Here is a 57,045-nt window from a genome sequence, read left to right as displayed (position 1 = left end):
TGACATATCTCAGTTTATAAGAGAAGGTGAAAATGATATAACCGTAAGAGTATACCAATGGTCTGATGGAACCTATCTAGAAGATCAAGATATGTGGTGGCTTAGCGGAATATTCAGAGATGTAGAAATTATAAAAGAAAATAAAGTTGGGGTAAGAGATTTATTTATTACCACTGATTTTGATGAGGAATATAAAGATGCATTATTAAAGATAAAAGTTTCTTTAGAAAATACTACAGCTGAAGATTTAAGTAATATAAAGATTTTGTACGAGCTAATAGATGAAGATTTTAATGAAGTACTTAGAGGAAGTTTAGAAGGAAATAAGATAAAAGCCTTTAGCGAAGAAGAATTATATATTAATGAAAAGGTGAATAACCCAAAGAAGTGGTGTTCAGAAGAACCCAATCTTTATCATCTTATAGTGACTATCCTAAAGAATGAAGAGATTTTAGAGATGATACCTCAAAGAGTAGGTTTTAGGAAGATTGAAGTAAAAGATGGTAACTTCTTAATTAATGGGAAGGCAATTTTATTAAACGGTGTAAACAGACACGATTATCATCCACATATGGGAAGAACAGTGCCCAAAGAGGTAATGAAAGAAGACGTTATCCTTATGAAGCAGTACAATATTAACGCCGTAAGAACTTCTCATTATCCTAATAATACTTGTTTTTATGAGCTATGTGATATTTATGGATTGTATGTAATAGATGAAGCGGATTTAGAATGTCATGGCTTTGAGTTAACAGGTAAATATAATTGGATTACGGACGATCCTCACTGGGAAAAGTCATATATAGATAGAATAGAACGAGTAGTGCAAAGAGATAAAAATCATCCTAGCGTAATAATGTGGTCCTTAGGAAATGAATCAGGTTTTGGTGTTAACTTTGAAAAGATGGCACAGCATTGTAGAAAACTTGATGATACAAGATTGATTCATTATGAAGAGGATAGAGAATTAAAAATAGCAGATGTATATAGTACCATGTACACAAGACTTAATAGGCTTATAGAAATAGCTGAGGATGAAAAAATAGATAAACCTCATATAATCTGTGAATATGGTCATGCCATGGGCAATGGTCCCGGTGGACTTAAAGAATACCAAGAAGCCTTTAGAAAATATAAAAAGCTCCAAGGGGGCTTTATATGGGAATGGTATGATCATGGTATATTAACTAAAGATAAAGAAGGTAATGAGTTTTATGCCTATGGAGGGAACTTTGGAGAGTATCCTCATAATGGAAACTTTTGTATAGATGGACTTCTCTTTCCTAATAGAACACCATCTCCAGGACTTATAGAATACAAAAAGGTCATAGAACCAGTAAAGTTTCAAGAAGGAGATTTAAAAGAAGGTAAAATCAAAATAACAAATTTATATGATTTTATAGATTTAAGCTATGGTCTAATACATTGGAGCATTAATTATGATGACAAGGTATTAAGTTCAGGAATTTTAGAAGCTGAAGATATAAGACCTGGAGAAGAGAAGGTCTTAAACATTCCTTATAAGCTTCCTAATAGTATAAGAGCTAACACAGACTATTGGTTAAATATAAGCTATAGATTAAAGCAGGATACCCCTTGGGCAAAATGCGGCCATGAAATAGCCTTTGAGCAATTTTTGTTACCTCTAGCAGTTATTAAAGAAAGAAAAGTAGAAAAAGGAGTATTAAAGGTAGAGGAAAATGAAGCTTACCTTCACATAGCTGGAAGTAACTTTAAAGTTATATTTAACAATATCTTTGGCAATATAGAGAAATATTTCTATGAAGGTAAAGATATTATAGAAAATGGGCCAAAGTTAAACTTCTGGAGAGCACCTATTGATAATGATATGTATGTGTTGGAGGATTGGAAGAATAAGTACTTCCTTCATAAGATGCAGCAAATAACAGAAAGTTTTTCTTGGAACCAAGAAGAGGAATATAAGGTTAATATAGAGCATTGTGTTCATATAGCTCCTCCTAATCAAGCTTGGGCTGTTAAAGCTAAGTATATATATGAAATATACTCAGATGGACATATTCAGCTAACCATAGAAGGAAAAAATACAGGAAGTGAATACAATGCCCCAGAAATGCTTCCTAAAATAGGTTTAGAACTAATATTGAAAAAAGAATTTAATAAGGTTGGCTGGTATGGAAGAGGACCAGGAGAAAGTTACAGTGACAGTAAATTAGCAGGAAAGTTTGGAGTATATAGAAGTAATGTTGAAAAAATGCATACTCCTTACATTTATCCCCAAGAAAATGGTAATAGAACTGATACAAAATGGGTGTCTGTAACAAACTTAAGAGAATTAGGCATATTAGCTTCTTGCAAAGATTTTATGAATTTTAGCATACATGATTATACAAAAGAGGATTTAGAAGAAGCAAAGCATGAATATGAGCTTAAGAAAAAAGATTTTGTTGTGCTGAATTTAGATTATAAACAAAATGGCTTAGGCAGTGCTAGCTGCGGTCAAGATCAGCTGCCACCTTACAAGCTTAATCCACAAGATTTTAAATTTCAGTTATCTTTAACAGCTTTTTCTAATCAAGAGATAAGCGACATTGAGCTTAGCAAGAAAGTCATGTATAGAAGAGAAGAATAATTTAATTATTATTTAGGATAACTTTTACTAAAAGGTGGTGCTATATTTGAATTTTGATATTGAAAAAATTCCTTTTAGCCGCTTTGGCTCTTACTTTGCACTTTCTTCTTCTGAGGATGGGAAAGAAGTTTATATAAGGGATGTGCACGGAGGGGATGAAACTCCTAGTGAAATATTTAAATTGGAGCTTACTGAGGGAGAAATCCCTCAGCCTTTCTTAGTAGAGGCTGAGGAATATAGCTTAAAGCTATATAACCCTTCAGATAAGGAAAAATATATAGAAGTTTGTATCCCTGACTATGAAGTGATGAGAATAAGAGCTAATAACTGCGGCATTAGACTTACCATGATTAAAAAGAAATATGATCATGTTATGATTTATGAAAAAAATAAATTGGAATTTCATAGTTATTCCAAGGAAATAAAGTTGATGTTAAGCCTTTTAGAAGGTAATATTAATTTAGATGCACCTTGGGATATAATAGGAAATAATCATGTGATTATGGATTTTAATGAAGAGGAGCATAAGGGAATAGACATAGCCTTAGAAAGCTATAAAACTGTTTGGAAGCCCAAAGGATACTTGGACTTTGAAGAAAGCAAAAATAAAGTAAAGGCAGAATATGAACGTTGGAAGAGTCTTGTGTTAAGTGTGCCTGAAGAATATGAAAAAAGCAGGGATTTGGCTTCCTATATAACTTGGTCCTCTGTAGTAAAACCTGAAGGTATGCTTTTAAGACCTGCTATGTATATGTCTAAAAATTGGATGTATAATATTTGGAGCTGGGACAATTGTTTTAACGCCATGGCTTTAAGCAGGAATAATCCTGAGCTAGCCTTACATCAGCTTATGATTTTTATAGATCATCAAGATGAAAGCGGAGCCTTTGCAGATTTTATAAATGATAAGTACTTATCATTTAGCTGTGTTAAGCCTCCTATTCATGCTTGGGCATTTAAATACATGCAGCAGGAAAATGATTATTTTAAGCAAGAAGAAGTGGTAGAAAAGGTTTATAAAGCTTTATGCCTTAACACAAAATATTGGTTAAATTATAGGACCTATGAAAAACAGGGACTTCCTTTTTATAAGCATGGTAATGACTCAGGCTGGGATAATGCTTCCATATTCCATAAAGGATTACCAGTACAGGCTCCAGATTTAAGCGCCCATTTGATAAAGCAAATGTATATTTTATCTGAACTTGCTAAGGATTTAAATAGAAAGTCTGAAGAAGAGTACTGGATAGGTGAAGCAGAACAGCTTTTGGACGAATTAATTAAATTACTATGGAAAGAAGATAAATTTGTTGCTATAAAATCTGATACGGGAGAAGTTATAGAAGAAGGAAACAGCTTAATACTATTGTTACCAATAGTTATTGGAAATAGGCTTCCTAAGGAAATAAAAGATAAACTTTTAGAAGAACTTAAAAAAGAAGGTAAATACTTAAGTAAATATGGACTAGCAACCGAAGCTATGGATAGTCCATTATATAAGGAAAATGGCTATTGGCTTGGACCTATATGGGCACCAGTAATGATGCTTGTCATTGACTCTTTAAAGGAATGTGGAGAAGAGGAATTCTCTAAGGAGCTGGCAGAAAGATTTTGTAATGCCACACTCCTAGGCGGTATGGCAGAAAACTTTGATCCTTTAACCGGTAGAGGTTTGGTAGACCCCGCCTTTACTTGGACTTCCAGCGTGTTTTTAATGTTAGCAAATAGGTATTTGATGAAGAAGTAAAAATAAGAAAATGACACTTAGAAAGGGGATATTATGAATAAGAAAACTGCAGATTTAGTATTAGCTTTTGTAGCGATGATATGGGGAACAGGATTTGTAGCATCTCAAATGGCTTTAGATGGAAACATGTCCCCTTTTCAAATGATGACCTATAGATTTTTTATAGCAAGTTTGTTAATGACAACAATATTTTGGAAGGAATTTAAGAAGATTACCCTTGAAGAAATTAAAGCAGGATGTATTATTGGTTTCTTTTTGTTTGCAGCTTTTGCCTTTCAAACTATAGGGCTTCAATATACCACACCCTCTAAAAATGCCTTTCTTACCGCTACCAATGTGGTAATAGTACCTTTCTTATATTGGGTTATACTCAGGAGAAAACCAGATAAATACTCCCTTATAGGAGCCATATTGACGGTTACAGGTATAAGTTTTTTAACTTTAGAGGGTTCTTTGGCCATTAGTATAGGAGATTTATTGACTCTTATCTGCGCCTTAGGGTTTGCTATGCACATTATTTCTATAGGTTACTATACTCAAAAATATAGCCCTATAAAATTAACTATCCTTCAAATGATAGTAGCTTTTATATTTTCAGCTATTTCATTACTATTTACAAAGGATGCAGCGCCTCTCACTACAAAAGCCAGTTTAGCGGTTATATATTTAGGAGTGGTAAGCACCACCTTGGCGTTTTTACTTCAAAATATAGCACAGAAATATTCTAATGCCACAAAAACAGCTATAATACTATCTACAGAAGCCATGTTTGGAACTTTGGCTTCGGTAATATTATTAAATGAAAAGCTTACTTCAAATATGATTATAGGATGTAGTATAATTTTTTTAGCAATAATAATTACGGAAACGAAACTTTCTTTTATAAGAAGGTAACTTTAAATAATATATGGAATAAGTTTAAAATCAGTTATAAAAAGGGTAGGTGATTTTTGTGGCAACCATTAGAGATATAGCTGAAAGAGCAGGTGTATCCTTATCCACGGTATCTAGGGTGCTAAATTATGATGAAACTTTAAACGTAGCGGATGGAACCAGAAAAAAGATATTTGAAATAGCACAAGAACTGGAATATGTAACAGCTAAGCATAGGAAAAACAAAAAGAAGCAATTAAAGATAGGTATAATAAAAGGCTATTCTGATGTAGTAGAGATGGAAGATACCTACTATCTTTTTATAAGTCATTCCATAGAGCAGCTCTTAGAAGAAGAAAATATTGAGTTTATTAATATTTCTAAAGAAGAAAGTTCAGATAGGGTAAAGGAGTTAGATGGAATAATAGCCATTGGAGGCTTTACGGATATTGAGATGAATAACCTAAGAAGCTGGCAATGCAATATGGTATTTGTAGATTATAGCCCTGAGGAAGAGGATTTTGACTGCGTGGTAGTAGATATTAAAAAGGCCGTAAAAAAAGCATTAAATTATTTAGTTTCTTTAGGTCATAAGTCTATAGGTTTTATTGGTGGGAGAGATGTTACGGAGATAATTAGGGAAGAAGATAAAGACTCAAGAGAGAGATATTATTATGAATATATGAAATCAAATTCCATGCTTAATGAAGATTTCGTAAGGATTGGAAGTTTTACTCCTGCCAGCGGGTATAATCTCATGAAAGAGATATTGAATACAGGAAAGTATCCTACAGCCTTCTTTATAGCCAATGATTCTATGGCCATAGGTGCCTATAAGGCTATAATGGAAAGAGAATTAAAGATTCCTGATGATATAAGCATTATTGGATTTAATGACATATCTACGGCACAATATATAGTACCACCTTTAACTACAGTAAAAATTTATACGGACTTTATGAGCGAAACCGCTGTAGAACTGATTTTGGATAGAATTAAAAATGAAGATAAAATATGTAAAAGGGTGGTATTACCTACAAAGTTGGTAATAAGGGATAGTTGTAGAAATATAAAAAACGGTTAAAATAAGGTATACAAGAAGGGTTAAAATTACCTGCTTGTATACCTTTTTCAGTAACAAGTATGGATTAGTGGATGGTAGAACATTATTTTTATTAATAGTTTATTTAATATTTATTTTAAATTTTTGATAAAACAATGGTTAAAAACCCGTTATTATAATTAGTATATATACTTTTTTCGTGGATGTTATCTAAATAAAACATTCTACGAAAGTTGTCTGAAGGTATTCTTTGTTTTACATAATTTTTGCTTTTACCCTTAGTATTGTTTTCAGCAGAAATTACAAGAAATTTATTAACATATTCTACTTTAATATCCTTTTTATTAAAGTTCCGTAGGTCTGCTTCTACAAAATATTTTTTTGGAGTTTCCTCTAGTTTAACTTTAAAATCTTCATTGATTAATTTTAGATTGAAACTCTTTTTAATAAAATAATTTTCGAAAAATTCATTAAAGAATTCTTCGCTGGTTAAAAACTTATTTTCAGATACTTTGAAAGGGATTAAATCATTCATATAAGTCCTCCTTTCTTATATCTTCACTAATAGCTTTTGCTTTTTAAGCCCTTGCTATGCTATGGTGTTAGTGGTGAAGTATATAAATAATAAGAAGGAAGCATAATATTTCTTTATACTAATTAATTATTGGTTATTTAGAAATTGTTTTATGTACAAGCTTGAAAATTTTATTTAAAATATAAACTATTTAAAACATATATTATTTAATACAAAATGATATGGTGTGTTCACCCTCAGGCACTACCATAGAAGCTGTGACCGCATTAGAGGAAAATGACTTTAGAAATGCGGTAATAAAGGCTGTAGAAAGATGTAGTGATAAATCTAGAAACATGTAACCATCAATTAATTCTCTGAATAATAATTTTTAAATTAGGGAAAGATTTTACTGAAAAAATTATTAAGAGGAGAATGGATATGGGAAAAAATAAAAACAAGCAAGAAATGCAAAGCATGATAGATGAAAGTAACGATTCTAAAAATGCAAAAAATGGGTACACTACCCGAGGAAATTCTGCAAGACAGCCTGGTATAAATGATACTAAAGGCAAAAAATAACAATTTAAATTAAAAACTGCCTTAATGGGCAGTTTTTTTACATTTATTCTTTAATTTTGATATAATAAATATGGTGTTATAATGTGTTAAAAAATAGCCTGTAACAATTACTATTAATCTGCCAAAGGGGGGATAAAATGATAAGCGTTATAATAGTAGAAGATGATAATATGGTGGCAGAAGTAAATGAGATGTATGTCAATAGTGTAGATGGTTTTTCAGTAGAAAAGGTATTTAATAATAGTTGGAATGCTTTTAATTATTTATGTTCTAACAAAATAGATCTAGTACTTCTGGATGTTTATATGCCTGGAATGGACGGAATGAAGTTTTTAGACGAGCTTAGAATAAAAGAAATTAAAACTGATGTTATAATGGTAACTGCTGCTCACGATGTGGAGCATATTGATGAAGCCTTAAGATCAGGAGTTGTGGATTATCTTATTAAACCCTTTGAATACGAAAGAATAAAGAAATCCCTTTTAATCTACAAAAAGAGATATAATCTTTTAAGGGAAAAAAAGCTATTTGTACAGGAAGATATAGATACGCTTATAACCCAAAATCATCAGGAGCTTAAGAGGTTAAAAAAAGGTCTTCATGAAAACACATTGGAAATAATAGAAGATTTTATGAAAAATAACGTTAAGGATTTCACTAACAGCGAAGAACTTTCTGAAAACTTAAAAATGTCTAGAGTTACCATTAGAAGGTATCTTGATTATTTAGAGTTTACTGGAAGGGTAATTAAAGAAATGGAATATGGTACTGTAGGAAGACCTGGTTATTTATATAGGTATAATAGGGAAGTTATAAATTAGTTATTACAAAATTCGTTAATAAAATATCATAATTTTTTTTATTTATTAAATTACTTTTAATACTCATAATGAGTTAATATAAAATAAGAAAGAGTCAAGGAGTGAATAACATGAATATTTACGAAAAAAGTCTAAAAATGCATGAAGAGAACAAAGGTAAAATATCTGTAGATTCAAAGGTAGCATTAAAAGAAAAAGAAGATTTAAGTATGGCATATACTCCTGGAGTTGCAGAACCTTGTAGAAAAATTAATGAGAACCCTGAAAACGTTTATAAGTATACAAGTAAAGGAAACCTTGTAGCTGTGGTTACTGATGGAACAGCAGTGCTTGGACTAGGTGATATAGGACCTATGGCAGGTATGCCTGTTATGGAAGGAAAATCACTTTTATTTAAAGAATTTGGTGGAGTAGATGCTTTTCCTATCTGTCTTGGAACAAAAGATCCAGAAGAAATAATAAAAACTGTTAAATTAATAGCTCCCACCTTTGGAGGAATAAATTTAGAAGATATATCAGCTCCAAGATGTTTTGAAATAGAAGAAAGGCTTAAAAAGGAATTGGATATACCTGTATTCCACGATGACCAACACGGTACAGCCATAGTAACAGTAGCTGCATTAATCAATGCTCTTAAGGTTACTGGCAAGAAAATAGAAGATATAGAAGTAGTTATAAATGGTTCTGGAGCAGCAGGTATAGCTATAGCTAAGATGATTATCAGCATAGGAGCAGGTAATGTAATACTTTGCGATAGAAAAGGAATCATAACTAAAGAGAATGCTGTAGGCAATAAATACAAAGAAATAATGGCTGAAGTAACTAACAAACATGGCAAAACAGGAACATTAAAAGATGCTGTTAAAGGGGCAGATGTTTTTGTAGGGGTATCTGCACCTAACACTTTAACTGAAGAAATGATAAAGAGCATGAATACAGATTCCATAGTATTTGCTATGGCAAACCCTGTACCTGAAATAATGCCTGAGGAAGCATTAGAAGCTGGAGTTAGAGTATATGGTTCTGGACGTTCAGACTTCCAAAATCAAATTAATAATGTTTTAGCTTTCCCAGGATTATTTAGAGGAGCTCTTGACGTGAGAGCAAAAGAGATCAATGAAGAGATGAAAATAGCTGCAGCTTATGCTATAGCTAATATGGTAAAGGCTGAAGATTTAAAGGAAGATTTCGTAATACCTAATGCTTTAGATAGAAATGTAGCTAAGAATGTAGCAGAAGCAGTAGCTAAAGCTGCCAGAGAAAGCGGAGTAGCTTTAATTTAAAGGATATTATTAACTTCAAGTGGAACATACTTCTCCCAGTGAAGCTAAGAATATATGAATAGGGACACAACATCCTTAACACTCTATCTTTTCAGGGAGTGTTAAGGATGATAGTCAATATTATAAAACATAAAGGGAAGAGGGGTCATAATGGAAAACAACAAAGCAAAATCCTTTAGAATCATGGGATTATCCTTACCGGTATTTTTAATTTTTTCTGCAATTATACTTATAGGAACCTTCTTAGAAGTTCTTCCTACAGGCATGATAGGTGCTTTAGCGCTTATGATGGTACTAGGAAGCGTACTTGGTTTAGTAGGAGATAATATGCCAATTGTAAAGGACTACCTTGGTGGAGGACCAATAATAATAATATTTGGTTCAGCAGCTTTAGTTATGTTTAAACTGCTACCAGAAAGTTCAATTAAAATCATGACAAATTTTATGAAGGGTGAAGGTTTCTTAGACTTTTATATAGCAGCTCTTATTACTGGAAGCATATTGGGTATGAATAGAAAGCTTCTTATAAAAGCAGCCTTAAGATATTTACCTGCTATATTAGGTGGTGTGGTTGCTGCACTAGGACTAGTAGCTTTATTTGGTGCTATTATGGGATACGGTGCAAAAGAAGCCATATTCTACATAGGAATTCCAATTATGGGTGGTGGAATGGGAGCAGGAGCAGTGCCTCTTGCAAAAATATTCGGTACTGCCATGACTCAGGATCCAACTAAGATGTTATCCATAATGGTTCCAGCAGTAGCCATGGGTAATGCTTTATCTATAGTTTGTGGGGGATTATTAGATAAGTTAGGAAAAGTAAAGCCAGCTTTAACAGGTAATGGTGACCTTATGAGAATCGAAGGAGAAGCAGTAGTGGAAGAAGATGATGCAGTGGCACCAGACTTCTTGCTTATGGGAAAAGGCTTATTCTTAGCAGTATCCTTCTTTATCTGGGGTAATATAGTGGGAAAATTAGTGCCAGGAGGCATACATCCTTATGCTTGGATGATAATCTCCGTGGCATTAGTAAAAGCCTTTGGACTTATTCCTAGAGAATACGAATTAGCTTGTCATCAATGGTTCTCCTTTATAATGAAGAATCTTACACCAGCATTACTTGTGGGTATAGGTGTGGCATATACTAATTTAAATGAAGTTATAGCCGCGTTCAGCTTAACCTACATAGTTCTTGTAGGGGTAACAGTTATAGGAGCTATAATAGGTTCTGGAATAGTGGGAAGATTTGTAGGCTTCTATCCTATAGAATCTGCTATAACAGCAGGACTCTGCATGGCTAACATGGGTGGAACAGGAGACGTTGCAGTACTTTCTGCAGCCAACAGAATGAAACTCATGCCTTTCGCACAGATTTCTTCAAGGCTTGGAGGAGCGTTTATACTCATTCTAGCCAGCACGCTACTGAAACTGTTTGTTTAAAGAAAATTAGAATTGAGAATGTAGAATGAAGGAGGAAACTCCTAGCGGAGTTTCTGAGAATTTATGTGAATAGCCCAAAGGCCTCAGGCCTTTGGGCTATTTTTCTTAAAAAATCTAAAAACTCCTCAGGAGTTTTTAGATTTTCAACTATATTCATTAGTTTTTCTGATGCTCTTTCAGAAAAACTTTCCTACATTCTCAATTTTAAATTCTAAATTCTAAATTATTCTGTGGTATAATATGTATATAATGGAAGGGGTGACAGCAGATGAAATTTATGTATTATTTATTCTTTAGTGCAGGGGTAGTTTACACCATTATTACATTTATATTAGGCGGTATATTTGACAGCCTTGATATAGGAGGAGATGGTGCTTTTGAGGGAGTATTTTCAGCCTTAAAGCCAGCGGTAATAATTTCATTTATAACTATCTTTGGTGGGTTAGGACTTATAACTTTAAACAAGATGCCTTGGTATTTAAGTATTATAATTTCATTTGTTTCCGCTTTAGCTATAGCTTTTTCTATTAATAAGTTTATTGTAGTTCCACTTTATAAATCTGAAAATACCAGTTCTGGAGAAAGAGCTGAATTTATAGGCAAGGAGGCTAAGGTTATAAGTACTATATTAGAAAACTCTTATGGCACCATAGCTTACAGTTATAAAGGAAATAGCTATACATCTCCAGCAAAGAGCTTAGAAGGGGAAAGAATAGAACAAGGAAGTAATGTGATAATTGTAAAAATTGAAGGTAATACTTTTTATGTAATCTTAAAATAATCCTAAAGGGTTATATAAATAATAAATAAAAAAAGGGGGAATAAGTATGAATCCAGATTTTTTAATTCCTATCATTATAGCTGTTGTTATTATAGTTTTAATTATAGGGCTATTGTCCATGTGGAGAAAGGTTCCGCAAGATAAAGCTATAGTAGTTACTGGACTTAAAAAGAGAGTAATTTCCGGAGGCGGTGGAGTAGTAATACCAATGCTGGAAAGGACCGATAGAATATCCTTAGAAAATATGAAAATTGAAATAAGGATAGGAAATGCTCTTACAGAGCAGGGGGTTGGTATATCTGCTGATGGAGTTGCAGTTATTAAAGTTAAGTCTGATCATGAATCTGTATTAGCTGCTGTTGAACAGTTTAATACAGGCAATGAGGATAAGACCATAGACATAATCAAGGATACTTCTAAGGACGTTTTAGAAGGTAAGCTAAGAGAAATAGTATCAAAGCTTACTGTAGAGGAAATATACAAGGATAGAGAAAAATTTGCTTCCAGGGTTCAAGAGGTAGCAGCCATTGATTTAGATCAAATGGGATTAGAGATAAAGGCATTTACCATAAGAGATATATCTGATAACAATGGATATCTTGCAGCTTTGGGTAAGGGAAGAATAGCAGAAGTTAAAAGGGATGCTGAAATAGCTGAAGCAGAAGCTCAAAAGGAAACTAAGATAAAGACTTCAGAAGCTTTTAAAGAAGGGGAAGCTGCTAAGCTTGTAGCTGAAACTTTTGTGGCCGAATCTTTAAAAGATAAAGAGCTAAAGGTTCAAGCTTATAGAAAAGAACAGGAAACAGCAAAAGCTATGGCTGACTTAGCTTATGAGATAGAATCAAATAAAGTTAATAAAGAAGTTACCGAAACCTCTATGATGGTTGAGATAATTAAAAAGCAAAAAGAGATAGAACTTGCTGAACAGGAAGCTTTAAGGAAGGAAAAAGAACTTGAAGGTACTGTTAAAAAGCAATCAGAAGCTATGAAATTTGAAGCTATACAAGAAGCTCAAGCCAAGGCGGAGGCAATAAAGCTTGAAGGACAAGCAAAAGCTGAAGCTATGAAGATGGAAGGTATAGCAAAGGTAGAAATAATAAGAGAAACCGGTAAGGCAGAAGCAGAAGCTATGCTTAAAAAGGCTGAAGCTTATAAGCTGTACAATGATGCTGCTATGGCTCAAATGATCATTGAAAAGCTGCCAGAGATTGCAAAGTCAATAGCAGAGCCACTTTCAAAGACAGAAAAGATTGTTATTATGGATGGAGGAAATTCCACCTCTGGAGGAGCTTCTAAGGTTACAGGTTATGTTACAGATATAATGACCAAGCTCCCTGAAACCGTAAAGGCTACCACAGGAATAGATCTTTTAGAAATGATTAAAAATTCTCAGAAGAAAAAAGAAGAATAATATAAAAGACTAAGAATCGCTACAATACTGCGTTCTTAGTCTTTTATATTATTTATCAATTATTTTAATTATACTGTAGAAGCATAAACATATAAAGAACAGCAATACTCCTAGAGCCATTACATATAATCCTAAAATTAAAGAAGTTTTTCCTAAAGGTCTTCCTATAGTCCATATAAGCAATGCTGTTATTAGTGAAATTATTATAGAAAAATATGCAGAGAGCTTGCTGTAATACATTAATCTTTTGTTCTTTATCTTAAGCTGAGATGTTTTTTGGCATAAGGATAGCTGTGACCAGCAGCTCTGACAATATATATCCTCATAACTGTTAGTCTTGCCACAGTTTTGGCAGACCTTTTCCTTCACAATTTTATACCTCGCTTTATATAGGATTTATAGTGTATATACTTTTAAAGTAGTTTTCTATTTACCATTTCTGTCACTGCAAAAGCTGCCACATCATCTGCGTATTTTCCAGGGCCAAAACCAGCATCATAGCCAAGCTCTTTAGCTAGTTCGTGGGTTATCCTTGGACCTCCGCAGACAAGAATAATCTTGTGTCTTATGCCTTCCGCTTCTAGAAGTTCTACAAGTTCTGTTAAGTTTTGAATGTGTATATTTTTTTGGGTAACGGTTTGTGAAACTAAAAGTACGTCAGCTTTTAACTCTATAGCTTTTTTTATAAACTCTTCATTAGGAACTTGACTTCCAAGGTTGTAGGCTTCAAGCATTTCATATCTTTCAAGACCATAATGACCTGCATAGCCCTTCATGTTCATAATAGCATCTATACCTACGGTATGAGCATCACTGCCAGTAGAAGCACCTAGCACTACTACCTTTCTTTTAATGTTACTCTTTATATAGGTATTTATATCTTCCATGGACATCTTATCCACATCTACAGATTGTACCTTTATGGAATTATAATCTACCTCATAAGAAGTGTTTCCATAAACCACAAAGAAGGTAAAGTTATCATCTAAGGCATTATGAAAAGCTACATTAGGTTCTTGTAAGCCCATTTTTTTTGCTAGTATTTTTGCTGCTTCGCAAGCTCTATCTCCATCAGGTAGTGGAAGGGTAAAGGAAAGCTGCACTTTTCCATCGTTCATAGTGTCCCCATAGGGTTTTATTCTTTCGTAGTCCAGAGTTTTGTCGAAGTCTTTTTTATCTGTAGAATATAATCCGCTGCTCATATTAGTTCCTCCTTAGCATAGGCTCAATAAAGGGATTAAAGTAACTCTCATGCTTTTCTATAACTCCATCTAAGCCTTTTCCACCGTTTATTGGTCTTTTTACACCACCGAAGATACCTTTTTCTAAGGTAGTAAACAGTCCCTGCCCTTGAATTTCTTCAAGAAGATTACAGGCCTTATTAAGCACTTCATCGGCTCTTTTTTGAATTATGCCATCACTCTTAAAGCAAATTTCATCTCCTAAATCTTCCATGGTGTGATTAATATATCTAGCATTTTCTATAGAAAGAGCTCTGTCAGACATTAAAGGAGTATGAATAGCTTCAGTAAGCATTCCAAGAAGATGTATCCTTTGGGAAGTCATCACAGTTACTATATTAAATAGAGCGTCTTGTACATGTCCTTTAAAAATGTTTCCTGTCATAAATTTAGTAGGTGGCATGTATTTAAGAGGAGCTTTAGGAAAGATCTCCCTGGCCATTTGAGCTTGGGATAATTCAAAGAGAAACCCATTTTTAAGCTCAGGATCAATTTCAAAGGCATGGCCTAGTCCCATTTGCTCTTCAGGAAGACCAGCCAGCAGTGCAAATTGTTCATTTATTAGTTGAGAAGCCAGCACGGTATGGGCCTCTTCTACGGCATCCGCAGTGGTTAAATAATTATCTTCTCCGGTATTTATTATTACGCCGGCAAAACCGTTGATAGCTCTTGAAAAGAATTGATCTATCATGGTTCTTTTCATATTTATATCCCTAAAAAGAATTCCATAAAGAGCATCGTTAAGCATTACGTCTAATCTTTCCATAGCTCCTAAGGCAGCTATTTCAGGCATGCATAGTCCTGAACAATAATTACACAGCCTTATATATCTTCCACACTCTTCTCCTACTTCATCCAGTGCTTTTCTCATGAGCCTAAAATTTTCTTGGGTGGCAAAGGTTCCGCCAAAACCTTCAGTGGTGGCTCCATAGGGCACATAGTCTAAAAGGCTTTGTCCTGTGGTTCTTATTACAGCGATAACATCTGCACCTTGTCTTGCAGCAGCCTTAGCTTGAGTTATATCTTCATATATATTTCCAGTAGCCACTATTACATAAATAAGAGGACCTTTTTTATCTCCATACTTATTTAAAAGCATGTTTCTAGTTTCTCTATTGTTTTTTATTCTTTCTACGGTTTTATTTACTATAGGGTTTAAAGCAAGTTGTATATTAAATAAATCCTCTTGCTTAAGCTTAGTTAAATCTAGCTCTCCTTTTGATACTCTCTCTGCTATTTCTTGAGGAGTTAAAGAAGTTTCTATCATAGCATTACCTATAAAATAAGCAGCGCCTAAGGATAAACCTCCACCCTTACATATGTTTTCTACCACTATGTTAGCTAATGGAACCCCTACTTCATCCACACCATCAATGCCAAGAAGTCTACATACCGTCCTTTCTACAGCGGTGGTGGTATGTTTGTTTATAAATTCTTGAGTTTCTAATGCGATGTTTTTTGCATAATTTCTTGCTTCATCTACTTTTTGAAAATTTAAGTTTAATTTGCTTTCCATATACTAATCCCCCTTTTCGTATAGTTTTACTGCACTTTCTACTATTTCTTTTTTAAAATTTAATAACTTACATATATTTAATGCATCTTTAGGAACCTCAGAAGAGGCAGATACCTTTTCTAAGTTAAAGTCCATATACTCTTGAATTATTTCTATAGAGTCTTCTCTAGAGGTCTTAAGTTTATTATTTAATGTGTTAAAATCTGCTTTTTTTAATCCTATACACTGATAATGGCAAATACCTTCCTTAGCTATGCCATGATAATGAGTGGCTATAACAGCTATACTATTTAATTTATTCATATAAGAGGTAACAGAGCTACAGAGTATAGCCCCTTCCTTAGGGTTTGTACCCCTGGCAAATTCGTCTAAAACTATAAGTGCTCTACCCTTGTCAGCTTCATTCAATACTTCATTAAGCTCCATTATTTCTCCCCCAAAGCTGCTAAGGCCTTTGGAGAGATTCTGTTTATCCTCAGAGCTAAAATAAACAAAGTTGAATAAACAAAGCTTTAAACTTTTGCAAAAAGGAAAGAAACCAAAATGCACTAATAGAATATTTAGTATGAGAGTTTTTAAAGCTACGGTTTTACCTCCCATATTTGCTCCTGTAATTACTGTAGAGCCTTGGTTAAGCTCTATACATAGCTTGGTAAAAGTTCTACCTTTAGAATCTAAAATCTTTGCGATATAAGGGTTTAAGGCAGAGTCCATATGAATGATTAAATCATTAGATAATTCAGGCTTTCTCCCGCCATATTTAATAGCTAGCTCACCTTTAGCAAGGAGTATATCCACTTCAGCTAGGCTCTTTAAATTTTCTATAATATCTTCAATGTATTTATTTAACATATTGGATAAATATTCTTTTACTTTAAGTTCTTCCTGGAGTTCTTCATTTACAATATTAAGTCTTAAAGCTTTTAAGCTTTCTAATTCCTTGGGTGAAGAGGTGAACATCTTATTTTCTATAGATTTTTTTCTTTCCCTTATATCCTTTAATGTACTGCTATAAGCATCGTAGATGAAAAAAGTAGGTAGCTTTTTATCCTCAGGGTCTAGAAGCTTTAATACAGGATGAATATCATTAAGCTTTAAAGTGGGTATTATTTTTTTAAGCTTTATATCCATACACAAGCCTTGAAAATTAGTTAAGTTTATACATAGATTTTTTATTTCAAATAGCTCTACTTCATCTAATATATTATTATTTATACAGCGTTTTATAGAGCCAGAAATATCTTTAAATTTCATTAGGCATAATTTTAAATCATTATATTCTTTTTCCTTTTGTCCCATATCTTTAATAAGCTTTTCAAGTATTAGAAATTCATGTTGAAGCTTATCCTCTTCACCGGGTTTATATATGGTGAGAGAATTTTTTATGTTTAAACCATAAGGGGTTATGGGGGCAAATTCATCCATAATAAAGTTAAAGCCTATCTGGTTAAGTACGCTGGGTGAGATAAATTTCATGAAATAATCCTTCATAGGTAACCCCTCCTTAGTTTATTTATTTTTAAATTCATTAAAAATAATTTACGGGTTAAATATATTAATAACAGGTACATTTAATTTTTCTTGAAGTTTTTCTTTAAATATGTGAGAGTCAAATTCATAGCCTTGGGGAGAGGTAGGGTTTATGGTAACTGCCAATAAAGAGGTTTCTTTAAGCACTTTAATATTTCCCCCTAGGAATATAAATTTATTATAAGTATCTTCAGAAATTATAAGTTTAGTACTATCTTTTACTAATAAAGTAATATTTTTTAAACCTTCCCTTAAAGATAATAAATCTAGTAAAAGCTTATCTGTAACAGCACCATTAACCAGTATGTAACGGGTAAAGGAATCTACATTTTCTATTATTTCCTTTGAACAGTGTAGTGAGCTTACTACCTTTAGAATTTTTGGCTCATGGTATTTATTTATAACTACCACCACATTATTTTCTCCATGGGCTTCTGCTACTCTAATTATTTGGTTGTCCTTTATAGCCTCTAGGGAAAATAATCTAACGGTAAAGGTTGTTTCATCAATAACTTTTTCCATATGGCTGCTTAATGCTGCACCTGTAGCTAAAATGCAAGCTTCTGTTATAAAAGGGGAGGAAAAAGATTTCCTGCTTAAAGCACCATCTACCATTATTTTTGAAGCACCAAGTTCATAGAGCTTTTCAATAATAGAAGAAAGTTCAAAAAGGGTAGAGGGGCCAGCCAAATCAGCATAGCCTCCACTTAAGGCCCTAACTATTATTATCTCTCCCATGGGAGTGTTTATCCCTGTGGAATGTAATATTTCCTTGGTAAAATCACAAAGAAAAAGGCTCTGTCTAGAGGTAGCCAGCAAGGTGTTTTCTCTTACAAATATTCTGGGTTTTTTAGTGAGGGTCACTGCATCTAATTCCTCTCCATCTCTACCTATGGAGGTAGTTCCAAGGACCATGTCATTATGAGAAGTCTTACTTAACAGATAGTTAAATACTTCTGTTTTTCCAGCATTTTTGCACATGCCCATAATGCATAAGGAATTATAGTCCTTTATTAAATTTTCAAGAGAAGCATTCATGCAGCAGCCCTCCTTATATTTATATTTTTAATAGTTCTGGATTTTCAGTGAGCTTTCTTTTTCTTCTTGGAAGATTTTCTGGTTCAAGGGATAAATTGTTGCCTTGCAGCAAGGAAACAACTCCGGTAAGTTTGGAGGTTTTTAAGCTTCTGCAATGGTCACAATTACAATCTTCCTTATAATTATCCGGTTCGCTGTAGGTGGTAATAACCCCTTCAAAGTTTCTTAGTACTATCTTTCCAGGAGCTTGAGATATAACATAGTTTGGCATTACTGGGGTCTTTCCTCCTCCTCCAGGTGCATCCACCACAAAGGTAGGAACGCAGTAACCTGAAGTATGTCCTCTAAGACCTTCAATAATCTCTATACCCTTGGAAACTGGAGTCCTAAAATGCTCAAGACCATAAGATAAGTCACATTGATATATATAATAAGGTCTTACTCTTATCTTAACCAGTTCATGAACTAGATTAGTCATAACATGAACACAATCGTTTACTCCTCGTAGCAAAACAGACTGATTTCCTAAAGGTATGCCTGCATCTGCAAGCTTTGCACAAGCTATTTTTGACTCCTCTGTTATTTCATTAGGATGGTTAAAATGAGTATTTACCCATATAGGATGATATTTTTTCAGCATATTTACCAGGTTATCAGTAATTCTTTGTGGAAGAACCACAGGCACCCTAGTTCCAATTCTAATTATTTCTACATGAGGTATTTCCCTAAGTTTCTTTATGATATATTCAAGTTTTTCATCTGATATTAGAAGAGCATCTCCACCGGATAAAAGCACATCTCTTATCTGAGGAGTATTTCTTATATATTCTATGGCTGCTTCTATCTGGGACATAGGTAGAGGGCAGTCATGCTGGCCGGCAAACCTTCTGCGGGTGCAGTGCCTGCAGTACATGGAGCATTGGTCTGTAATTAAAAGCAACACTCTATCAGGATATCTGTGAGTTAAGCCTTTTACAGGGGAATCGCTGTCCTCGTGCAGCGGATCTAAGAGGTCTGCAGAGGATTTCTTTATCTCTAGAGCTGTAGGTATTGCCTGTCTTCTTATAGGGTCATAAGGATCTTGAGGGTCTATTAGTGATAGATAGTAAGGCGTAATAGCCATCCTTAAGGTTCCCAAGCACTCCTTTACACCTTCCTCTTCTTCTGGTGTTAGCGGAAGATATTTCTTTAAATCTTCTAAGGTTTCAATTTTGTTTCTTGTCTGCCATTTCCAATCCTGCCACTCTGTATCCGTCACGTCTTTGAATAGTTCAAAGCGCCTATAAACTTTCATAATACTCCTCCTATTTATAGATACATTTCATCAAATATATTTCTTAAGGTGGCACTTTCTCTTAATTCCCAAAGGGTTATATCTGCGTGGTCTTTAGTATAGCCGTTTCCAATGATCATAGTTACATCTTTTCCTATACCTTCAGCGCCTAGTGCAGCTTTTGTAAAGGAGGTAGCCATGGAGAAGAAATAAACTATTCCATTATCTCTAACAGGCAATATACAGGACATCTCTGAGTTAGGTATATTTACACAGCTGATGGATATATCCACTTCCTTGCCGTTATTTGCTTCTAGGGTTTTATTTAATACATCCATAGGGGTAGTGGCATCGGAAACTATAGCTTTATGGCATAATCCCCAGGATAAGAGCTTATCAGCCTGAGCTTGTTTTCTTACCATGGCTATAACATTTCCTGTAGGGCCTACTCTTTTCATAGCTTCATAGCAGCATAGCATTCCAGATTTTCCTGCAGAACCTAAAACTAATACGCTGTCACCGGGTTTAACTAATTTTGCTGTTTGAGCAGGGGCCCCAGCTACATCAAGAGCTGCCAAGGCTAAAGCTTCTGACATATCAGAAGGAAGCTTTGCATATATTCCACTTTCAAAGAGTATTGCTTGAGCTTTAACATCCACTCTATCTATATCTTTTTTTACATCTAAAATTTCATAGATTTTCAATGGTGTAAGACTTAAGGAAACTAGAGAGGCTATCTTATCTCCCACCTTTAAATCCCTATGCTTTAAGTCATCTCCTATAGCAGCTATGGAGCCTATAAGCATTCCACCAGAGCCAGTTACAGGATTTTGCATCTTTCCCCTTTCTTTTACTATAGATAATATCTTTTCTTTTATCTTTTCTACATCTCCTTGAGCTTCTTCTTCTATTTGTGTAAAGCTGGCAGAGTCAATATTTAAAGATTGTACATCTATAAGAAGTTCATTAGAGTATATTTCCATATTATTATCTATTTTATAAGCTGCTTGAGTTAAAACTCCTTGTGGTTCTAGAACCCTGTGGGTACCGTATTTACATCCTTTTTGCATAATTTATTCCCCCTTAATGTTTGAAATTATTTTTATATAGACAATATTCAGATAATTAATTTTAAAAAAATCTACTTTAATCCTAAGATTATTCTAGCTTCTTCTGGTGTGGCAATTTCTCTTCCTAATTCTTTAGCTATTCTTACCACTTTTTCTACCATTTCACCATTAGAATTTGCTAGTATACCTTTAGAAAGATAAACATTATCTTCATAGCCAACCCTTACATGTCCACCCATTATTATGGACATAGTAGCCATATTAAATTGACTCTTTCCAATACCAGATACAGTAAAGGTAGAACCTTCAGGTATACTTCCTGCCATAAATATTAAGTCTCTTGGAGTGGCAGATATGCCTCCATTTACTCCCATAACAAAGTTAAAATGCATAGGAGTTTTTATATAGCCCTTTTTCTGAAGCCTTAAGGCCATATCTATCATTCCTTTGTCAAAGACTTCTATTTCAGGCTTTATATTTAGTTCTATCATTCTGCTGCCAAAATACTTAATGGTGTTTTCTGTATTAACAAACACATCATCCCCGCCAAAGTTGCAGGTACCACAGTCTAAGGTAGCCATTTCAGGTAAAAGCTCTATAGGCTGTAATCTTTCGTCATTAGTCATACCTACAGCTCCCCCGGTAGAAGGCTGTATTATAGCATCAGGACACTTTTCTTTAATGGCATCTATGCAAAGCTTAAATCTTTCTTTGCTCTGAGTGGGTGTTCCATCATCTTCTCTTACATGAAGATGTATTATGCTGGCTCCCGCCTTATAAGCAGCATAGGCTTCATTTGCAATTTCCTCTACAGTATAAGGAACGCTGGGGTTATGTTCTTTTGTAACTTCAGCACCGCATATAGCTGCTGTTATTATAAGTTTTTCCAAAGATATCAATCCTCCTTTTTTCTTTGCTTGGTAACGGGTACTACACAAGTACCACTAGCTCTGCATATCACTATGGGCTCTTGTAAAAAGTCTGCTGCAGAATCATTAATGTCTGTTCTTGGAATTATTACTTTTCTGGCTTCAAATACCATTTTTCTTGAAGACTTACCTGAAGAAACCATCTCTCCAGTAGCTTCAATAAAATCACCTGCATATACAGGAGCCATAAATTCGATACTATCATAGGCTTTAAATAATCCCTCATCTCCATCGTTTCTTATGAGAAGTTCTGTGGCTACGTCTCCAAAAAGCTGAAGTATACGGGCTCCATCTACAAGATTTCCTCCATAATGAGCATCTTGAAGGCTCATTCTTAATCTTATTACGGTGTTCATAATATAAACCTCCTTTTAAAAATATTGTGAAAAAATTAACAAATAGTGGGGCTTTTGTATTGAAAAAATAGCTTATCGGTTGAACTGTAGAGCTTTAACAGATTAAATTAGAGAAAAGAAAAGACACTGAAAATTTCAGTGCCTGGATAACCAATTTATTATTGTGTGCTATCCATGCAATGAAAAATTTTTCATTACATAAATAGCGCTCCGTAAAATACGGCAAAAATAAAGCTGTATACTTTATTTCCAAGATAGGACGCAAGAACACATCATATCTTTCGGCAGACAAACCCTTTATACAGGGCATTGAAGGTTCTTCTCCTTAACATCCCTGTACTACACTATTTATCCGCGCCTCTATTTATGAGTTTTAAATATTCTCCTAATTACAATTATATGGAATCAACGATATATTGTAAACGTTTTTGAAGGGGTATTTCAATAAATTTTATAGACATAATTCGACAAAGGCACTTTTAATATATCTTTATTTATAATTATCTACTTTAAGCACAAGGTTATAGAGTTGTTGAACATTAATTTGAGTTTCATATAACATGTTACCAAGAGTATATAATTCCTTTTCTTTAATACCTACTATTCTTGTTTGTGCAGCTATAGGAAAAATATAATTATCTTTTATAAAAGGTTTTTCATTTGCACTAACTTGTTCTTTGTATGATACATAGTAAATTTTGTAGTTATCTACCTTTCCTAAATACTTTATTTCAATAGCTTTTAATTCTGATGAGGAGTATTTTTGATGTGATCTAAATTCTTTAATGATTTTTTCATCTGAACTTGAATTAGAATTTTGACTGCTTTTGCAGTTAGTTAGAATTATAAAACTTATGAGAGAAATTAATAAAAACAGAATAGAAAATATAATCTTTTTATAGTTCATAGAATGCCACTACTTTCAAATATTATTAAATTAATTATGCAATATATTCTTGCTATATAAATTGTATCCATCATAGTGTGATGAAAACCGTATCTTTATATATTATTTATTATCCTTCATTATTGATACTACTTATGGAGGGTTCAGAAGAGTTATTAGGTCTAATCTTATATAGATGCATCATGAGGATAATGCTTCCAATACCTCCTAATATCATATATACATATATTAAGTTTTGCGTGTAATAAACTAGCAAGGGAACTAGTAATGTACCTAAAATATTATAAGTGCAGTGCAAAATAATAGGGGTAATGATGGATTTGGTCCAATGGTACGTTAAGGCTAAAGCTAGTCCTAATATAAAGGTATATATAAATTGAAGCTTATTTCCATGGGCAACACCAAATATTATGGCTTGAAGTATTAAAGCTAACCACAGAGGTGAACTTTTATATAGCTCTTTAAATATAAGGCCCCTAAAAAGTATTTCTTCAAAGATAGGAGCAAATAGTACCACAGCTAGAATTCCTAATATACTATTCATGCCTGCAACCATATCTTGAGATACTTTAGAATAATCAGGGAATACTGGGGTAAGTATATTTACAAGGCTTATTGTAAATAATGATATACAAATAGAAAATAGTGATAAAAATAAAGCATACTTAACTGGAATCTTCTTAAAGCTTAAGTTCTTCATAAAGCTTTTATCACGAATTTTGAATATTAGGATGTACATAAGTAAAGAAATGGCTGAACTTATTATTAATATAATCCCCATTTGGCTCATAATGATTTTTTCAATGTTATTTTGGCTAAGTCCACCTAACTGTAGGGCAGAATTTATAGCTAAGTAAATACTAGCAATTATTATCACTAAAAATTGGCTAGCAAAATAGATTGCAAAATATGTTAAAGATAAGAGGAGAGATTTAAAAAAGTTTTTCATCAAAATGCACCTCGCTAAATTTACTGAAAAAGACATCTATTTTAATTATACATATGATGTAAGGAAATTATAATAGTTATATTTAATAAAGCATGAAAAAATTGTAAGCATTACCTTAATTCGAACTATAATAATATTATTTTTATAATTGTTCGCACTTTATATTGACTGGAAAAACATACTTTGATAGTATGTTATGGGACGATATTCATGAAAAATAAACTTAATTTCATTATTATGGTTTCTTCTCCAATACTTGTATTATAGCTGTTAAGCTATGGAAGTAAAACATGTATGTAGAGGTTGTAATAGTGGACAAAGTTCCAAGTTTAAAAATGTAAAAAAGTCCGGCTATAATTGTGAGAAAATATGTGGAATGTTCGCCTTATGTAAACTTCAGTAACAGCTAATAACTCTACAAGATATCTCATGAAAAGAAATTATCATAGAAATAGCAAAATTCTGTTCTCATGAATTAATCATGAACTAAAGGAGGAAAAGTTATGTCAGCATTTATAATTTTAGGCGCTCAATGGGGAGACGAAGGGAAAGGAAAGATGACGGACTACTTAGCTGAAGATGCTAAGGTGGTGGTTAGATTTCAAGGAGGAAATAACGCAGGACATACTGTAGAAGTAGGAGATAAGCAATATAAGCTTCATCTTATTCCTTCAGGAATATTATATGATGACAAGATTAACATAATAGGTAACGGCGTGGTAGTGGATCCACAGGCTTTATTTCAGGAAATAGATTACCTTGAGGGCCTTGGAACAAAGGTTACTCCAGATAAGCTTGCCATTAGTGATAGAGCACACCTTATAATGCCTTATCATAAAATATTAGACTCCCTTAAAGAAAAAGCTAGAGGAAAAAATGACATTGGAACTACCGGAAAAGGAATAGGGCCTTGCTATACAGATAAATTTGAGAGAAGCGGTATTAGAGTTTGTGATTTGATGCATAAGGAAGTTTTTGAAGAAAAATTAAAAGAAAATATTAATATGAAAAATGATTATATAACCAAGGTACTAGGAGGAGAAGCACTTAACTTTGATGAAATATTCAATACTTATATGGAATATGCAGATAGGATGAGACCTTTTGTTAAAGATACCTCCGTGGTAATATATGATGAAATAAAGAAGGATAACAGCGTTTTATTTGAAGGTGCTCAAGGCATGCTTCTTGATATAGACTATGGTACTTACCCCTATGTTACCTCCTCTAACACTACAGCAGGTGGAGTTAGCAGCGGAACAGGTATAGGGCCAACCATGATATCTAAAGCTATAGGAATAGCAAAAGCCTATACTACAAGAGTAGGTAAAGGACCATTCCCTACAGAGCTTAACGATGAAACTGGTGACTGGATTAGAGAAAAAGGTCATGAATATGGTGTAACCACAGGAAGATCTAGAAGATGCGGATGGCTAGATTTGGTAATACTTAAAACCACTACTAGGGTTTCAGGGTTAACAAGCTTTGCTGTAACTAAAATTGATACCTTAGCAGGGTTAGAAAAAATAAAAGTGTGCACAGGCTATAAATTTGACGGCAAAGTAATAGACTACTTTCCAGCAAGCCTTGAAGACCTAGCAAAATGCGAGCCTATATATGAAGAATTTCAGGGTTGGGGAGAAGAAATAGAAGAAGCAAGAAGCTACGAAGAACTACCAGAAAACGCTAAGATATATCTAAAGAAAATAGAAGAATTTACTGGAACAAAAGTAGCTATAGTTTCCGTAGGACCAAAGAGAGATCAAACAATAAGAGTGGGAACAATTTAGAATTTAAAATGTAGAATGAAGGATAGTTTTTCTGAAAAAGTGTCAGAAAAACTTCAGAATTTAGTTATAAAAAGGGCTTCTAAGGAAGCCTTTTCTTATTTACATTAAAAAAACTCTTTGAGTTTTTTTAAACTTGGAGGAGATTGGGAAGCCGTGGGGGCTTCCTTTTTTAATTAATTAAACTTAAATATGAGAGTTATTTTAAGATAAAATTCAAATAAAAAAATATTTATAATAGCATAATTAGACTATAAAAGCGCTTGCATTTTTATAAAAATGAAATATAATTATAGTATAGATATTTAGTTAATTAACTAAATATCTATACTATATGGAAAGGAGTCATCATATGAGTAAAGCATTTAAGGCTTTAGGGGATGAAACAAGAAGAGAAATATTGAAGATGCTTAATAAAAGAGATATGAGTGCAGGTGAAATATCTGACCATTTTAATATGTCTAAACCATCTATATCTAAACATTTAGAAATTTTGAGGGAGGCAGAATTAATAAGCTCTGAAAAAAAAGGTCAATTTGTAATTTATTCAATTAATACTTCAATAATTCAAGAAGTTCTTGGAGGTTTTCTGGAAATATTCACAAAATAAAAGAGGAGAGATTGCTATGAAAAATATCGATTTTACAAGAGCATTATTTTTAATTACTTCACTATTGATATTAGCTGCAGGTTTTTTTATTTCTGAGAGCAATTTAATGGTTTCTGTAGTTGGTGCATTGATTATTGTTTCATTGGTTGTATTTGATATACAAGCACCAAAAATAGCCAAGCTATCAGAAAGTAACCCTAAGATTAAAACTATGAGATTTTTAAATAGATTTGCTATATTTTTTGTTACTACTTTTTTTATATTTGCCATGTTATCACCAATTGAAAATTTACTTAACTCTAAAACACATGAAATATTAATTGTTGGGGTAGTTTCAATATTTATTATGATTTTTGGTAACCTTTCGCCAAAAATACCCTTTAACAGGTATTTAGGATTAAGGCTTCCTTGGACCATAAGAGATGAGGATACCTGGAAAATAGCCCATAAGATTTTAGGTTATTTAGCATTTCCTGTTGCAATAGGAATGTTTGCATCTTCATTCTTTTTTAATATTGAAAAAGTATCAGTTACTTGTATTTTAATTTGGATTATAATTCCAAGTATATATTCATTAATATTTTATTATAAAAAGATAAAAGCATAAAACTAGAAATGACTTTTTTACAGATTCTATCGTATCAATATGTAATATGATGTGAGAGGTATGTCTATGAAGAATATAATTTTACCTATAGTTTCATTAGTTATATCTTTGGTATTAATTACTGGTTGCTCAGCTGTAAAAAATACAAATGTCATAAGTAATAAAGAGCAAGCAAACTTCACTGTGAAGGAACAAGACATAAGAGAATTAGCATATAATCAACTAACTTCAGGTGATAAGGAGAGAATTGCAAGAACTTGGAAGGATAGCAAACTATCTAAAATAACTTTAAGAGAAGGAATGGGAAATATTACAGATAAATCTTACATGGGGAAAGAAGTCTATCTTGTAGATTTTCCAACTGAAAGCAACTCAATTCCTAATAATATGATTGTATATTTAAGTATAGACAGTAATAAATTATTGGGCTATGGATTTGTAGAGTAGAAACAAATTCCAGAAGCTTCATCTGAAGCTTCTTTTTTTTTTATACATTCTAAGAAACTCTGTGATTTTACACCTTTATTCTAAATTATAAGTTGTTAATTTATACCATGGTGCCAGTCACTTGACGAGTGACAAATTTGATAAATGAAATTTAGTGATTTATAATTAAAATATTATTTTCAAGTATTAAATGAAAGGGGGGAATATTTAGAATTGAAAATCAAAAAATTAGAATGGAATAAAAGCACAATATGAATAAGTAAGAAGTAAGAAGAACAAGCAAGAAGTAATAGTTAATAAGTAAGAAGTAAAAAGAATAAATAATAAGTAATAGTTATAACTAATTTTAAAAAAACTCTGTGAGTTTTATCCATAACTCTTACCTTCATTCTGCATTCTAAATTTTCAATTCTAAATTAACTAACATGTTTCGTAAAGCTGTTATTGAAGATATAGAAGAAATAATGAATATAGTTCAAGGTGCTGTAGCTAAAATGAATGAGCTAGGTAATGATCAATGGGGTGAGGATTATCCTAAAGCTCAGGATTATTTAAAGGATATTAAAGAAGGTACTTTATTTGTTTATTGCCAAGGAAATGATATTCTAGGGGTTATTTGCATAAATGAAGATGAAGCTCCAGAGTATAGTGACGTATCCTGGAGAATAAATGCAAAGGCCTTAGTAATTCATAGAATAGCTGTAAAGGTTCATAGCCAAGGAAAGGGAATAGCCTATAAGCTTTTAGGCTTTGCAGAGGATTTAGCTAGAGAAACTGGGATAAACTATATAAGAACTGATACTTATACAAAAAATAATGGAGCTCAAAGATTATTCTTAAAATCCGGCTATGAATTTAGAGGGGTAATCCATTTTACAAGAAGACCAGAGGACTTTTATTGCTATGACAAAGTTTTATAATATAATTGATATTTGATATCAATTATATTATACTATAGTTGTAACTTACTATTAGTAAGAAAAATAATATTTGGGGATGATAAGATGGAAATTACAAAAGATATGACCATAGGTGATATCATTATGTTGTACCCTGAAGCTATAGATGTATTGATGGGAATGGGACTTGGATGCATAGGTTGCCCTGCCTCACAAGTGGAAACTTTAGAAGAATCAGCAATGGTTCATGGACTGGACTTAGACATGATGCTTCAGGAATTAAATAGATAATATATAATTGTGCATACTTAAATGAGGTATGCACTTTTTTACTTTATTATATAAAAATTATCCATGAATAAGTAAATAATATTTACTTTAATTTTTGATGTATAATTATAGTTAGTTATGAAATTATTTACTAGTTAAGGAGTGATATTTATGGGAATGAGAAGTTATGTTAAAGATTATGAAGTAAGATATTATGAAGTAGATTATAAAAGAAGGCTTCTTATAACCAACTTAATGAATTATTTTTCAGACATAGCTATGGAGCATTCAGATAAATGTGATATAGGTCTAGACTTTTTAATGGAAAAGAATCTAGCTTGGGTTTTATATGAATATGATATAGAGCTTTTTAAACATACCTATTATGGAGAGAAGGTAAAGATTACAACCACAACCCATGGATTTAAAAAGTTTTTTGCCTTCAGGCTTTTTAAAGTAGAAGATGAGCATGGAGAAATAATAGCTAAAGCAAAGTCAAATTTTATTATGATAGATTATAAAAAGAGAAAACCCGTTAGATTAGCAGAAGAGTTTTATAAGGGGTATGACCTTACGGAAGACATGAAGGAAGAACTTGATTTTGATAAGCTTGAAAAACTTAATAATATTAGTGAAGAAAAGTCTTTTACAGTAAGATATAGTGATATAGATTCTAACACCCATGTAAACAACGTTAAGTATGTAGAATGGTTAATAGAGCCTGTACCACTAGAAATAGTAAAAAACAATTTTTTAAGAAGGATTAAAATTAAATATGTTAAGGAATGCTTATATGGAGATACAATAAACTCAAAGATACAAATAGTGAAGGAGCAGGATGACATTAAAATCATACATAAGATTGTAAACCATGAAGATAAGGAGCTAACTATAGCAGAAACCTATTGGAGTAAAGAACCGGAGGAAAGTAATGAATAATAAGAAATTTACCAAAGAATATGAAGTGCATTATTATGAAGCAGATCATAAAAAAAGAGCACTAGAAACATCTATAATAAATTATTTTACAGATACAAATTTAAACCTTGCCAATATTTGTAAGATACCTTTAGAGAAGCTTCATCAAAGCAATCTTACCCTTATGTTGCAAAAGTACGATGTGGAATTCTTAAAATCTGTATATCAAGGAGAAAAGCTTAGGGTAACTGCTTCCGTAGAAGGTGTTAAAGGACCTTGCTTTTATAGAAGTGGAATAGCTGAAGACTCCTTAGGGAATACAGTGGTGAAGGGAAGAGGGTTAGTATATTTAGTTAATACAGAAAGCAGACGTCCCACTGAAGTCCCTAAAGAAATTTATGAAGCCTACGGCATAGAAAGACCTTCAGAAGAGGATTTTCCTTTTGAACACATTAAAGCTATAGAAAGAGAAGATTACTCAAAGGAATTTGAAGTTAGATACAGCGACATAGATATTAACGGCCATGTAAACAACAGTAAATACATTACCTGGGCCCTAGAAACCTTACCTTTTGAGCACTATGACAGGTATAGGATGGAAAGAATAAGGATAGTGTATCTTAAAGAAACCTTTTATGGAGAAAAGATTTATTCTAAGATTGAAATAGACAATTCTGAAAATGCTGAAGGAAGAGTTAAAGCACTTCATGAGATAAGAAATAGGGAAGGTAAATTGCTGTGCGTGGGGGAAATGAGGTTTAAAGAAATTTATAATGAAGGAAAAAATTCCTAGAAGAATTTTGAGAAATATACTAATAAGCTCTTGGAGAGTTTATTTGAGTAGGTTAGAGAAGTTTACTTCAAAATTAATAATTATAATTCTAATAGATAGTATCATTAATTATAGTTCACAATTGTTAGAGTCTGCGAAGTGAATTAAGGGGGTATATTATGAACTTTCCAACTCATATTGTCACTGTAGGTGGAATAATAGAAAATGATAGAGGTAAAATACTCATGGTGAAACATCCAGTAAGAGGATGGGAAGTACCGGGGGGACAAGTTGAAGTAGGAGAAACCGTTACAGAGGCATTTAAAAGAGAGGTAAAGGAAGAAACAGGAATAGATATAGAGATTAGTAATTTAGTATCAGTTAGTTCCAATATAGGAATTGGGACTCAATATGATGGTGTGAGTCCAATACCTACGATTGTAACTTTGGCATTTGCTGGTAAAGCCGTTTCTGGTGAATTGACTACCAGTGAAGAAAGTCTAGAAGTTAGCTGGGTTGATAGAAATCAAGTTTTAGATTTAATTGATGAAGATTTTACAAGGGATAGGACGAGATATATGTTGAATTATGATGGAAAGATTACATATTTCGTATTTTCTCGCAATCCGTATGTTATTCATGGAGTACAGTATCTTCAATGATTAATTCGTAGCTTTTTCATATTTTACTAAGGGAAAACTATCAGTACTTATAAGCAGCAAGAAAATAAAGCCTTATCTTAAATTACCTTGTAAAATAAGATATAGGCTTTATTTTATATAATAAAAACGAATCTATTATTCTCAATTCTAAATTCTAAATTAAATCAGGCTGCTGGCTGCCGCATGGGCTGATGACCACGCCCATTGAAGGTTAAAGCCGCCGCAGTCTCCGTCTACATCTAGTATTTCTCCAATAAGGTATAGACCTTTTATTAATTTGGATTCTAGAGTCTCTGGGTTTATGTCAGTGGTGTCTATGCCTCCTGCAGTAACTTGGGAATTGTTAAAGCCATTATGTCCTGTGCAGATAAACTCCCAGTTTTTAATTATATTTATTATGTTATTTTTTTCTTCGTAGGTAATATCAGAGGCTGGTTTGTGGATATTATCAACCTTTGCTTCTTTTAGCATAATAGGTATCATTTTTTTGTTTACTATTCCTATAAGACTGTTATAGAGGCTTCTGTGTCCTAATAAGCCCCATTGTCCTTCAAGAAAATCTGTAAGTTCTTCCAAAGTAAATTGAGGCATCATATCTACCTTAAGAGTTACTTTATTTTTAGCATTCAAGGCTTTTGTAGCTATTCTGCTAAGCTGGAGTATGGGTGGCCCTGATATGCCATAGTCTGTGAATAAAATTTCTCCAAACTCTTTCCTCATAGGCGCATCATTTACTAACACTGCTGCAAAGCCATTAAACTTAATACCGGATAAACCTCTAAGGTTTTTATTATCTAGTTTAAGTTGAACAAGGGCAGGTACAGGTGGAATAACTTTATGTCCTAGGGCTTTTGCTAAGTTATATCCTGAACCATCAGAGCCTGTGCTTGAAAGAGAATTTCCTCCACAGGCTAATATAAGTTTTCCACAGTTTAAAAAGGGTATCTCTTGGTTTTCTGTGGATATTTTAAAGCCTTTAAGATTATTGTATATGGATTTTACCTTACAGTTTAAGTATATGGGGATTTCTCTATCCTCTATAGCAAATCTCAATATATCTAAAACAGAAGAAGCTTGGAGTGACATAGGATACATTTTACCCTCTTCTAGAGTGGTTAAATGAAGACCTAACCCTTCAAAAAAGTTTATAGTATTTGCAACGGAAAACTTTGATAATGCAGCTTTAAAAAAATCAGTATTATCACAGTGATATCTGTCATAGGGGGCGTCAATATATTTGTTGGTTACATTACACCTTCCGTTTCCTGTAGTTAATATCTTTTTTCCTATTCTGTCACCAGATTCTACTACGGCTACATCTATGCCATAATCTTTTGCTATGATGGCTGCTAAAAGCCCTGAGGCTCCACCGCCTACAATTATCACATCATGATAGATCATTTTATTTGTCTCCTTTTATACTCAAATAAACTGCTTATAATATTTTAGATAAGTGTGGTTTTTTCTATCTTCATTAACGTTAAATTTCTTTCTTATATTGAAGACTTCTTCTGCTTTTATATCAGCTGTAAGCAGATCTTCTTTATCTGAACAACATGAAAGTATTTCACCATTAGCATTTATTATAACAGAATCACCGCTATAATACTGATTTTCTAAATCATGGCCATAGGAATTAATGCCTGCTATATAACACTGATTTTCAATAGCTCGAGCTTTTAATAAGGTTAGCCAATGTTCTTTTCGCGCATTAGGCCACGCAGAAGCTACAATTATAAGCTGTGATTTCTTAGAGGCTATTTGAAAGATTTCAGGGAATCTTAAATCATAACAGATAAAAGTACTAAGGGTTATGTTGTCTATAGGACAAAAGGATATACTATCCCCAGGAGATATTAGTAAATTTTCTTTTCCCGGTGAAAAAGGATGCACCTTATAATACTTACTGATTACAATGCCCTTAGGAGAAAGAATAGTATAGGAATTATAATATTTGGAGTTTTCTTTTTCCACACTACCAAAACCTATATACATGGAATATTTTAATGCAATTTCTTTAAAAAAGTTAAAGGTATCTTTAGGGGATATACAATTAATAACAGATTTAATATCCCATGAAAAACCAGTTAAAGTCATTTCGGGGAAAAAAATAATATTACAAAGCTGGTCTTTTGCTTTTTCAACTAATTTTAAGCAATTTTCTTTATTTTTTGTTGGTTCAAGCCAAGTTGTGGTAAATTGGCCTAGTGCTAATTTCATATGCAACATCCTTTACTTTTTATATATATATTTTATCATATAAATAATATTTCATAATTATTTATTAAAATACTTAAATTACTGTTAATTTTATTATTTTAAGAAATAATAGCATTAATAGGTGTATAAAAATATCATATGCAAAAATTAGTATAATATTAGCTTAAATTAACAATATATTAATATGTGGTTTAAAAGGAATAAAAGATATTATGGTGAAATAATAGTAATAAGCAAAAAGATTTTTATTGCTTAAATATTTAGAGAGGTGATAAATATGAAGGCTTCAGAGTTTTTAAATTATATGAACTGGGTGGTAGTTGGAGATGTATTAAACAGTGAAAAATACGCCCATAAAATTTTGGCAAAATTAGAGTCAGAAGGATACAAAGTTAAGGGAGTTAACCCTAAAGTAGATACTGGAGAAGCATATAAATCATTAAAGGATGTACCTTATGATATAGAGATTTTGGATTTATGTATCAATCCAAAGGTAGGAATAAACATAGTTAAAGATGCCAAAGAGCTGGGGATAAAAAATGTTCTTATACAGCCTGGAGCTGAAAGTGAAGAAATATTAAACTATTGCAAAGAAAATGGTATAAACGCAGTGGAAGGCTGTGCCTTAGTAGAAATAAGAAATAGAAAACAGCAGTAGAAGCAAGTGAGTCCTAGTTTTGATCCGTGACTACAAGGAAGGAATTCTTATGCTATCCTAGGATAAACTTATGCTTTGGTGACATAATAATACTACAAAATTAAAATTGTAGTATTAGGAGGAATCCATAAATGGACAATAATAAAAATAGACACAAAGATAGACCTAAAAGCAATGCAAAAACAAGAAAGATGTATCCAAAAGATGGTGCAGATATTGGTGTACAAGACGGAAAGAAAATAGGCGGATATGCTAATAGCAAAGATAGAAGCGGTGCAGATGAATATACCTACTAAAAGTGACTTTAATTATTTTTTAAATTTAGAATATTAAGAAAAAGCATAGATAGTGAAGTTAAGTACTAAATTAGTAAGATAACTTCATTTTCTGTGCTTTTTTTACAGAAATTGAGAATAACTAAAATTGACAATATAGTTGATATTAATTATCATTATACTTTGTAAAGCGATTTCATTGTAAGTTTATTGGTAAAATTTCCATTGATAATATAACTGCTATCATCTTTTAAGTATTATGTGAATTTTAGTTTTATCTTATATAAAATCTTAACCCTTAGACTTTTATTTCTAAAACCCTAATGAAAACAATAAAAGGAGTATTTAATTATGAATCATTTAGAGAGTGTTTTAGAGTTAATGAAAAAAACAAAAGAAGTAAATCCTTTAGTGGATTTTGTTACAAATTATGTAACGGCAAATGATCTTACAACTATTGCTACCTATGTGGGGGGAGCACCGGTAATGACAGACGATCCTGTAGATGCAGCAGACGTTATAGAGTATGGCAATGTGGATGCGGTAGTGTTTAATATCGGCACTATTACTGAAGTATATCTAGAGGCTATGATAGAAGCATGCAAAAAGGCCAGGGAAAAAGGTATTCCTGTAATACTTGACCCAGTAGCTACAAGTATTACACCATTTAGAACAAAGGCTGTTCAAAGGATATTAGATGAAGGTGGTGTAACCATAATTAAAGGAAATTTAGGAGAAATAAAGGGCTGCTTGGGCTTAAAACCCAAGTCTAAGGGTGTAGATTCTAACGAAGATGAAACTGGAGCAGAAAAATACTGCATAGAGCTTGCTAAAAAGAGAAATGCGGTGGTAGCCATGACAGGTAAGGAAGACATAATAACAGATGGTGAGAGAGTAGTTAGGATTAAAAATGGAACCTCAAGACTTCCAATGGTTATTGGAACAGGATGCATGATAGGTGCTATGATAGCAGCTTTTAGTGGAGCTACCAATGATCACTTCTACGCTGCATTAACAGGAACCATGCTAATGGGTATAGCTGGAGAAATCGCTGAAGAAAAACTTAAAGAAGGAGATGGACATGGTGTATTTAAAAATCATCTTTTAGATAGGTTATCCATTATCTCAGAAGAAGATGTAAGAGATAAAGCAAAAATTGTGGATATCTCTGAAGAAGGCAAAAGGCACTTTGAGAGGATAGTTTAGTGAATACACCAGAAAATTTCTGATTACAATAGCTGGGATAAAGCCTAAAAATTTTTGGGCTTTGCCCAGTTTTAACTTATTTAGGAGGATTCTAAAGATGAGTATAGTAGAGAGTATTGCAAGGATATTAGATATGAAATATCATAAAGAAAACCCACTGGTATGCTTTATAACTAATCATGTAACGGAGCTTGATTTGGTGGATGCCTGTCTTTCTATAGGAGGATCACCAGTACTTACAGATGAAATATCTGAAACTCATGAAATGGTGGAGTATGCTAAAGTGGATGCAGTTATGATAAATACAGGAACTATTAATAGAGAGTATTTAGACATAATGGTTAATACAGGTAAACAGGCAAATGCTTATAAAGTTCCAGTAATACTTGACCCAGCAGCTATATCGGCTTCTTCTTTTAGATTAAATGCTTTTCAAAGGATATTGAATGAAGTTGATATCGATATAATAAAAGGGAATTTAGGAGAAATAAAATCAATTTTAGGATATGAAGCAAAATCTAAGGGAATAGACTCTTTTGAAGAGGAAAATGATGCAGAAAAGTATTGTATAGAGCTTGCAGAAAAAAGAAAATGCATAACTGTAATGACAGGAAAAGAAGACATAATAACAGATGGTAAGAGGATAGTAAAAATACAAAATGGTAATCCAAGGCTAAAGTTAATATGCGGTGCTGGCTCTACTATAGGTTCTCTTATTTCGGTATTTGCAGGATATAGTAAAGATTATTTCTTAAGCTCTGTTTTAGGGGTAGCCATGATGGGGATTGCAGGAGAAATTGCAGAAGACAGGCTTAAAAAAGGAGAAGGTAATAGAACCTTTAAACAATACCTTCATGATGCGATATCATTAATGACTTCAGAAGATATAGTTAAGTACGCAAGAATAACAGAAATATAAGGAAGTGCTTAGTATGAACTTAAAAGGAAAAACTCAAGAAAAAAAGAAAGTAGAGTATTTAGACATTTTTGATGACGAAATGAATCTTATTGGATCAGCTCCAAGAGCTGAGGTTCATAAGAATGGGTATTGGCATCTTGCTTTCCAATGCTGGTTTATGAGAAAAGATGGGGATAAAAAATATGTGATTTTTCAAAAGCGCTGCTATTCTAAGGATACATATCCTAATCTTTTTGATACTTCCTCTGCAGGACATCTAAGCTCAGGAGAAAGAATTGAAGACGGAGTGAGAGAACTTCAGGAAGAGCTGGGGATAGAGGTTAAGTATAATGAGCTGATTCCTATAGGCATAATAAAACAGGTGAAAGAAGAAAAAGAGTTTATGGATTATCAATTTGCTTACTTATATTTATATGAAAGCAATATACCTATTAAGGAATATAGGATTCAAAAAGAAGAGATTACTGCCCTTGTAGAAATGGATATTGAAAGTATGAAGTCCCTTATAGAGGGAAATATAAATTCTGTAAAGGTATATGGAGTATCTGTAGATGAAAATGGAGAAAATCATAAAGCAGAATATAACATAGCTTATGAAGATTTAGTTCCTCATGGAAGGGATTATTATAATAAAGTTTATGATGAGGTAGTTAAATATTATAAACAGCTTTAAAAGTAAGAATAACCAAGCTATTATAAGGTAAATGTAACTTTATATAGCTTGGTTATATATTCCATAAAACTTTTTTCAAAAAAGTTGTTGACACTCATTTAGATTTTGTGTATTATAGTCTATGTCGGGTCGACATGACGACCTGTATTAAGGCCCCTTGGTCAAGCGGTTAAGACACCACCCTTTCACGGTGGTAACAGGAGTTCGATTCTCCTAGGGGTCACCATATTGTGGGAGCATAGCTCAGCTGGGAGAGCATCTGCCTTACAAGCAGAGGGTCACAGGTTCGATCCCTGTTGTTCCCACCACAATGCGGCTCAGTAGCTCAGTTGGTTAGAGTGCCGGCCTGTCACGCCGGAGGTCGAGGGTTCGAGCCCCTTCTGAGTCGCCATTTAATTAAATAAGGCCCCTTGGTCAAGCGGTTAAGACACCACCCTTTCACGGTGGTAACAGGAGTTCGATTCTCCTAGGGGTCACCATATTATGGGAGCATAGCTCAGCTGGGAGAGCATCTGCCTTACAAGCAGAGGGTCACAGGTTCGATCCCTGTTGTTCCCACCATAATAATGGCTCAGTAGCTCAGTTGGTTAGAGTGCCGGCCTGTCACGCCGGAGGTCGAGGGTTCGAGCCCCTTCTGAGTCGCCAATATGCTGGCATGGCTCAACGGTAGAGCAGCTGACTTGTAATCAGCAGGTTGTAGGTTCGATTCCTATTGCCAGCTCCAAAAAATCTTGAATGTTTAAATTCAAGATTTTTTTTTGCCTTTTTTTCTTTTAAAGTAATAATTACAGAGTATAAAATAATCATTATGTAACGGTATAATTATTCCCAACCCTTCCACACCTCTGGTTGATAACCTACCGTGGCTTGTTTTCCGTTTCTAACTATGGGAGTATTATAAAGTTTTGCATTGTTTAATAGGATCTCTTCTTTTACACTGTCATTTATTATATGCTTTAAATTTGACTTTTCATAATCCTTTGATTTTTCATTTATCAAAGCCTTAAGTCCTACGCAGGATTTCACACTTTCTAATTCTCTTTTACTAAGAGTCTTCATAGAAAGATCTATATATTGGTATTTAATTTTTCTTTCCTTAAAATATCTCTCTGCTTTTTTTGTATCAAAGCATTTACTAGTGCCAAATATTTGAATATTCATAGTTACCTCCTGAGTAATGGTATCCATATAAGTTATGAGTTATTTTTGTTATAAATGGATTAAAACCTCCGGGATGCCGGAGGTTATCTGCTAATCTTGGATAGATTTTTCTTTACTCTAATGTCGTTAGAATAAAGTTTAAATAATATAAAGTTACCGAAGAGCCTTGAACTAAGCCTTTCCGTATAGCATTTGGTAAGCTGCTCTAAGGTAAGATTGGTGGAAATAATCATCTTATTTCTTTTTAAAAGCTTTAAATTAAGAAAATTGAACAGTTCTGTTACATAATAGTCGCTGGTTAATTCTGCTCCTAGGTCATCGATTATAAGTAAATCACAGTTTATAAGCAGTTCCTCCAGAGCATGATTATTATTGAACCTAATATCTTTAAGATTTTTCATAAGATCTTCTGAAGTTCTGTATACAACCAAATTGCCACTATCTAAAAGCTCCTTAGCTATGCAATGGGATAAGAATGTCTTTCCAGTGCCTGAATTACCGTAAAAGAGCAAATTATCCCCTTGTGTCTTAAAGTTTGGAAGATAATCCCCTTGAATCTTTTCTAGAATATTTTCCATGTTTTTACGTGGAGAATATCTTTCATCCCCTATTCTATGGGATTCATAATAATCTAACTTAAAGGTAGAAAAGTTATTTTCTTTAACAGATTCTGAAAGATCTGAGTTTCTATAATAAAGGCTAATTTGCTTTTGTTTGTAGCATCTGCATTTTTCAATGCCTATGTAACCAGTATCCTGGCATTTAGCACACTTATAATGGAGATTTAGATATTCTGTATCATAACCGTTAGCTACTAAGAGCTCATACTTTCTTGCTCTTAAATCCTTAATTTTAGATTTAAGAGACTTTACTGACTCTTCAACGGTGTCTTTGTTTTTAATGAAGCAAAGAGAGATCTCTATGCTGAGCTTTGCAATTTGTCTATCTAGGTTCATTATCTCTGGATGATTTTTTTCAATTTCATTTTTCCTAGCTTCTAAAGCTCTTCTCTCATTTTCTCTGGTAGCTTCGTAAATTTTCATTATTTCGCTATGATATCCCTGCACCATCATTTATCCCATCCTAACAGTTTCTTTTCTAAGGAGTCATAATCGTATACCCTTTGATCAAAGTTATTAAACTTAAGATCATTTTTAATATTGGGCGATACCTTTCTCTTAGAATTATTAGAATCTTTTTTATTATCCTTTAGAGCTATGTCTTGCAATGTTTTAATATTATCTTTAAACCAGCTGTTTAATATTCCATCGATATATTTAAAATCTGCTCTATTTAAACGTTCAAAACATATATCACAGGCTTTTAGTATAACCTCAACTTGGAAATTATATGTATTTATCCATTTATCCATCATATCTTCTTGAGGCTTCATTACTTCGTTGGATTTAATGCCAAGATAGGAGAGTATCTTTCTTATTTTTACCCATTTATCTTCGTTTTTCTTAATATATTGCTGTGCATCATCGATGGTTTTAATTTCCGCATCATGCCATGCAATGGCAACTTTTTCAATGTATCTCGTGTCACTTTTCCCTTTAGATATACAATATTCTACTAAAAGCAATATTAGTTCATAAGAGAAAGAAAAGTCTTTTTCCCAGCTTAGATAAGAACTCATTTCCTTAGGGGAAAGTGGTCTTGCTAGGAGTTTTTCTATTTCTTTAAGCATCTCCTTGGTACTATCAGTATTCAAGGCTTCAAGAAGATTAAAACTAGTATCTGCTTTTTCAGATTCATCTTCGAGATTTAAGAATTCAATATTAAAATTACCCATTTTATCTATAGGTATTAACTTAATCACACCTTCATCATTCCAGTAGTTAAGTGCATTTATAATATCGGATTCCAAAAGATTGAGATTGTTTGCTATTATATTTGAGCTAACTCCAAGTTCACCAGAAGAACTATACTTAAGCATCAGTAGATATACTTTTACAAACTCACCCCTAGCCTTTGGCATATATTTATCTATAAAGGCGTTACTTACCGGTGTAAAACTGATAGTGGAGTTCTTAAGCATGAATGTACTCATGTCTATTACACCCCTTCTTAAAATCATTAATGGTTTTAGTAATTTTGTTTCTATTACCCCAGTGTATTTATTATAACAGAGTAAAAGGTCTCACTCAACAAACAAAAAAATATATAAAAGCTATATAAATTTGTTAAAATTATATGAACTATGAATATATGGAAAAATATTGGGGAAAATTAATTAACGTGCTGATTTTACTCAAGGCTTCTCTTTAAAGGAGTGAAGATAATGAAAGATAAAGCATGTAAAAAAGAAAAAATTAAAAAATCTATTATGCTTATTTTAGCTTTTATGATTCCCTATGTTTCAGTTTATTTTTCAGACATTGTAGGATTATTTAAAAACAATACTCAAATGTCTAGTATTAAAGTGTTGGCAGCAACTTTAAACAATAAATTACAAGATTCTAATGATGCTGACTTTTTTGTTATAAATAATAAGCCTTCCGCTGAAAGAAACAATGTAGCTACTAAGTTTAAAGTGCTTATGAATGCTAAAATAAATACTGTAAAAGTCATTGTTAACAATGAGGAAGCAGCTGTCTTATATAATAAGGAAGAGGCAGATAGGCTTATAGATAACCTTAAAGGTTATTACCTAAATAATGCTAAAATAAATAAGAGCACTATAACAGCTATGGATTTAAAAGGAAACATAGAAGTTAAAGAAGCTTTAGCTTATGACTGGGAATTAGATACCATGGAAGGAGCTTTAAATAAATTAGTAAATATAAATAAAAATAATAATTTAATCCTTGAGACTACAGCCATAGAAAAACACACAGAAGAATTGAGCCCTTCAGTTTCAATAATAAGTTCTAGTGAGCTTAATGTTGGAGAAAGCAAAACCCAACAAGGGGAAAACGGCTTTAAAGAAATAGAGAAAAAGATAATATATAATAATGATAAAAAAGTAAATGAGACTATAATTAAAGAAGTAATAGTAAAGCAGCCCAAGGAAACCATAATCACCCAAGGTGTAAGGGTATCAGAAGAAAATTTAACAGCTCTTTTAATAAGACCTTCTAGAGGAGCTATATCTTCTTTTTATGGTATGAGATGGGGAAAAATGCATAAGGGAACAGACTTTGCCGGAAACATAGGGGATCCCGTCGTGGCTTCTATGGATGGTACAGTAAAGGAAGCCGCATTTGAACCTACCTATGGTAATTATATAGTCTTATCCCACGGTAACTCTATAGAAACCCTTTATGGGCATTGTAGTGAGCTAAAGGTAAAGAGCGGAGACAAAGTTAAAAAAGGAGATATTATAGCAGCAGTGGGCAACACCGGAAGAAGCACAGGCCCTCATCTCCATTTTGAGGTTAGAGTTAATGGTGTAGCAAAGGATTCTTTAAAGTACATTCCTAAAACCAACGGTTCTTAGCTATAATTTTTACGTACAAAATACCCCACACTGTTAAAAAAACACCCTGTTAAAGCAGGGTGTTTTTTTATGTTCAAGGAGCTTCATCTAAAGCTTCTTTTAAAACTTTTTTCCTTTATATTCAAAGAAACTCCATGAGTTTCCTCCTTCATTCGTCAATTTTAAATTTTAAATTGACGAATGACTCATAACTCGTATGAATGTCATTGGTTTGTCCATTATTACTTAATAAGTTTAGATACTTCTATAACCCCTTCCCCCTGTTGCCATTTGGGAAGGTCTAATAAGGTACAGGAAACCTTAAGCAAAGCTTTAACATCTTTAAAGGACAAAGAAGGGTCATTCTCTAAAATAAGAGCACATAAACTGCTTACATAAGCTGCGGCGATAGAAGTACCACTATAAGTACAGTAAGGATCTTCCAAAGAAGGAGGGTATATTTTCATACTATTTCTTTCAGATATATATTTTTTGTTGGTATTTAATGAACATACATCCACACAGGCTGCAGCCACATCGGGTTTAGTGTTTCTTTGAAAAGGTCCGCAGGATGAAAATTCATAACCTTTGATTTTGTTTGTTGTATCCATTCCTCCTACGGTTATGCAATTAGAAAGGCAGGATATTCCTTCCATACTTCCTTCCACATTACCATTACTGCCACTGGGTACTATGGGTATTATGTTATTTGAAATTGCCATATCAAAGAGTTTTGAAAAACAATCTATAATGAAAAAATCATTATTATAAAGCTCTAAAGGCAGGCACATAATCCTTATGTTATGATCCTTGGCTACATTGATAACGCTTTCCATGGCAAATAACACATCCGATACAAAGCCTTTACCATTAGAATTAAAAGCCTTAAAACAATGTAGATAGGCACCCTCAGCCATACCTTTATAAATTCCTTTAGACAATCCGCCATTACCACATAAAACACCACTTATAAAGGTACCATGCCCATTATCATCATAGGGGAATTTATATCCATTAATAATATCAAAAAAAGTCTTTATTCTATTATAAGGATTAATAAGGTCATGATGGGGGTATACTCCAGTGTCTATTAGTGCTATGCCTATTCCTTTCCCTGTGAGCTTCATCTTTTGGGAAAACCTGACATTGTTACTGGCTTCAACACTGCTGCCACAAATAAAGCAATATGAATCTTTAGTTATCCATTGTACTTCAGGAAATTCTATAAGATGATCAATAGCTCTAGGAGTAACATAAGCACATATTACATTACAAAAGGTTAAGGAGTGTATGATAGTTCCTTTATAGGACACTATTTTTTTTTCTATGTTATTTTTAAGATTTCTGCAGTAAATAAGTACACGATATTTTTTATAGTAATTATTTTTTAAAGCATGTCTAAGATTATTATCTAATTTATTTTTCAGCCACAACATATAACTTCTCCTGAAATGATTACAGTATATATTATATGAAAGTAGCATGAAAGGTTATACATTAATAGTAAAAAGAGAAAATTATTTCATTACTTTTATATTAAAACTATTTAATAGCAAACTCCTCATTACATAGGTTTAAAAAAGCTTTTGCTGTAGGAGTAAGAGTTCTTTTAGAATTTACTATAAGATAAATATTCCTTTTTAAATCCATATCCAATATAGAACTTTGTCTTATAAGTTTACAATCTGCATATTGGTTAGATACATCCTTGGACATTATTGCAACACCAATGTTAGATTTTACACATTGGATTAATGTATCTAAATTATTTGCTTCACAGATTATATTGAGTTTTGATAAAGATAATCCCTGCTTCACTAATTCTTCTTCAAAAGTTTTTCTTGTACCAGAATTCATATCCCTTACTATAAGTTTCATATCCAGTAGTTCGTCTATAGATATTTGCTTTGGTAATTTCAAAGAAGGGTGTGAGATAACAACCAGCTCGTCCTCTTTCAATGGATAACAGTTTACTTTATCATCTATAACTTTAGTACCTACTAAACCTATTTCGCTATCTAGGTTTAATATGTCTTTTATAATATCAGATGATCCTTGCTCTTTAATTTCATATTTTATATCAGGATATATTTCACTGAACTTTTTTATTAAATCCGGAACTAAAGTATTACAGGGGGTGGTGCTTGCAGAGAGAAAAAGCTTACCCATTATAGCGTTTTCAAAGCTTCCTAGGGCAGATATGGCATTGTTTTTAGTGTTTATTATGTCGCTGGCATAATTTAAAAACAATCTCCCAGCAGGAGTTAAGTTTACTTCTTTTGAAGTTCTGTCAAAAAGCTGAAGGTTTAATTCCTTTTCTAAACTAGAAATATGAGAGCTTATAGTTGGTTGAGATAAATAAATGGAATTAGCAGCTTTAGAGAAACTTTTTAGTCTTGCTACGCTAATAAAAGCTTCTATCTGTTTAAAATCCATAAAAACACACCTTTCGTATAAATGTATTAATTTCATAAGCTTTATGAGATTATAGCATTTATATATGTAATTAATTTAAAAACATAGTTATGTCAATATTTTTACTAATAAGTTTTCCACTTAAATACTATTATACCAATAATCATTATGACTACGCCAATAATTTCGTTTAATGTAAATCTTACTTTAGAAGCCTCAAATAATCCAAAAGCTTCAATAAGGGCAGCAGTAATAAGCTGTGCTACTAAGATTGTTGCTACAGCATAAGTAGGACCAAGGTTTTTCATACCTTCCATAACTGTAAATATAATAGCTACGCCTAATACTCCGCCAAAGAGATAAAGCTTATTTGCGTTTTTTATTTCTCTGAGTTCACCTTTTCCGAAAATTAGCATAATAATTAAGGTTAAAACAGCGCCGCTTAATTGTACTACAAAATTAGTTTCCCAAGAGCCTATCTTTTCACTTAATTTAGTGTTAAAGACTCCTTGTAAGCTCATAAAAGCTCCAGCTATAATAGAAAATAGAATTCCTATCATTTATTATCACCTCCTACATAGTTTAACCTAATGCAGTAAGGTATATTATAGGAAAAAATTAGAAAAATAAAAACTCCCAAGAGTAGGAGTTTTTAATGTAGTGAATTAAAAGAATTAATAATTTCTTGTTCACTAAAGCCTATGGTAAGACCTATACTAAGGAAGTCTTCAATAAGTGTTATGTAGTGATCTTTTGAAGATGAGATAAGTAAGTCATTAATGTCTACATAAAGATTTAAGAACTGATCACTTAAACAGTAGTCGTTAGGTCGCATCTGCACCTTTTCAATATCTGTGTATCTTTTATCTATGCCCACAGTTAGGATGCAGCCTAAGGTACTTATATACCTTTTCAATATATTCTCTCTATCTATAACTTCATCGTCTTGCCAATATTTAAAACATTTAGAAGCATTAGCAAGAGCCCCCACTCTTACGTTAAGTGCTAAAAATTTTCTGGCATTTAACTTATATTCGTCAAGATTAGAAAGTATATTGAGAGTTTTGTTCCTTTCTGCCTGTGTTTCAAAAAACTTTTGTAAATTCATCCTATTTATCCCCCTGTTCCTCAACTCGGGTAGTCGTCTTATTACATTCTACAAAAGATTCATGAAAATGAAAAGTTCAGTAAACGAATACAAGAAAAATAATTTTATTTTTAATAAATTTACAATTATTTGACTATTTATTTATGCATAAATTCTTGCAAATTTGATAAATTTGTGAATAATAAAAAACACCATAGATATTTATGATGTTTTTTAGTGATTTTCTTAATAAGTTTTTAATGGATAGCTTTTAACTAGCATATCCTTTTTATTGTTTATAGGTTTCCACAATTCTATTCTATCAATCTTTGCCATATTATAATAACCTTCTTTTTTAATAACTGTACAGGCTTTGGCAAATTCATTTCTGCTCCATTCTCTAGAAGCAAAATTTGTATTAGCTAATGAAACGTGCAGATCCCAATTTTCTATATTTTGTCTTACGTTAAATCCATGAAGCTTTAATGTATCATTAACTGATCTTGCTAATCTCTTTATATAACCTTTACTTTCTACCTTTAGGTTTACCGATTTATAAGGTTCATCAAAGCATATAACCTCATTAAGCTCTACTTTGAATCTTTTATAAGGCTTAAAAATTTTAAATAATACCTCATCTAACTTATTTAAATCAGGGTCCTCAATTACCTCCAGAGTTATATGAAGGGTTGGAAGATTTTTATAAAGCTTATATTTTTTAGACAGAGACCTTTGAATTGGTTCAATGGATTTATATGATTCGTCATCAAATAAAGCTACTAAATAATATCTCATTTTTGCCCCCGTATTACTTATGTTGTGTATTTATATTTGATTATAGCATATAAACCTTTACAGAAAAACCTATGAATAAATAAAAGATATATACAAATACTATTTTTGTAGTATTTTACGAAAGGGGAATGTAATTTATGAAACATAATGAAAGCATAGGATGTACCGTTTCAGAGTGCAAATATCATTGTAAGGATGATAACTTCTGTACATTAGATTACATCAAAGTAGTTAAGCACACCTCCAAAGCAGAAGATGTAAAAAGCACAGATTGCGGAAGTTTTGAGCTTTAAAGTTACTTTACAAAAGATGACCACTTAAATTAAAGTGGTCATTTTTTGTTATTTATAGCTTGTACTTTTTAATTTTCTTTAATAAAAAAGTAAACCTTTAAATCATATAAATTAGAATTTATTACGGATTTGTTAATTATTACATTTGGAAATACTGATTTCGTAATATATACTTGATAGATTTAACATAATATACTTAAAAAAACATTGCAAACACCTAGGATTAATATGTTATAATAAAACTTATGAGATTGTCCAAAAAAAATATTTTTTAAAGTAATAAGTTGTTAAATTTTAATTATTTTGGACATGTTTTAACTGAATTAAGCCTTATTTAAACTTAAAAAATAGGCATAATATTTTTAACAAAACATAAATGGAAATTAAATGAATATGACTGAAGATTTTTACTTTGAATTTGAGAATTTGAAATATATAATAAAAATTTGAGCAAGGGTGAAAAATATGGAGAGATTAGTTATTAATGGAGGCCAACCACTTTATGGTGATATAGATATTAACGGAGCAAAAAATGCTGCTGTGGCAATATTGCCTGCAACTATAATGGCCAGTGAAGGTAAATGTGTAATTGAAAATATTCCTGACATAGAAGATGTAAACTGCTTAGAAAGAATAATATCTGAACTAGGAGCAGAGGTAAAAGTTGGTAAGAATACTATAGAGATAGATAGTAGAAATTTAACTAATACTACTGCTTGTACTGAAGATGTAAGAAAGATGAGAGCGTCTTATTATTTAGATGGAGCTTTACTCGCAAGATTTAAACAAGCAAAGGTAGACTTACCAGGGGGCTGCCCCATAGGAGTAAGGCCTATAGATCAACATATAAAAGGCTTTGAAGCTTTAGGTGCAAAGGTGAATATAGAACATGGAGCTGTTATTTTAAAGGCTGAGCGTTTAATAGGTGCTAATATATTTTTTGATGTAGTGAGTGTAGGAGCTACCATTAACGTTATGATGGCTGCAACTATGGCAGAAGGAGTAACCACCTTAGAAAACGTGGCAAAGGAACCTCATGTGGTGGATGTGGCAAACTTTTTAAACACCATGGGAGCGGATATAAAAGGAGCAGGTACTGATGTTATAAAAGTAAGAGGAGTTAAATCCTTAAAGGGATGTAATTATAGCGTTATTCCAGATCAAATTGAAGCTGGTACCTTTATGATCGCTGCAGCAGCTTGTGGCGGAGAGGTAACACTAACAAATGTTATTCCAAAACACTTGGAATCTATTTCAGCTAAGCTTATAGAAGCAGGAGTTACTGTAGATGAAGGTGATGACAGCATCACTATAAAGTCCACTGGAAAGTTAAAAGGGGTAAATATTAAAACTACACCTTATCCAGGATTTCCTACAGATGTTCAGCAGCCCATGTCAGCTATGCTATGCGTTGCATCAGGCAGAAGTATCATTACTGAAAGCATTTGGGAAAGTAGATTTAAGCATTTAGATGAGCTTAAGAAGATGGGGGCCTCTGCCAAAGTAGAAGGTAGAACTGCTATTCTTGAAGGGGTAGATAAACTTACAGGAGCAGTGGTAAAAGCCACAGACTTAAGAGCAGGTGCTGCTATGGTTATTGCAGGATTAATAGCTGAAGGTGAAACTGAAATATATAATATTGAACATATAGACAGAGGTTACCCTCATATAGAAGACAAATTTAAAAAATTAGGCGCAGATATACATAGAATAGATGATTAAATGGGGGAAAAACAGATGATATTTTGTTCGCTATATAGCGGAAGCAGCGGCAATAGTATTTTTGTGGCTAATGAAAACACTAGAATACTTATTGATGCTGGGCTGCCTGGAAAGAGCATAGAGGCGGCTTTAAAGGAAATTGATGAAAATCCTACCATGATAGATGCTATTTTTATAACTCATGAGCATTCAGATCATATTAAAGGAGTAGGAGTTTTATCTAGAAAGTATGATATTCCCATTTATACCAATGAAGCTACTTGGAAGGCTATGGCCCATTGTATTGGGAAAGTGAAAGATCATAACATAAAGATTATAGAAAAGAGAAGCGTAACCACTATTAAAGACATAGATGTGGTGAGTTTTAATATACCTCATGATGCAGCGGGTCCCATGGGCTATACTTTAAACTCTAAGGGTAAAAAGGTGAGTGTAGCTACAGATTTGGGGACTTTTACAGAAGAGGTAAAATATAATATAAAAGATTCTGATGTAATACTTTTAGAAAGCAACCATGATGTACAGATGTTAAAGTATGGACCTTATCCATATCCTTTAAAAAGAAGGGTATTAAGTGAAATAGGTCACCTTTCCAATGATGCTTGTGGTGAAGCATTAGTGGGAATAAATGATGAAAGTAAGGCAAGAAAGGTAATTTTAGGCCACTTAAGCAATACCAACAATTATCCTGAGCTTGCATATCAAACAGTTATAAACGTGCTTAATGAAAATAAGGTCAATATAGAAAAGGACATGGTTCTTTCATTGGCAGACAGGAAAAAGCCTAGCAGCTATATTGAATTTTAGTTTAGAATCGAGGTTATTTCATGGAAAAACAATGTATTTGCTGTTGTGAAGAACATTTAGATATGGCTTTTGATGATTTTTTAGTGGAATATGAAATTTGGCCTGAACTTAAAAAATCAGAAGAAACATGTATTTGCAGCTATTGTAGCAGTAAAGCGGTTTACTGCCTTGAAAATTCTGTAAAGACAGAGTAAAATAGTTATTATTATTTCACCTTAATAAGGTGAGTAGAATATAAATTCAACTTATATACTAACTGAAAGAGGAGAAGGAAAAATGAGTTTATATAAGCAATGGACCGAAATGGTAGTGGATTATGTTAAGCATAAGGGAGAAGATGCTTTTTGGAATGAGTATAGCGAAATGGAAGAAAAGATATATTCTAGTCTTCTTGCTGAACATGGAAAGATAAGAAAGGCTACTATTAACGAACTATCAGCAGAGTTTAAAACTACAATTGAATTTGTTATGGGATTTGTAGACGGCATCAATGACAGCCTTAAAGAGCCCATGGATTTAGAAAAAGTAGAAGCGGATACAGAAATAAGCTTTGACCTTGACTATGAAAAGCTATATTTTAACATGCTAGATGCCAAGGCAGAATATCTATATAATCTTCCACAATGGGAAGGTATATTCTCAAAGGAAAAAAGAAAAGAAATTCAAAGAGCATATAAAGATTCAAAAACCGTAGTTAACGAAAACAAGATAGGTAGAAACGACCCTTGTACATGTGGCAGCGGCAAAAAATATAAAAAGTGTTGCGGTAAGAATGCATAAAATTGAATTAATGGACTTAGGAAACCTTTTTTGGTGTAACTAAGTCCTGTTTTTCTATTAATTAGAGTTAGGAGGAAATAAATGTATAAATATAAAGTTTTTAAATGGAGATTCGATTTAAGTAGCGCAGAGGAACTAGAAGATACATTAAATGATCATGCAAAAGAAGGCTGGAGAGTATTTAATATTATAACAAATATAAAGGGAAGCGGCGGTGCGGTTTTTTCATCCGTAGATGGAAATGAAGCAACAATTATTTTAGAAAAGAATGAATAATAATTTACATATTTAGTGAGAAACACACTGTTTTGTAATTCACAGTGTGTTTTGTGTTTTGAAAAAACATTACTCTTCATTAAGCGTATCTTGTGGAAGTTCTTTTAATGCAATGCGTAAAAGCTCTGATGCTTTTATGTTATGTGAAGCAGGAGTGTTCAAAATCTGCTTCCACTGCTTACTGCCCCTTTTACCTGAAAAAAGTCCGTCCATATGCCTTATAGCATAGTAAGCATTTTCTCCATTTTTTTCGCAAGACTCTGTATAAGGAATGTAATCTTCAATTATTTCTTTTCTAGTTATTTTGTGAAGATTTTCTTGGTCATAGATGCTATCCAATTCTCTTAATAGCATGGGGTTATCCCTGGCTACCCTTCCAATCATAACAGCATCAACTTTTTCCAGGTGACCTTTAATTTCCTCTATGGTTTTAATGCCTCCATTGATTTCTATGTTTAGTTCAGGATATTCTTTTTTTAACCTATACACTTCCTCATACCTTAAAGGAGGTATTTCCCTATTTTCCTTAGGACTTAACCCTTCTAATATACCTATTCTGGCATGGATAGTATAACGATAGGGTTTAGCTTCCCTTACTATATTTATAAAATTTACCATATCCTCATAACTATCTAAAAGAATTCTATTAAAAGTATCTGGAAGTATGTTCTTCCCGTCAATTCCAATTCTATGTTTAATAGTTACAGGCTTATCTGTATATTCTTTTATGGTTAAGAGCATATCCCTTACCAGTTCGGGATATGCCATCAAGCAAGCACCCATAAGGTTTCCGGACACTCTATCAGAAGGACAGCCAGCATTTAAATTAATCTCATCAAAATCCCAATACTTTAATTTCTCCATAGCTTTTCTTATCTGCTCTGGAGAACTGGCTGCCAATTGAAGTGCTACAGGATGCTCTATATCATTAAAACCCAATATTTTTTCCTCATCACCATGAATAATACTTTCACAGGTGATCATCTCCGTATAAAGAAGGGCTCTTTTAGTGAGAAGTCTGCAAAAATATCTAAAGTGTTTATCTGTGACATCCACCATAGGTGCTATACTTACCTTATGAGTATTAAATTTTGTATCATCAAATTCGTTATGATTTACTACAATATGTTTCATTCATTAACATCCTTATTCCATTATTTTTTATTTAAATATTTCTCTATCTTTATTAAGTTAAAGCTGTTAATTTTAATATACCCAATTAAGATTCTTTGCATTTAAAATTAGGTTAATTTATAATAAATTTAAAAATCAAGAATCACTTGATATACTGATAATTGTTATCATTAGTAGTATATATAAACTTAAGAAGAGAGTAAAGAGTAATTTAAAATTGAGAATTTAGAATGGGGAAAATAATTTAAAATTGAGAATTTAGAATTTAGAATGGAGGATAGTTTTTCTGAAAAAGAGTCAGAAAAACTTTAGAATGTGGAATGATATAGGGAATTCCTTTAGGAATTTCTAAGAAATATATTTTTAGAAACTCTGTGAGTTTCCTCCTTCATTTTCAATTCTAAATTCTAAATTCCCAATTAGAAAGGTGGTATTAGGATTGAAGGATTTTTATGAGAGAGTTTATGATATAGTGGCTAAGATACCAAAGGGAAAGGTTGCTACATATGGGCAAATAGCTTGTATGATGGGTGAGCCAAGGAGTGCAAGGATAGTGGGCTGGGCTATGAAAGCTTCACCAGGGCATCTTAATTTGCCTTGCTATAGAGTAGTTAATAAACAAGGCGAAATGGCGCCTTCCTATGCCTTTGGTTCTCCTGAAATTCAAAGAGATATACTTCTTTCAGAAGGAGTTATCTTTAAAGAAAATGGATGTATAGATATGGAAAGGTGTTTGTGGAAAAATAATTAAGGAGGGTTTTTATGGATTTAGAGATGTTAAGAAAGTATTGTTTAAAGAAAAAAGGGGTTACGGAGAATTTTCCTTTTGATGAGGAAACCTTGGTGTTTAAGGTTGGTTCTAAAATGTTTGCATTAACCAATATAAAATCCCCTTCCTTATCAGTGAGCTTAAAGTGCGATCCTTTTATGGCTCAAGACTTAAGACGGGATTATACTTGTATTAAACCTGGATATCATCTTAATAAAGAACATTGGAATACTATAGAAATAGACGGGACACTAGAGGATGAAAAAATTATTTATCTTATAGATCATTCTTATAACTTAGTATTTAAAGGTCTAAAGAAATCAGAAAAAGCAGACATAGAAGAAAGTTAGGGGAGATAATTTTGAACATAACAATAATATCTGTAGGAAAGCTTAAAGAAAAATACCTAAAACAAGCAGTGGAGGAATACAGCAAAAGGCTTCAAAGGTACTGCAAGCTAGACATCATAGAGTTAAATGATGAGAAAACACCAGACAATGCATCGCCAAAAGAAGAACAGCAAATTAAAGAAAAGGAAGGCCAGGCCATACTAAAGGCCATCAAGGATAATTCCTTTGTTATAGCATTAGACCTAAAAGGAAAGATGCTCTCCTCAGAAGAATTTGCTTCCTTCATACAAGATTCCAACACCAGAGGCATAAGCAACTTCACCTTCGTAATAGGAGGCTCCCTAGGACTTTCCCAGGAAATAATAAACAGAGCAAATTATAAACTCTGCTTCTCAAAAATGACCTTCCCCCACCAACTATTCAGAGTCATGCTACTGGAGCAGATTTATAGGGGATTTAGGATTATTGGAGGGGAACCGTATCATAAGTAACGGGGATTTTTAGCCTTAGGCATTGATATAACTTGTCTAAGGCTGTTTTTATATATAAAACACCATATTATATGTAATTAACTATTATAAGTTTAGTAGTGAATATTTACAAAATATATTATGTTTCAAAGAGTTCAAATAAATGTTAATGTGATTTTCAAGTATGATAATCTAGTGCGAAAAGACTTTGCATTTTTAGAGATAACATCAGAGGATTATTGTAAAAGACAAAATTGGAATATTGCAATTTTGTGACAAAGTTGCTATGATTTATTTAGGCAATATATTGCCTAAATGCATGAGGTGATAGATGAGATGAGAAAATTAAAGGAACAATTTATTTTTGGGGGGATTTTATTGCTGGCCAATAGGCTACAAACACTAGGTGATAATACTTTAGAGGAACTTACTATTAAACAATGGTTTTTGATTATTATGATTCTAAATATGGAGAATAAGAACCCAACCATCAAAGAGATAGCGAAGTTTACTGGTAGTACAAGACAGAATGTAAAGCAAATGATATCATCTTTAGAGAAAAAAGGATTTATTATAACAAAGAAATCTTTAGATGATGGTAGAGCTATTATGGTTCAGATAACTGAAAAATGTATGAGGTATTTAGAAACAACAGAAAAACAAGGAAATGAGTTTTTAGATAGATTGTTTAGAAATGTAGATTCACAGCACCTTAATAATATGGCTGAGTCTATTGAATTGCTTATTAAAGAAGCAGAAAATTATAAATAATAGGGGTGAGGGAATGGACAATAATATTATTTATTCACCATTTAACTTAGAAATATCTGAGATGGAAAGTCTTGCATTAATAAACATTGAAAAAGATCCAGATAAAGTGTATAAAGGGTTTGAACCTCAATCTATAAATAATAAGGAATTTGGATTAGGATTAAGGATATTAGGTTATAGAAATGATGGGTATGTTGATGTTTATCAGGAGAAAAAGTTACCTAGAGATGAAAAAGATAAGATTGAAGTTGCTGGAAAAGGGTTAGGAGATTTTATATATTTAAATATGGAGAAAAATAGATTTATTATTGATGAACATGGGGTGGATTTAGAGTTAATATTCATAGATAAATTAGAAAGAAGAATAGTACTAAAAATAAAGGAACATGATAGTAAGAAGATAAATCCATTTAGTCTTTTAGCTCCAGTTGGTGTTTCATCAGTTAATCCTGTATCATTACCTGTATTTTTTTTATATGGATTCTATTTTATAAGACAGAAGAATACAGACGTTAATATACAAATTGAAGATAAAATTCATAACTTAGATAAATTTATAAGAATGGATGGCTCTAAAATGTATTTTGCACGGTATTCAAAGGAATCTGTTATTTGTGAATGGAATAAAGCTACAAATAGCTTTATAGAAGGAATGAAAGTTGAAAATAATAGATGTATTAGTAGAAATGGCGTTGAGTATAAATTAGAAAGTGTTAAAGATGATTATTATATAAAAAGTATGAAATTAGATGGTAAAAGAGGAGGGGTTAATGTAAAGTTTTCACCTTCAATTAAAGATATAAGATATATAGAAGATGGGGAAAAGATAGAAGGTAGTTTTATTATAAGTGGAGATAAGTCAGTTGGTATAATAGAAGGTATGTATAGCCTATATTGTAAAGAAAAACTTATCAGAATAATAGCAATCCCAAATAGAGGATGGATTCCAAATGAGAAGAGAATCATACTTAGATTCATTTATTTTGCAACTAGAATATTTAAAATGTGGCCTAAAACTTATAAATGGATAGCCAATATAGATATAAGAGATAATGAAAATCCAAAAATTCAATCCAAATGGGAGAGAATAAAATATAGAAATAGATAAATTTGAGAAATTAATAACCAGGGATTATTATTACATAGATAAAACACTACTAATAAAAGATTTGCTAGATAACAAAGCAGATGTTAATTTATTTACAAAACCAAGAAGGTTCGGTAAAACTTTAAATATAAGTATGCTTCAGTATTTCTTTGAAGAGAGAGAAGAAGATAACTAATACCTTTTTGATAATTTAAATATAATGAAGAGTGGAGACAAGTATACTTCTCATATGGGGCAGTATCCTGTAATAAATTTATCACTAAGATCTGGTAAGCTGCCTAATTTTGAATTAGCGTATATTTCTATAAAAAGAAGAATTACTGAAGAATATAAGAGACATGAATATATATTAGAAAGTGAAAAACTGAAAGCGTTTTTGGGACATATATTATGTACTTTCCTCTAGAAACCAATATCCAAGTTGGTGTATGTTTTCATTACAATCCCAGGTGGTAAAAAACAATAAGGAATTGTTTCTTACATAGTTAATGGTAACTTGTTATGTTAAAATATGTAATATAATATAAATTCGATTTGGAGGTAGAAATGAGCGAATATGAATTTAGATTAATTACTATTGATGATATATCTGAAATGGTTGATTTGCTAATAGATAGGCAAAACCTTGAGAGTGAAGTGTTTCCCTTACTGAAGAACAGTTGCATTAATACAAAATATATCACAGATTCACTTGAAAAATTGTTTACTAGTAGTAAAGTTATTGGGATAGGATCATTTGATAATGATAAACTAGTAGGCTATATAATGGGAGAGATAAAGATTGATAATAGAAGAGGAAGGTATGTATGGGTCCCGTATGAGGGAATTGCCATCAGATTAGATCAATCCTCTGAGCTTATAAGGAATCTCTATGCGAAGGTTGCTATTTTATGGCTTGAACAAGGTTGCTTTATGCACTATACTATAATACCTCTTGGAACCCAGGTATACTATGAGGCCTTCTTAAAATTAAGTTTTTTTATCCAGCAAGTACATGGGGTAATGAACATAGAGGAGTACAAGCCTTTTGAAAATGTATCTGATGCAAAGATTAGAGTTGCTAACAAAATGGATAGTGAAACAATGGCGAATATGTCCACTATAATCCAATCGTATCAAAATTCATCACCTTCCTTTGAACCTGCTTTACCTGAAGTGGTAAAAGACATAAAGAACGGGTATAAGTGTGCGGTAGAGGATAATGACGCAATGATCTTTATTGCGGAAAAAGAATTGAAGGGGTTAGGATTTCAAGCATATTGGCCTATTACCCCAAATTTAATGCTACCTGATAATGGGGTGGAGTTGAGTATTGCGGGCACTTACTATTCCCAAATGGGAAATGGGGTTGGTAAAAAATTGATGAACGAAGGTTATAGGATTATGAAAGAAAAAGGGTATAACAGTATAATAGCAGATTGGAGAATAACCAACCTTACTTCCTCAACATTTTGGCCGAAGTGTGGATTTAAACCAATAGCTTACAGAATGGCTAGATGCATTGACAGTGATTTAGCATGGGCAAACTTTAACAACCCCAGTGTTAATCAGTTGTAGTAAATTCATTAACTGATTTTTATCATTTGTCACTGTTACGATGAACCATACCACAAGTAAATGCAGTAAATTTAGCTTATGTATGTTAGAAAATAGAAATATAATTTTATTAAGGATTATTTATAAACTCCGCAGAAAATATCAAGTGTTTATTTTTACTTTTCTTTATAATTTATTATGAAAGGTAAGGTGAATGCTATGAAACAAGTAAAAACAAGTTTAAAAAATTTTCAAGGAAGTAATTATGAGGTTGGTACACAGATTGGAAGATGGATATTATCAAATCCTGATTTATTACAAAAGGTATTGCTTCCTCCCAAAGCCTATCCGCAGAACAAATTAGATGAGATTATGAGTCTGTTGGACCAGTATTGTAATGGCATTAATGAGGAAATAAAAGGCTTTTCAGATGTTTTAGGTGTAGAATATGGTCAGGCTATTTTTTATGCAATGACATATTTGGAGCGTGGGTGCAGTTTAATGGCAGCATTACCTTCTAAAACAGAAAATGGACATACGCTTATGGCTCGCAACTATGATTTCAATGATGAGATGGAGGAAATGTGTTTTGCTTATACTGCAATAGAGGGTAAGTATAAATACATTGGTTCTACACTGAACTTGTTTGGTCGATGTGATGGAATGAATGAGCATGGATTAGCTGCTTGCAAAGCAAGTAATGGTTTGCCCGTTGGAAACTTTGAGGGTGGACAGAAAGCGGGAGTTGCAGGCTTTCAATTTTGGATTGTTATTCGAAGTATTTTAGAAAACTGCAAAAATGTTGATGAGGCTATAGCTTGGACAATGGATGCTCCTATCGGCTATAATATCAATTTAATGCTCGCAGACAATAGCAATAAGATTGCGATGTTACAGTGTATAGATGGACATAAGGCATATCGTATTTTAGACAAAAATAGTGAAAATATGTCTCTTAGTATAACGAATCACGTCATTCTTCCTGAAATAAAATCATATGAAAAAATGTTGATTGAAAACTCAGTAATTCGTAATGAAGTAATTAAAAAAACATTGGCATCCAAGGAAAAACTATCAGTAAATGATTTTAAATGTTTACTTTCAACTCAATATCCAGCAGGTTTGTGTTGTCATTATTATCCGGAGTTTTTTGGAACTCTACGTTCAATGTTATTTGATGTGACTGATAAAAAGATAGAAATGACATTTGGTTCACCGCGTGCAAATGACTGGCGCATATTTGAGATAAAAGAATTGGAAGAGAAAGAGATTACTGTAAACCTACCTTATGA

At 32.6% G+C, this 57,045-nt stretch carries 61 protein-coding genes, 7 tRNA genes, 2 pseudogenes and 1 riboswitch (2 of these 71 only partly in view); of the genes and pseudogenes, 47 read left to right on the top strand and 23 right to left on the bottom strand.

Annotation, left to right across the window (positions count from 1 at the left end):
• The 4 genes in view from ebgA to BUA82_RS07285 are tightly spaced (at most 58 nt apart) and all read left to right on the top strand, a layout consistent with a single transcriptional unit that may run on beyond the window.
• A protein-coding gene (gene ebgA, locus BUA82_RS07300; RefSeq protein WP_073006113.1) for a beta-galactosidase subunit alpha crosses the window boundary here: on the top strand, positions 1-2,611 show its 3' portion. It extends 497 nt beyond the left edge of the window; the window shows 2,611 of its 3,108 coding nt (coding positions 498-3,108); its start codon lies off the left edge, out of view; the stop codon is at positions 2,609-2,611.
• A gap of 46 nt (positions 2,612-2,657) precedes the next feature.
• On the top strand, positions 2,658-4,358 hold the full coding sequence (locus BUA82_RS07295) for an amylo-alpha-1,6-glucosidase (protein ID WP_073006111.1): 1,701 nt from the start codon (positions 2,658-2,660) through the stop codon (positions 4,356-4,358).
• 33 nt (positions 4,359-4,391) lie between these two features.
• The gene (locus BUA82_RS07290; protein WP_073006109.1) at positions 4,392-5,252 is read left to right on the top strand and encodes a DMT family transporter; all 861 of its coding nucleotides are present in this window, start codon (positions 4,392-4,394) and stop codon (positions 5,250-5,252) included.
• A 58-nt stretch (positions 5,253-5,310) separates the two neighbouring features.
• Positions 5,311-6,315, top strand: a complete 1,005-nt coding sequence (locus tag BUA82_RS07285) for a LacI family DNA-binding transcriptional regulator (protein WP_073006107.1) — start codon at positions 5,311-5,313, stop codon at positions 6,313-6,315.
• A gap of 115 nt (positions 6,316-6,430) precedes the next feature.
• Here BUA82_RS07285 and BUA82_RS07280 read toward each other — a convergent pair whose 3' ends face one another.
• Positions 6,431-6,829: an Hsp20 family protein gene (locus tag BUA82_RS07280; protein ID WP_073006105.1), complete on the bottom strand. Its 399-nt coding sequence runs from the start codon at positions 6,827-6,829 to the stop codon at positions 6,431-6,433.
• A 218-nt stretch (positions 6,830-7,047) separates the two neighbouring features.
• On the opposite strand from BUA82_RS07280, the pseudogene BUA82_RS07275 reads away from it, so the two are divergent.
• From BUA82_RS07275 to BUA82_RS07250, 7 genes and pseudogenes are all read left to right on the top strand, one after another.
• Positions 7,048-7,170, top strand: a pseudogene (locus BUA82_RS07275) (pyrroline-5-carboxylate reductase dimerization domain-containing protein); the annotation flags it as partial.
• A 79-nt stretch (positions 7,171-7,249) separates the two neighbouring features.
• Positions 7,250-7,390, top strand: coding sequence for a hypothetical protein (locus BUA82_RS20660; RefSeq protein WP_178140702.1), 141 nt, complete (start codon positions 7,250-7,252; stop codon positions 7,388-7,390).
• Between the two features lie 137 nt (positions 7,391-7,527).
• Entirely contained in the window at positions 7,528-8,211 is a 684-nt protein-coding gene (locus tag BUA82_RS07270; protein ID WP_073006103.1) for a response regulator, read from the top strand.
• Between the two features lie 110 nt (positions 8,212-8,321).
• Entirely contained in the window at positions 8,322-9,494 is a 1,173-nt protein-coding gene (locus BUA82_RS07265; RefSeq protein ID WP_073006101.1) for an NAD(P)-dependent malic enzyme, read from the top strand.
• Between the two features lie 150 nt (positions 9,495-9,644).
• A complete protein-coding gene (locus tag BUA82_RS07260; RefSeq protein ID WP_073006099.1) occupies positions 9,645-10,934 on the top strand; it encodes a 2-hydroxycarboxylate transporter family protein in 1,290 nt (429 codons plus the stop codon).
• A gap of 268 nt (positions 10,935-11,202) precedes the next feature.
• Positions 11,203-11,715, top strand: coding sequence for an NfeD family membrane protein (locus BUA82_RS07255; RefSeq protein ID WP_073006096.1), 513 nt, complete (start codon positions 11,203-11,205; stop codon positions 11,713-11,715).
• Positions 11,716-11,761: 46 nt separating this feature from the next.
• Positions 11,762-13,126 (top strand): flotillin family protein, encoded by a 1,365-nt coding sequence (locus BUA82_RS07250; RefSeq protein ID WP_073006094.1) that lies wholly within the window; start codon positions 11,762-11,764, stop codon positions 13,124-13,126.
• A 48-nt stretch (positions 13,127-13,174) separates the two neighbouring features.
• On the opposite strand, the gene BUA82_RS07245 is transcribed toward BUA82_RS07250, so the two are convergent.
• The 11 genes from BUA82_RS07245 to BUA82_RS07195 form a co-directional block, all read right to left on the bottom strand.
• Positions 13,175-13,495 (bottom strand): hypothetical protein, encoded by a 321-nt coding sequence (locus BUA82_RS07245; RefSeq protein ID WP_073006092.1) that lies wholly within the window; start codon positions 13,493-13,495, stop codon positions 13,175-13,177.
• 44 nt (positions 13,496-13,539) lie between these two features.
• Positions 13,540-14,328 carry a lysine 5,6-aminomutase subunit beta gene (gene kamE, locus BUA82_RS07240; RefSeq protein ID WP_073006089.1) on the bottom strand — a complete coding sequence of 263 codons (789 nt, stop codon included), beginning with the start codon at positions 14,326-14,328 and terminating at the stop codon, positions 13,540-13,542.
• Between the two features lies 1 nt (position 14,329).
• Positions 14,330-15,883, bottom strand: a complete 1,554-nt coding sequence (gene kamD / locus BUA82_RS07235) for a lysine 5,6-aminomutase subunit alpha (protein WP_073006087.1) — start codon at positions 15,881-15,883, stop codon at positions 14,330-14,332.
• Between the two features lie 3 nt (positions 15,884-15,886).
• Positions 15,887-17,374 carry a lysine 5,6-aminomutase reactivase ATPase KamC gene (kamC, locus tag BUA82_RS07230; RefSeq protein WP_083599822.1) on the bottom strand — a complete coding sequence of 496 codons (1,488 nt, stop codon included), beginning with the start codon at positions 17,372-17,374 and terminating at the stop codon, positions 15,887-15,889.
• Between the two features lie 48 nt (positions 17,375-17,422).
• Positions 17,423-18,451 (bottom strand): lysine 5,6-aminomutase reactivase subunit KamB, encoded by a 1,029-nt coding sequence (gene kamB, locus BUA82_RS07225; protein ID WP_073006084.1) that lies wholly within the window; start codon positions 18,449-18,451, stop codon positions 17,423-17,425.
• Between the two features lie 19 nt (positions 18,452-18,470).
• Positions 18,471-19,745: a lysine 2,3-aminomutase gene (kamA, locus tag BUA82_RS07220; protein ID WP_073006082.1), complete on the bottom strand. Its 1,275-nt coding sequence runs from the start codon at positions 19,743-19,745 to the stop codon at positions 18,471-18,473.
• A 14-nt stretch (positions 19,746-19,759) separates the two neighbouring features.
• Entirely contained in the window at positions 19,760-20,794 is a 1,035-nt protein-coding gene (gene kdd, locus BUA82_RS07215; RefSeq protein ID WP_073006081.1) for an L-erythro-3,5-diaminohexanoate dehydrogenase, read from the bottom strand.
• Between the two features lie 71 nt (positions 20,795-20,865).
• On the bottom strand, positions 20,866-21,684 hold the full coding sequence (kce, locus tag BUA82_RS07210; RefSeq protein ID WP_073006078.1) for a 3-keto-5-aminohexanoate cleavage enzyme: 819 nt from the start codon (positions 21,682-21,684) through the stop codon (positions 20,866-20,868).
• A 5-nt stretch (positions 21,685-21,689) separates the two neighbouring features.
• Positions 21,690-22,079, bottom strand: coding sequence for a 3-aminobutyryl-CoA ammonia lyase (kal, locus tag BUA82_RS07205; protein WP_073006076.1), 390 nt, complete (start codon positions 22,077-22,079; stop codon positions 21,690-21,692).
• 195 nt (positions 22,080-22,274) lie between these two features.
• Positions 22,275-22,450: riboswitch (Lysine riboswitch) on the bottom strand.
• 119 nt (positions 22,451-22,569) lie between these two features.
• Complete coding sequence (locus BUA82_RS07200; protein ID WP_073006074.1) at positions 22,570-22,986, bottom strand: hypothetical protein; 417 nt, start codon at positions 22,984-22,986, stop codon at positions 22,570-22,572.
• A gap of 109 nt (positions 22,987-23,095) precedes the next feature.
• Positions 23,096-23,935, bottom strand: a complete 840-nt coding sequence (locus BUA82_RS07195) for a CPBP family intramembrane glutamic endopeptidase (RefSeq protein WP_073006072.1) — start codon at positions 23,933-23,935, stop codon at positions 23,096-23,098.
• A gap of 503 nt (positions 23,936-24,438) precedes the next feature.
• Between BUA82_RS07195 and BUA82_RS07190 the strand changes: the two genes are divergently transcribed.
• The 9 genes from BUA82_RS07190 (at position 24,439) to BUA82_RS07150 (ending at position 30,907) form a co-directional block, all read left to right on the top strand.
• The gene (locus BUA82_RS07190; protein WP_073006070.1) at positions 24,439-25,725 is read left to right on the top strand and encodes an adenylosuccinate synthase; all 1,287 of its coding nucleotides are present in this window, start codon (positions 24,439-24,441) and stop codon (positions 25,723-25,725) included.
• A 349-nt stretch (positions 25,726-26,074) separates the two neighbouring features.
• Positions 26,075-26,332, top strand: a complete 258-nt coding sequence (locus BUA82_RS07185; protein WP_073006068.1) for an autorepressor SdpR family transcription factor — start codon at positions 26,075-26,077, stop codon at positions 26,330-26,332.
• A gap of 16 nt (positions 26,333-26,348) precedes the next feature.
• Complete coding sequence (locus BUA82_RS07180) at positions 26,349-26,939, top strand: SdpI family protein (protein ID WP_073006066.1); 591 nt, start codon at positions 26,349-26,351, stop codon at positions 26,937-26,939.
• Between the two features lie 66 nt (positions 26,940-27,005).
• Positions 27,006-27,386 (top strand): hypothetical protein, encoded by a 381-nt coding sequence (locus tag BUA82_RS07175; RefSeq protein ID WP_073006063.1) that lies wholly within the window; start codon positions 27,006-27,008, stop codon positions 27,384-27,386.
• A 425-nt stretch (positions 27,387-27,811) separates the two neighbouring features.
• Positions 27,812-28,306: a GNAT family N-acetyltransferase gene (locus BUA82_RS07170; RefSeq protein WP_073006061.1), complete on the top strand. Its 495-nt coding sequence runs from the start codon at positions 27,812-27,814 to the stop codon at positions 28,304-28,306.
• 84 nt (positions 28,307-28,390) lie between these two features.
• Entirely contained in the window at positions 28,391-28,576 is a 186-nt protein-coding gene (locus BUA82_RS07165) for a DUF1858 domain-containing protein (protein ID WP_073006057.1), read from the top strand.
• 150 nt (positions 28,577-28,726) lie between these two features.
• A complete protein-coding gene (locus BUA82_RS07160; protein WP_073006055.1) occupies positions 28,727-29,494 on the top strand; it encodes an acyl-[acyl-carrier-protein] thioesterase in 768 nt (255 codons plus the stop codon).
• Complete coding sequence (locus tag BUA82_RS07155) at positions 29,487-30,266, top strand: acyl-[acyl-carrier-protein] thioesterase (RefSeq protein WP_073006053.1); 780 nt, start codon at positions 29,487-29,489, stop codon at positions 30,264-30,266. Before BUA82_RS07160 ends, BUA82_RS07155 begins: the two co-directional genes overlap by 8 nt.
• A 158-nt stretch (positions 30,267-30,424) precedes the next feature.
• Positions 30,425-30,907, top strand: a complete 483-nt coding sequence (locus tag BUA82_RS07150; RefSeq protein ID WP_073006052.1) for an NUDIX hydrolase — start codon at positions 30,425-30,427, stop codon at positions 30,905-30,907.
• Positions 30,908-31,066: 159 nt separating this feature from the next.
• Here BUA82_RS07150 and BUA82_RS07145 read toward each other — a convergent pair whose 3' ends face one another.
• Positions 31,067-32,308 carry a BaiN/RdsA family NAD(P)/FAD-dependent oxidoreductase gene (locus BUA82_RS07145; protein WP_073006051.1) on the bottom strand — a complete coding sequence of 414 codons (1,242 nt, stop codon included), beginning with the start codon at positions 32,306-32,308 and terminating at the stop codon, positions 31,067-31,069.
• A gap of 21 nt (positions 32,309-32,329) precedes the next feature.
• Entirely contained in the window at positions 32,330-33,127 is a 798-nt protein-coding gene (locus BUA82_RS07140; protein WP_073006050.1) for a nitrilase-related carbon-nitrogen hydrolase, read from the bottom strand.
• 277 nt (positions 33,128-33,404) lie between these two features.
• Here BUA82_RS07140 and BUA82_RS07135 point away from each other — a divergent pair, with 277 nt between their 5' ends.
• From BUA82_RS07135 to BUA82_RS07085, 12 genes are all read left to right on the top strand, one after another.
• Entirely contained in the window at positions 33,405-33,785 is a 381-nt protein-coding gene (locus BUA82_RS07135) for a CoA-binding protein (protein ID WP_073006049.1), read from the top strand.
• A gap of 131 nt (positions 33,786-33,916) precedes the next feature.
• Positions 33,917-34,081 carry a hypothetical protein gene (locus BUA82_RS20655; RefSeq protein WP_178140701.1) on the top strand — a complete coding sequence of 55 codons (165 nt, stop codon included), beginning with the start codon at positions 33,917-33,919 and terminating at the stop codon, positions 34,079-34,081.
• Between the two features lie 330 nt (positions 34,082-34,411).
• On the top strand, positions 34,412-35,266 hold the full coding sequence (gene thiM, locus BUA82_RS07130; RefSeq protein WP_073006048.1) for a hydroxyethylthiazole kinase: 855 nt from the start codon (positions 34,412-34,414) through the stop codon (positions 35,264-35,266).
• Positions 35,267-35,363: 97 nt separating this feature from the next.
• Positions 35,364-36,185 carry a hydroxyethylthiazole kinase gene (gene thiM / locus BUA82_RS07125; RefSeq protein WP_073006047.1) on the top strand — a complete coding sequence of 274 codons (822 nt, stop codon included), beginning with the start codon at positions 35,364-35,366 and terminating at the stop codon, positions 36,183-36,185.
• Between the two features lie 13 nt (positions 36,186-36,198).
• Positions 36,199-36,858 (top strand): NUDIX hydrolase, encoded by a 660-nt coding sequence (locus BUA82_RS07120; RefSeq protein ID WP_073006046.1) that lies wholly within the window; start codon positions 36,199-36,201, stop codon positions 36,856-36,858.
• Between the two features lie 151 nt (positions 36,859-37,009).
• Positions 37,010-37,084, top strand: a tRNA-Glu gene (locus BUA82_RS07115).
• Between the two features lie 6 nt (positions 37,085-37,090).
• Positions 37,091-37,166: transfer RNA gene (locus tag BUA82_RS07110), tRNA-Val, on the top strand.
• A 6-nt stretch (positions 37,167-37,172) separates the two neighbouring features.
• Positions 37,173-37,249: transfer RNA gene (locus tag BUA82_RS07105), tRNA-Asp, on the top strand.
• A 13-nt stretch (positions 37,250-37,262) separates the two neighbouring features.
• Positions 37,263-37,337: transfer RNA gene (locus BUA82_RS07100), tRNA-Glu, on the top strand.
• Positions 37,338-37,343: 6 nt separating this feature from the next.
• A tRNA-Val gene (locus BUA82_RS07095) sits at positions 37,344-37,419 on the top strand.
• Positions 37,420-37,426: 7 nt separating this feature from the next.
• A tRNA-Asp gene (locus tag BUA82_RS07090) sits at positions 37,427-37,503 on the top strand.
• 4 nt (positions 37,504-37,507) lie between these two features.
• Positions 37,508-37,582, top strand: a tRNA-Thr gene (locus BUA82_RS07085).
• Positions 37,583-37,680: 98 nt separating this feature from the next.
• Here the strand turns inward: BUA82_RS07085 and BUA82_RS07080 are convergent.
• The 3 genes from BUA82_RS07080 to BUA82_RS07070 form a co-directional block, all read right to left on the bottom strand.
• A complete protein-coding gene (locus BUA82_RS07080) occupies positions 37,681-38,019 on the bottom strand; it encodes an arsenate reductase family protein (RefSeq protein WP_073006045.1) in 339 nt (112 codons plus the stop codon).
• An 83-nt stretch (positions 38,020-38,102) separates the two neighbouring features.
• Complete coding sequence (locus BUA82_RS07075) at positions 38,103-39,089, bottom strand: ATP-binding protein (protein ID WP_073006234.1); 987 nt, start codon at positions 39,087-39,089, stop codon at positions 38,103-38,105.
• Positions 39,089-40,072 (bottom strand): DnaD domain protein, encoded by a 984-nt coding sequence (locus BUA82_RS07070; RefSeq protein ID WP_073006044.1) that lies wholly within the window; start codon positions 40,070-40,072, stop codon positions 39,089-39,091. The genes BUA82_RS07075 and BUA82_RS07070 overlap by 1 nt, the downstream gene beginning before the upstream one ends.
• A gap of 231 nt (positions 40,073-40,303) precedes the next feature.
• Between BUA82_RS07070 and BUA82_RS21110 the strand changes: the two genes are divergently transcribed.
• Positions 40,304-41,461, top strand: coding sequence for a peptidoglycan DD-metalloendopeptidase family protein (locus tag BUA82_RS21110; protein ID WP_073006043.1), 1,158 nt, complete (start codon positions 40,304-40,306; stop codon positions 41,459-41,461).
• A gap of 221 nt (positions 41,462-41,682) precedes the next feature.
• Here the strand turns inward: BUA82_RS21110 and BUA82_RS07060 are convergent, their stop codons facing one another.
• The 5 genes from BUA82_RS07060 to BUA82_RS07040 all read right to left on the bottom strand — a co-directional run bounded on the left by BUA82_RS07060 (position 41,683) and on the right by BUA82_RS07040 (position 45,737).
• On the bottom strand, positions 41,683-42,876 hold the full coding sequence (locus tag BUA82_RS07060; RefSeq protein ID WP_073006040.1) for a S8 family serine peptidase: 1,194 nt from the start codon (positions 42,874-42,876) through the stop codon (positions 41,683-41,685).
• A gap of 106 nt (positions 42,877-42,982) precedes the next feature.
• Positions 42,983-43,876, bottom strand: a complete 894-nt coding sequence (locus tag BUA82_RS07055) for a selenium metabolism-associated LysR family transcriptional regulator (RefSeq protein ID WP_073006038.1) — start codon at positions 43,874-43,876, stop codon at positions 42,983-42,985.
• Positions 43,877-43,980: 104 nt separating this feature from the next.
• Entirely contained in the window at positions 43,981-44,415 is a 435-nt protein-coding gene (locus BUA82_RS07050; protein ID WP_073006036.1) for a DMT family transporter, read from the bottom strand.
• 92 nt (positions 44,416-44,507) lie between these two features.
• The gene (locus BUA82_RS07045; RefSeq protein WP_073006034.1) at positions 44,508-44,963 is read right to left on the bottom strand and encodes a dUTP diphosphatase; all 456 of its coding nucleotides are present in this window, start codon (positions 44,961-44,963) and stop codon (positions 44,508-44,510) included.
• A gap of 225 nt (positions 44,964-45,188) precedes the next feature.
• Positions 45,189-45,737, bottom strand: a complete 549-nt coding sequence (locus BUA82_RS07040; RefSeq protein ID WP_073006032.1) for a 2'-5' RNA ligase family protein — start codon at positions 45,735-45,737, stop codon at positions 45,189-45,191.
• Between the two features lie 137 nt (positions 45,738-45,874).
• On the opposite strand from BUA82_RS07040, the gene BUA82_RS07035 reads away from it, so the two are divergent.
• From BUA82_RS07035 to BUA82_RS07010, 6 genes are all read left to right on the top strand, one after another.
• A complete protein-coding gene (locus BUA82_RS07035) occupies positions 45,875-46,030 on the top strand; it encodes a DUF1540 domain-containing protein (RefSeq protein WP_073006030.1) in 156 nt (51 codons plus the stop codon).
• Between the two features lie 465 nt (positions 46,031-46,495).
• Positions 46,496-47,752 carry a UDP-N-acetylglucosamine 1-carboxyvinyltransferase gene (locus BUA82_RS07030; protein ID WP_073006027.1) on the top strand — a complete coding sequence of 419 codons (1,257 nt, stop codon included), beginning with the start codon at positions 46,496-46,498 and terminating at the stop codon, positions 47,750-47,752.
• A 15-nt stretch (positions 47,753-47,767) separates the two neighbouring features.
• Entirely contained in the window at positions 47,768-48,559 is a 792-nt protein-coding gene (locus BUA82_RS07025; protein ID WP_073006025.1) for an MBL fold metallo-hydrolase, read from the top strand.
• Between the two features lie 20 nt (positions 48,560-48,579).
• A complete protein-coding gene (locus tag BUA82_RS07020) occupies positions 48,580-48,753 on the top strand; it encodes a CxxH/CxxC protein (protein ID WP_073006022.1) in 174 nt (57 codons plus the stop codon).
• Positions 48,754-48,835: 82 nt separating this feature from the next.
• Positions 48,836-49,339, top strand: coding sequence for an SEC-C metal-binding domain-containing protein (locus tag BUA82_RS07015; RefSeq protein WP_073006020.1), 504 nt, complete (start codon positions 48,836-48,838; stop codon positions 49,337-49,339).
• Positions 49,340-49,420: 81 nt separating this feature from the next.
• Positions 49,421-49,615: a DUF4177 domain-containing protein gene (locus BUA82_RS07010; protein ID WP_073006018.1), complete on the top strand. Its 195-nt coding sequence runs from the start codon at positions 49,421-49,423 to the stop codon at positions 49,613-49,615.
• Between the two features lie 69 nt (positions 49,616-49,684).
• On the opposite strand, the gene dusA is transcribed toward BUA82_RS07010, so the two are convergent.
• Positions 49,685-50,749, bottom strand: a complete 1,065-nt coding sequence (dusA, locus tag BUA82_RS07005; RefSeq protein WP_073006016.1) for a tRNA dihydrouridine(20/20a) synthase DusA — start codon at positions 50,747-50,749, stop codon at positions 49,685-49,687.
• Positions 50,750-51,188: 439 nt separating this feature from the next.
• On the opposite strand from dusA, the gene BUA82_RS07000 reads away from it, so the two are divergent.
• From BUA82_RS07000 to BUA82_RS06965, 8 genes and pseudogenes are all read left to right on the top strand, one after another.
• Positions 51,189-51,500 carry an MGMT family protein gene (locus BUA82_RS07000; protein ID WP_073006014.1) on the top strand — a complete coding sequence of 104 codons (312 nt, stop codon included), beginning with the start codon at positions 51,189-51,191 and terminating at the stop codon, positions 51,498-51,500.
• 11 nt (positions 51,501-51,511) lie between these two features.
• Positions 51,512-51,868 (top strand): MmcQ/YjbR family DNA-binding protein, encoded by a 357-nt coding sequence (locus BUA82_RS06995; protein ID WP_073006012.1) that lies wholly within the window; start codon positions 51,512-51,514, stop codon positions 51,866-51,868.
• 11 nt (positions 51,869-51,879) lie between these two features.
• Positions 51,880-52,359: a 23S rRNA (pseudouridine(1915)-N(3))-methyltransferase RlmH gene (gene rlmH / locus BUA82_RS06990; protein WP_073006009.1), complete on the top strand. Its 480-nt coding sequence runs from the start codon at positions 51,880-51,882 to the stop codon at positions 52,357-52,359.
• Positions 52,360-52,674: 315 nt separating this feature from the next.
• Positions 52,675-53,109, top strand: a complete 435-nt coding sequence (locus tag BUA82_RS06985; RefSeq protein WP_073006007.1) for a MarR family winged helix-turn-helix transcriptional regulator — start codon at positions 52,675-52,677, stop codon at positions 53,107-53,109.
• A gap of 13 nt (positions 53,110-53,122) precedes the next feature.
• Positions 53,123-54,217 carry a hypothetical protein gene (locus BUA82_RS06980; RefSeq protein WP_143148590.1) on the top strand — a complete coding sequence of 365 codons (1,095 nt, stop codon included), beginning with the start codon at positions 53,123-53,125 and terminating at the stop codon, positions 54,215-54,217.
• Positions 54,204-54,587: pseudogene (locus BUA82_RS06975) on the top strand (AAA family ATPase); the annotation flags it as partial. The gene BUA82_RS06980 and the pseudogene BUA82_RS06975, both read left to right, overlap by 14 nt.
• 176 nt (positions 54,588-54,763) lie before the next feature.
• Positions 54,764-55,774, top strand: a complete 1,011-nt coding sequence (locus BUA82_RS06970) for a GNAT family N-acetyltransferase (protein ID WP_073006002.1) — start codon at positions 54,764-54,766, stop codon at positions 55,772-55,774.
• Between the two features lie 198 nt (positions 55,775-55,972).
• Positions 55,973-57,045, top strand: the 5' portion of a protein-coding gene (locus BUA82_RS06965; RefSeq protein WP_073006000.1) for a C45 family autoproteolytic acyltransferase/hydrolase. 37 nt of this gene lie beyond the right edge of the window; 1,073 of the gene's 1,110 nt are visible here — the first part of the coding sequence; its start codon is at positions 55,973-55,975; the stop codon falls past the right edge of the window.

This window comes from Clostridium amylolyticum, assembly GCF_900142075.1.
GTDB classification, from domain to species: Bacteria; Bacillota; Clostridia; order Clostridiales; family Clostridiaceae; genus Clostridium_AA; species Clostridium_AA amylolyticum.
The sequence above is the reverse complement of the archived record's forward strand: the minus strand, read 5'-3'. Positions and strand labels throughout refer to the sequence as shown.

Excerpts from the sequence above, each read along its gene's own strand:
- BUA82_RS07290 (WP_073006109.1), top strand. The coding sequence starts at position 4,392 with ATGAATAAGAAAACTGCAGATTTAGTATTAGCTTTTGTAGCGATGATA.
- BUA82_RS07280 (WP_073006105.1), bottom strand. The coding sequence starts at position 6,829 with ATGAATGATTTAATCCCTTTCAAAGTATCTGAAAATAAGTTTTTAACC.
- BUA82_RS20660 (WP_178140702.1), top strand. The coding sequence starts at position 7,250 with ATGGGAAAAAATAAAAACAAGCAAGAAATGCAAAGCATGATAGATGAA.
- BUA82_RS07270 (WP_073006103.1), top strand. The coding sequence starts at position 7,528 with ATGATAAGCGTTATAATAGTAGAAGATGATAATATGGTGGCAGAAGTA.
- BUA82_RS07265 (WP_073006101.1), top strand. The coding sequence starts at position 8,322 with ATGAATATTTACGAAAAAAGTCTAAAAATGCATGAAGAGAACAAAGGT.
- BUA82_RS07260 (WP_073006099.1), top strand. The coding sequence starts at position 9,645 with ATGGAAAACAACAAAGCAAAATCCTTTAGAATCATGGGATTATCCTTA.
- BUA82_RS07255 (WP_073006096.1), top strand. The coding sequence starts at position 11,203 with ATGAAATTTATGTATTATTTATTCTTTAGTGCAGGGGTAGTTTACACC.
- BUA82_RS07250 (WP_073006094.1), top strand. The coding sequence starts at position 11,762 with ATGAATCCAGATTTTTTAATTCCTATCATTATAGCTGTTGTTATTATA.
- kamE (WP_073006089.1), bottom strand. The coding sequence starts at position 14,328 with ATGAGCAGCGGATTATATTCTACAGATAAAAAAGACTTCGACAAAACT.
- kamD (WP_073006087.1), bottom strand. The coding sequence starts at position 15,883 with ATGGAAAGCAAATTAAACTTAAATTTTCAAAAAGTAGATGAAGCAAGA.
- kamC (WP_083599822.1), bottom strand. The coding sequence starts at position 17,374 with ATGAAGGATTATTTCATGAAATTTATCTCACCCAGCGTACTTAACCAG.
- kamB (WP_073006084.1), bottom strand. The coding sequence starts at position 18,451 with ATGAATGCTTCTCTTGAAAATTTAATAAAGGACTATAATTCCTTATGC.
- kamA (WP_073006082.1), bottom strand. The coding sequence starts at position 19,745 with ATGAAAGTTTATAGGCGCTTTGAACTATTCAAAGACGTGACGGATACA.
- kdd (WP_073006081.1), bottom strand. The coding sequence starts at position 20,794 with ATGCAAAAAGGATGTAAATACGGTACCCACAGGGTTCTAGAACCACAA.
- kal (WP_073006076.1), bottom strand. The coding sequence starts at position 22,079 with ATGAACACCGTAATAAGATTAAGAATGAGCCTTCAAGATGCTCATTAT.
- BUA82_RS07200 (WP_073006074.1), bottom strand. The coding sequence starts at position 22,986 with ATGAACTATAAAAAGATTATATTTTCTATTCTGTTTTTATTAATTTCT.
- BUA82_RS07195 (WP_073006072.1), bottom strand. The coding sequence starts at position 23,935 with ATGAAAAACTTTTTTAAATCTCTCCTCTTATCTTTAACATATTTTGCA.
- BUA82_RS07190 (WP_073006070.1), top strand. The coding sequence starts at position 24,439 with ATGTCAGCATTTATAATTTTAGGCGCTCAATGGGGAGACGAAGGGAAA.
- BUA82_RS07185 (WP_073006068.1), top strand. The coding sequence starts at position 26,075 with ATGAGTAAAGCATTTAAGGCTTTAGGGGATGAAACAAGAAGAGAAATA.
- BUA82_RS07180 (WP_073006066.1), top strand. The coding sequence starts at position 26,349 with ATGAAAAATATCGATTTTACAAGAGCATTATTTTTAATTACTTCACTA.
- BUA82_RS07175 (WP_073006063.1), top strand. The coding sequence starts at position 27,006 with ATGAAGAATATAATTTTACCTATAGTTTCATTAGTTATATCTTTGGTA.
- BUA82_RS07170 (WP_073006061.1), top strand. The coding sequence starts at position 27,812 with ATGTTTCGTAAAGCTGTTATTGAAGATATAGAAGAAATAATGAATATA.
- BUA82_RS07165 (WP_073006057.1), top strand. The coding sequence starts at position 28,391 with ATGGAAATTACAAAAGATATGACCATAGGTGATATCATTATGTTGTAC.
- BUA82_RS07160 (WP_073006055.1), top strand. The coding sequence starts at position 28,727 with ATGGGAATGAGAAGTTATGTTAAAGATTATGAAGTAAGATATTATGAA.
- BUA82_RS07155 (WP_073006053.1), top strand. The coding sequence starts at position 29,487 with ATGAATAATAAGAAATTTACCAAAGAATATGAAGTGCATTATTATGAA.
- BUA82_RS07150 (WP_073006052.1), top strand. The coding sequence starts at position 30,425 with ATGAACTTTCCAACTCATATTGTCACTGTAGGTGGAATAATAGAAAAT.
- BUA82_RS07145 (WP_073006051.1), bottom strand. The coding sequence starts at position 32,308 with ATGATCTATCATGATGTGATAATTGTAGGCGGTGGAGCCTCAGGGCTT.
- BUA82_RS07140 (WP_073006050.1), bottom strand. The coding sequence starts at position 33,127 with ATGAAATTAGCACTAGGCCAATTTACCACAACTTGGCTTGAACCAACA.
- BUA82_RS07135 (WP_073006049.1), top strand. The coding sequence starts at position 33,405 with ATGAAGGCTTCAGAGTTTTTAAATTATATGAACTGGGTGGTAGTTGGA.
- BUA82_RS20655 (WP_178140701.1), top strand. The coding sequence starts at position 33,917 with ATGGACAATAATAAAAATAGACACAAAGATAGACCTAAAAGCAATGCA.
- thiM (WP_073006048.1), top strand. The coding sequence starts at position 34,412 with ATGAATCATTTAGAGAGTGTTTTAGAGTTAATGAAAAAAACAAAAGAA.
- thiM (WP_073006047.1), top strand. The coding sequence starts at position 35,364 with ATGAGTATAGTAGAGAGTATTGCAAGGATATTAGATATGAAATATCAT.
- BUA82_RS07120 (WP_073006046.1), top strand. The coding sequence starts at position 36,199 with ATGAACTTAAAAGGAAAAACTCAAGAAAAAAAGAAAGTAGAGTATTTA.
- BUA82_RS07080 (WP_073006045.1), bottom strand. The coding sequence starts at position 38,019 with ATGAATATTCAAATATTTGGCACTAGTAAATGCTTTGATACAAAAAAA.
- BUA82_RS07075 (WP_073006234.1), bottom strand. The coding sequence starts at position 39,089 with ATGGTGCAGGGATATCATAGCGAAATAATGAAAATTTACGAAGCTACC.
- BUA82_RS07070 (WP_073006044.1), bottom strand. The coding sequence starts at position 40,072 with ATGAGTACATTCATGCTTAAGAACTCCACTATCAGTTTTACACCGGTA.
- BUA82_RS21110 (WP_073006043.1), top strand. The coding sequence starts at position 40,304 with ATGAAAGATAAAGCATGTAAAAAAGAAAAAATTAAAAAATCTATTATG.
- BUA82_RS07060 (WP_073006040.1), bottom strand. The coding sequence starts at position 42,876 with ATGTTGTGGCTGAAAAATAAATTAGATAATAATCTTAGACATGCTTTA.
- BUA82_RS07055 (WP_073006038.1), bottom strand. The coding sequence starts at position 43,876 with ATGGATTTTAAACAGATAGAAGCTTTTATTAGCGTAGCAAGACTAAAA.
- BUA82_RS07050 (WP_073006036.1), bottom strand. The coding sequence starts at position 44,415 with ATGATAGGAATTCTATTTTCTATTATAGCTGGAGCTTTTATGAGCTTA.
- BUA82_RS07045 (WP_073006034.1), bottom strand. The coding sequence starts at position 44,963 with ATGAATTTACAAAAGTTTTTTGAAACACAGGCAGAAAGGAACAAAACT.
- BUA82_RS07040 (WP_073006032.1), bottom strand. The coding sequence starts at position 45,737 with ATGAGATATTATTTAGTAGCTTTATTTGATGACGAATCATATAAATCC.
- BUA82_RS07035 (WP_073006030.1), top strand. The coding sequence starts at position 45,875 with ATGAAACATAATGAAAGCATAGGATGTACCGTTTCAGAGTGCAAATAT.
- BUA82_RS07030 (WP_073006027.1), top strand. The coding sequence starts at position 46,496 with ATGGAGAGATTAGTTATTAATGGAGGCCAACCACTTTATGGTGATATA.
- BUA82_RS07025 (WP_073006025.1), top strand. The coding sequence starts at position 47,768 with ATGATATTTTGTTCGCTATATAGCGGAAGCAGCGGCAATAGTATTTTT.
- BUA82_RS07020 (WP_073006022.1), top strand. The coding sequence starts at position 48,580 with ATGGAAAAACAATGTATTTGCTGTTGTGAAGAACATTTAGATATGGCT.
- BUA82_RS07015 (WP_073006020.1), top strand. The coding sequence starts at position 48,836 with ATGAGTTTATATAAGCAATGGACCGAAATGGTAGTGGATTATGTTAAG.
- BUA82_RS07010 (WP_073006018.1), top strand. The coding sequence starts at position 49,421 with ATGTATAAATATAAAGTTTTTAAATGGAGATTCGATTTAAGTAGCGCA.
- dusA (WP_073006016.1), bottom strand. The coding sequence starts at position 50,749 with ATGAAACATATTGTAGTAAATCATAACGAATTTGATGATACAAAATTT.
- BUA82_RS06995 (WP_073006012.1), top strand. The coding sequence starts at position 51,512 with ATGGATTTAGAGATGTTAAGAAAGTATTGTTTAAAGAAAAAAGGGGTT.
- BUA82_RS06985 (WP_073006007.1), top strand. The coding sequence starts at position 52,675 with ATGAGAAAATTAAAGGAACAATTTATTTTTGGGGGGATTTTATTGCTG.
- BUA82_RS06980 (WP_143148590.1), top strand. The coding sequence starts at position 53,123 with ATGGACAATAATATTATTTATTCACCATTTAACTTAGAAATATCTGAG.
- BUA82_RS06970 (WP_073006002.1), top strand. The coding sequence starts at position 54,764 with ATGAGCGAATATGAATTTAGATTAATTACTATTGATGATATATCTGAA.